The organism is Sporomusa sp. KB1 (assembly GCF_007830295.1).
Classification (GTDB): Bacteria; Bacillota; Negativicutes; order Sporomusales; family Sporomusaceae; genus Sporomusa.
In genome coordinates, this window is record NZ_VLKC01000002.1 from 1,658,573 (window position 1) to 1,715,559 (window position 56,987).

Consider the following 56,987-nt stretch of genomic DNA (forward strand, 5'->3'; position numbering starts at 1 on the left):
AGTGATATGCTACCCCCAGACAGGACAGTGAAATAAAAAACACTGTTCAGTCTGGGGGTAATATTATGCCGAAAAAAGGAAAGATAGCGGCAGAAGAAAAAATACGTATCGTAGAATCATATCTATCAGGAAAAGTCGGATGTTGTGAAGCGGGACGATTGGCAGGAGTAAATCATAAGACGATTGCAGATTGGGTCAGCCGATATAAGTCGGAAGGGTCGGGAGGATTTCTGCCCCAAAAGCATGAGCGGGCATACAGCAAGGAAACGAAGCTATCGGCGGTTTTTGATTATTTGACTGGAAAAGGTTCCTTGTAGGAAATATGCCAGGAATACAAAATACGGAGTACCAAACAACTCCGGGACTGGTTAAAGGTGTATAATCGTCATGAGGACTTCACGATACAGACAGGAGGAAGCCGCATGACGAAGGGCCGGAACACCACCGCACAAGAGCGGATACAGATTGTAAAAGAGTGTATTTCCAATGGATATAATTATGGCGCAGCAGCGCTCAAATACCAAGTTTCATACCAGCAGGTCTACACGTGGACAAATAAATATCGCAAGATGGGAGAAGCGGGGCTGGAAGACCGGCGGGGACACCGCGCCGGAACGCTGCCGAGCCGTACGCCGGAGGAAGAACTAAGAGACCGGATAGCGCAGCTTGAACGGGAAAAATACGATCTTGAAATGGAGAACGCCTTGTTAAAAAAAGTGAAGGAATTGGAAAGGAGGCGACGCTGAGCTTCGTAAGGTGTCAGTCAACCTATGAAGCAGTGAGAATACTATCTGAGGAGCGGTCATTTCCTGTATGGAAGCTCTGCGACTTTTTACACATCACGCGTTCAGCATATTATCGATGGCTGATGCATCCGAAGAGCAACCGTGAGTTGGAGAACGAGCGAATTGCAGGTGTAATTGGGAATATACATAAAGCGCATCCGGATATGGGATACCGTAGAATACGGGACGAGTTAGACAGGAAACACGACATCCATGTAAATGATAAACGTATTCTTCGGATCAATCGTGCTCTTCATATCCAATCAACGATTAAGTATAGAAGGCACGGATGCACCAGGAGCGCGACATCTCCGGAATACATCGCCAAAAACTATCTAAAACGGCAGTTTCACGCAGATGTGCCAAACTCGAAATGGCTGACGGATGTGACGGAGTTCAAGTATTACATTGGGCCGGAAGTCCACAAGATATATTTGAGCGCTATATTGGATCTGTATGATCGGCGCATCGTCTCCTATGCCCTAGGCGATCACAATGATAACAGGATCGTTTTCGACACATTTGACGCTGCAGTGACCTCCAATCCCGATGCCCATCCGATGTTTCACAGCGACCGTGGTTTCCAATACACAAGCCGTTCTTTTCACATGAAGATTCAGGCCGCAAGAATGAAGCAAAGCATGTCTAGAGTGGCGCACTGTATCGATAACGGTCCGATGGAAGGCTTTTGGAGCATTCTAAAACGTGAAATGTATTATGGGTACAAATTCACCAGCCGGGAACAGCTTGCGCAAACTATTTCCGACTACATCTATTATTACAATTACCAGCGTTTACAGCGTCGTTTGTCTGTCATGACACCGATGGAGTTCCATCAACAGTACACAAAGGCTGCATAAAAAAACGCTGCCCACCATTCGGTCAACAGCGATCAAGTTCTTCTATTTTTTCATTGTCCTCTTGACGGGGTGCACAGCAATAGAAGTGAGAGTTTTAAAATTAGATAAATGTATTTGCCCTATTTAGCCAAATAGCAATAAATAACCTTCAAAAAGCAAGCAACGCCCACGAGGATTGTGACTCAAAGATAGGTTAGCAAAAACCTATCTAGTCAGTTGTTTCCCGACAATAAGTCCTAGCTGCAAGGTCAGGCGATCATCTGGATCATTTAAACTTCTCCCAGTTATTTCTTCAATCTTTTTCAAACGATTATCAAGGGTATTACGATGCACAAACAGACGCTTAGCCGTTTTGGCGGCATTACAATTTTCCTCAAAGTATACGCATAAGCTAGCTACCATATCCATGTGATATTTATCATCATATTCGCTAAGCGCCTCAATTACTTCCTGATAGTACATTGTCAGCTTATCAGGCTCAATCTCAAATAGCAACTTATATATCCCCATCTGTTCATAGGCATAAATGGGTTTGGAGGCTGTCTTTAACTCAGAAAAACGCAGCGCTTTTGTGGCCTGAAGATAACTTTGTCTAGCAGCCTGCAAACTTTCAAATCTGCCGCCTAAACCGGCGGCAACTGCCAATCCTGGCAATTTAGCAGTAAATTCATCCAAAATTTTGGTCAAAATAATAATATTTTGACGCGTACTCATATTCTCATACGGCATTAGTAAAACAATATCATCCTCCCACAACATTGTCATAATTCCCCTGTACTGTATGTTCAAAACAGTGCGGACGATTTGTTCAAAACGCACTTTCAAGGCAATCAACGCTTTTTCACCTTTTGCCTGTGAAAATTCACCTAAGCGGGTAGGACTTATAATGGCAACCTGATGGGGTCTTGTTAGATCATATCCATAATAAGCTGCTCGCTGACTTAACGCCTCAGGATCTGCCAGGGGACAAAATAAAAGCTGCTCCAAAAAATCCTTTATCGATTCTTCCTCTTTTTGCTTCATGACAATATGGCTGCATATTTCCCTAGTTACCTCAATAAGTTTTACCTCCCACGGCAACTCAAAAACGGGAAAGCTCGCTTGATCTGCCAACCTGATAACCTCAACGGGAACTTCTTTAATATAGGGACCAATGTTAACAATGAGCCCCGCCAATTTCTTTTTTATTATGCCGTGGACAACATCTTTCAGCTTATGAACATCACCATTCAAACCGATGCCAGTGATAATCAGGAGTTCGTTACCCTGTACCCAGGGAATAACGTCAGGCAAGTCAATAAAATGCACCCAACGCACCAATCGATCCAAACCAGACTTTCCAGCCACAGTATTAAGTCTTGTCAACGAGGGTAAATTGATTATTTCCCGACAACTAATCATAACTGGCATCCTCCTCTCAGGTTGAGCCATGCTCTATTCTTAGCCTCTAGTGTCCAAACAATCCGAGGCCTATAAACGTTACCCGCTCATAAGCCCCATTGCTTAACTATTAAATATTTATTAGTAAATAGAAATAGACAGGGGCTTATAAACGAAATACGTCTATAAGCCCCATTGCTTAAATTTTTTAATAATTTACATTGCTTTGAGTATATCATACTTAAAAAGACAACGCAAATACCAGCAAAAAAAAACGAGACTATCGTAGAAGTCTCGACAATGCGTGCAAGGACAAACGAAGGTGGGTACGTTGCCTTGGCCTTCTTCTAATCAGAAGAATAGCATTTACGCCATATATATATTTAAGCTTTAATAGCTGAATTTGACCTTCCAAGAACTAAACTCGACTTTACTGACATCATGAAGCTCAAAATTCCAGTTTCGAATCCCCTGGGTATTTATCATTAAATCCATATTAGTAAATGACTGCGAAATAGTCTTTGGACCATTATCGGTAGTAAAAGTAATCTCGACATTGGCTTTAGGTAACCAGGAGATAAATACTCCCGTATTATAAAAATTACCTTCCACCATCAAACTGTTATTTTCAGTGAAATATACTTTAGAAGGAACAAATTCCAGATCTGAAGAAGCCGTTGCTGAAGCCGCCCCTATGACTAAAATACTTGCAATACATAGCACTATAAAAAGACATCTCTTTTTCATATTCAACCGCCTTTAATTATTTTTGTTTTACAATTTGCATTAACTTGTAAAACAATCATAGCTAATGTGCTTTACTTTGTCAAGCAATCTCCTTTTGATTATTAATCAATATGTAAAAAATTCTATATTTACCACTCTCTTTACACTGCCCAATATCCGCTGTAGAATATCACTAATAGGAGGCGCAAGAATGTCAAAACAGTTCGAAATATCAGACGAAAAGATTACGGTTGGTGCCAGAGTCAGTGCTGAAGCTGTCGGAGTCTTAAAGCAGTACGAAATTCCAATATCAGATGTTATAGAAGCGGGTATTCTCTATTTTTTATGTCTGAATGATGCTGATAAAGTTGCATATTACCTAAAAAACAGTTCAGATGTTATTGTTAGAAGTGACTATAAAATTCCGCATGCTCCTTGGCCGGAATGTATTAAAGAAATATTAAATGTAAGTAAAACCGGCGATGTAAAGACTGAGGTCAAAAATATCAGAGCAGCAGCTAAATGGATGCCTGATAAAGGTGAAGCTAGGCTTAGCCAACTAAAATTGAGAAATCTAACCATAGCTGAAATTATTAAAAAGGCGGATGAACTTACGCTTGGGGGACGCGTACAAGAAACAATTCCGTACTATGATTATGCGATTATGCTTTCGACAAAAGAGGGGAGTCCCCAAATAACCGGCGAAGTTTACCTCAAGCTGGGTGATGCAAGTCGCGATATGGGAAATTTTTCGCTAGCCTTAAGCGCTTATGCATTTGCGGAACAAAACTTTGAAAAAGAAGCAACTCCACAGAATCTAGCAGACTTATCCTATTCCAGGGGCGTTTGTTTCCAACTCTGGGGTAAACATAATGAATCCTATACCTACTTAAAAAAAGCGCGCGAGTTATACGAAAGTATCGGAGATTCGGACAACTTGTTTAAAACACAGTCGCGCCTGTCGATCAGTCTTGATTCGCTCGAAACAAAAGACGCGGTTGAAGCTTGTAATGAGATACTTGCTCACTTTACGCAGCTAAGAACACAGTATATCGCTAAAATAGATAGCTCTGCCAGCCGTTAATTGTAAGTGACAAACTTTTTTCCCTATTACAAGTTATAGTATCTCCAGAAATCATTGATATCACCACGATAAAGGTAGTGATATGAGGATGTCAAACATAAAGAGACTCATCTGCGCTGTGCTGTGCACCCCGTCAAGAGGACAATGAAAAAATAGAAGAACTTGATCGCTGTTGACCGAATGGTGGGCAGCGTTTTTTTATGCAGCCTTTGTGTACTGTTGATGGAACTCCATCGGTGTCATGACAGACAAACGACGCTGTAAACGCTGGTAATTGTAATAATAGATGTAGTCGGAAATAGTTTGCGCAAGCTGTTCCCGGCTGGTGAATTTGTACCCATAATACATTTCACGTTTTAGAATGCTCCAAAAGCCTTCCATCGGACCGTTATCGATACAGTGCGCCACTCTAGACATGCTTTGCTTCATTCTTGCGGCCTGAATCTTCATGTGAAAAGAACGGCTTGTGTATTGGAAACCACGGTCGCTGTGAAACATCGGATGGGCATCGGGATTGGAGGTCACTGCAGCGTCAAATGTGTCGAAAACGATCCTGTTATCATTGTGATCGCCTAGGGCATAGGAGACGATGCGCCGATCATACAGATCCAATATAGCGCTCAAATATATCTTGTGGACTTCCGGCCCAATGTAATACTTGAACTCCGTCACATCCGTCAGCCATTTCGAGTTTGGCACATCTGCGTGAAACTGCCGTTTTAGATAGTTTTTGGCGATGTATTCCGGAGATGTCGCGCTCCTGGTGCATCCGTGCCTTCTATACTTAATCGTTGATTGGATATGAAGAGCACGATTGATCCGAAGAATACGTTTATCATTTACATGGATGTCGTGTTTCCTGTCTAACTCGTCCCGTATTCTACGGTATCCCATATCCGGATGCGCTTTATGTATATTCCCAATTACACCTGCAATTCGCTCGTTCTCCAACTCACGGTTGCTCTTCGGATGCATCAGCCATCGATAATATGCTGAACGCGTGATGTGTAAAAAGTCGCAGAGCTTCCATACAGGAAATGACCGCTCCTCAGATAGTATTCTCACTGCTTCATAGGTTGACTGACACCTTACGAAGCTCAGCGTCGCCTCCTTTCCAATTCCTTCACTTTTTTTAACAAGGCGTTCTCCATTTCAAGATCGTATTTTTCCCGTTCAAGCTGCGCTATCCGGTCTCTTAGTTCTTCCTCCGGCGTACGGCTCGGCAGCGTTCCGGCGCGGTGTCCCCGCCGGTCTTCCAGCCCCGCTTCTCCCATCTTGCGATATTTATTTGTCCACGTGTAGACCTGCTGGTATGAAACTTGGTATTTGAGCGCTGCTGCGCCATAATTATATCCATTGGAAATACACTCTTTTACAATCTGTATCCGCTCTTGTGCGGTGGTGTTCCGGCCCTTCGTCATGCGGCTTCCTCCTGTCTGTATCGTGAAGTCCTCATGACGATTATACACCTTTAACCAGTCCCGGAGTTGTTTGGTACTCCGTATTTTGTATTCCTGGCATATTTCCTACAAGGAACCTTTTCCAGTCAAATAATCAAAAACCGCCGATAGCTTCGTTTCCTTGCTGTATGCCCGCTCATGCTTTTGGGGCAGAAATCCTCCCGACCCTTCCGACTTATATCGGCTGACCCAATCTGCAATCGTCTTATGATTTACTCCTGCCAATCGTCCCGCTTCACAACATCCGACTTTTCCTGATAGATATGATTCTACGATACGTATTTTTTCTTCTGCCGCTATCTTTCCTTTTTTCGGCATAATATTACCCCCAGACTGAACAGTGTTTTTTATTTCACTGTCCTGTCTGGGGGTAGCATATCACTGAACAGAGAGTCTCTTTATGTTTTGAAGGGATAACGACCAGCTTATTAAGAAGGGACAACTCATAGCCGCCCATGTAGGACGCGACTATTACTTATATTAAAAATATCTTTACCATCATTGCTAACACTACTATTAGGTTAGATATTATCATTATCGCAAGCAAAACTATTAAGTACATTATTATCTGATTCGTTTGCATAATGGTAACACCTTCATGGCTTAAGCGTTTCTACTATATACTATTCATCATTCGTGAAAAAATTACCTTTATATAAACCATCTACCATCATCTTGCGAATAAATCCGCTTCCTTATTTGAATTCCAAATATATTCAATGCTTTGTGCAAGTTCTTTAGCCTTTGTTATACCAAACCTATCGGCAATAAAGCCTAATGCCATATCTATTCCTGCCGATACACCAGACGAAGTATAAAACTTTCCATCAACAACCCATCTGGCATGACTGATCCATTTAACTTCTGAATTCACTGACTGAACCCAATCAAAGGCTCTTTTGTTCGATGTAGCTTTTAAACCATTTAACAAATTTGCTTTAGCAAGCAACGCTGACCCCGTACAGACCGTAAGGCAATATTGAGATTGAAGTGCAATGTCTGATAATTTCTCAATAAACATATTATCGTTAATCAAATGCCGCGTTCCTTGACCGCCAGGAACTAAAAGTACTCCGGAACAAACAACCTTTTCCAAAGGTTCCGTTAAAATCGCAACCCCTTGACTGCTTTTAATAATACCACCATTTGCTGAAACAAAATGCAAACAACACTCTTCAATACGTCCAAGTACCTCGACTGGTCCAAATGCATCTAATGTTTCAAAATCAGGAAACAGTAAAACATTCACATCCATAAAGCATTCATTCCTTTCGTGTTATCAGAAACATTATAACGCCACTAAATTCAAAATGAAATATAATATAATTCATCTCCCTATCAAAAGGGATATCGCTAATCATTGACGAGATCAAATATTGGCTAAACCAAGAAAACATAAAACAGTCTAAACATTTATATGAGGTTATTTTAGCCTACCTAACTCCAGCTACCGGAATCTCCGGAGCCTTGATCTTACTGAAACGAGGACTCTAATCTTCGACTAGCACATTTTCAAACGCTACCCATTTGTATTGTTATGAACTTTTCCAGATTGTCTTTTGTCGTTTGATTCCAAAAGCAGCTTTTTTACCCCTGTCTGCAAATAATAAAACCCCATACCTCTTGACAGCTCGGCCGTACTTCCCTCCTTAAGCCAAAAAGCTTGGGCAAGCTCCAAAATATATTCGGTACTGTATGTAGCTATTCTCCCCGCATACCTTTTGCGGGTGTAATTATAGCCCATCTCAAAATCGCTCAAATACTGCTCAGACATGATTATCCTCCTTGTTACTTAGTGTTTGTTTGCCTATAAGCTCGGTTATACATACACCAAGGGCGGCTGCGATATTTGCTAATGTCTGTATAGAACCGGTGGAGCGTCCATTTTCGATTTTATTAATCATGCTCTCGTCAATATTAACCAATTTGGCAAGTTGTTTCTGAGTCATATTGAGTGCCTTTCTAAAAGTTTTTACTTGGACGCCTGGATTAACCAACTTTTACCACCTCCGATAAAATTTTACTGAATTTAATTCATGGTGTCAATAATATTTTATGAATTTTATTCATGATTTTTCTTATGTTGTTAATACGCTATAATGAACATGAATATAATTCAGGGTGGGATTGAATTGAATTATGCCTCCCGGTTAAAGTACTTTCGGAATGTAGCAGGGATTTCTGCCAATGCCTTAGCGAAAAAAGTTGGCTTGGACCCAACTACAATTTACAAAATTGAATCTAATGATTCGAAACCGTCTCTTGGTTCGTTAGAGCGTATCTGTGACGTACTCGGTATTACCCTTGCCGATTTCTTCGCTGAAGAGAAACAGGAGCTTGAGCCTGAACTCCGACGACTGATAGAAACAGTCAAGAAATTATCGCCGGAGCAAAGAGACCAACTGCAAAAGCTGTTGGAAGTTATGAGCACTGACAGTAAAAAATAACAAAACCCAGTTTCCCCACCAAAGGAAACTGGGCCTCGCTATTATACGGTAAACTTTTGGGGTTGACGTGACGCGACCTTCCGCCGGAGGACATTCGCAGCATCGAGGAGTTTAACGATAAAATATGGCAAATGGGGACATTTAAAGATCAAATACATTAAGGAGCGGTGTAAAATGTCAGCTGTTTCCACAAATGCAGTTTCTAATACAGATTTAGCTAAACCCAGAACCTCAGAGTCCTTAAGCGATATTTCCTTAGAAAAAGCGCGCATTCAGGCAGTTAAGAAAAAATACGATGATTTAATTAACCGCATTGGCCCAGCAAGTACTGTGATTATAAGTAGCGCAGCAGTACAAGTACGAAAAACCAGTCAATTAATTAACAAAAATACGATTGCCTCACTAGCATGCCAATCAACTTCTGTTGACAAAAAAGTCTAAGGTATTAAAACACCCTGCATTAGAAACACTATTTTAGAGGTGATATTTTTGAGTGATACTATAAATGCGCTCAGCGGTTCAATGAATGATCAAGTCGCTCCCAGTGAAGCCGATATGGAACAACGATTACAATCGTCTACTCAAACTAATTCCCTCAATAATAGCTCTAAAGCTTACATTGACGCACTATTTAGCGGATTCGATAATACTTCAGGAGAAAATCAGGATCAGAGTAATACTGTATCGGCTCACACCGAAGCTAAGTTTATTACTGGAAGTACAGGGGTTCAGATAAACCCTGACGCGCCACCTGAAAAGAAAGAAAACCATACTATTGAACCACCCAAAGTTTCTACCCAACATTATTAATTAGGTCGGCCATTGTGCTGGCCTTTTTATTATTGGTTAGGCTCAGGTTAATTTATGTCTAAGCTTGCAATTTAACAATGTATTACGATCGACGATATTGCCCATGCGGCACTGGTTTTCTGCCTATAATCAGTCAAGACAAAAATTGATTGGCCTTATTGGTACAAGCAACGATGCTTGAACACAGAAGGAGCTGCGCTGAAACACAAAAGTTTAACGCAGCCCTTCGTATTATCTATTTTTTATCAAATTCTTACTCACACCCACACTTATGCCCATGCCAAACATGCTTGGCCTTGCACATCCATTCTTGCACATCATTCAAAGCCTTGCCAAACCGTTGGAAGTGAATAACTTCCCGTTGCCACAGGAAGCGCAGGGTATCTTTAACACAAGGGTCCTCGGTACAGGCGATTAAATGTTCGTAGGTAACCCGTGCTTTCTGCTCGGCAGCCATATTCTCAGTCAAATCGGCAATAGGATCGCCAAGGCAGGCAATATAAGAGGCGCACCACGGAACGCCATTAGCATCTGTCCAAAAAAGTCCATGATTATGTTGAACATATTGACCGTCCCAGCCTGCATCTTTAAAGTCCTCGCAAGTGGCACCATCAACAAGTATAAACGGCTTATTCGGGGTAAAAATGGCTATAAATTGCACACCAGAAATGTAATGCGTGTCGCACTTGTTTTTTTATAGCCGAGTTACTGGCTACCGAAATCGCTCAGCGATATATCGAGGTCCGGCATATATTATATTGGATGAATTGCGGAAACACGCGAATCCTGAAACGATGGTTATTTAAATAAAGGCACCCTCAGATTACGGACTGAGGGTGCCTTACCTATTATATTACAAGCTATTCATTATTTTTGTGTTCGCTTCATCCATAGCCTGATTTAATGCTTTTGTAATTGGATCTCTATACCCAACATCCCCAAATACGCTTTTATTTTCCGAAAGTCCTGTTGTCTGAAATGAAACTAATTTATTCTGCTTGGCATTATATAATTTATACTTTAACTTCGCTTTAGTTACTACTTTTACCTGGAACATACTTAAATGTCTGGTAGTTATTAATTGTGATATCTCCATAGCAATAACATAATCAGCGTTGGCTTTTTCGGCGACGACGGCCATAACATCCTTTTCCGGTAATTCGTTGTTGGTAGTGTCAAACCCTGTACTGTTCAAAGCCTTTTGTGTTTCAACAAGTGGTATAAGATTGAAGTTCTCATTAGAATATTGCTCTGTGTATTTTGTGTTAACAATCTCTTGTATGTATCCCTTATTTTCCTCTGTCGAATTGATATAAGGTATTATTGCAATATTGGGTTTAGTAATAGATGGCTGAACATTTTCTTCTGCAGACACAATAATAGCACCAATTGACATTAAAAACAGGCATAAAACTGTAATAATAGTCAGTTTTTTCACAAAATCACTCCATTCAATTAATATGTTTAAATTATAGTTAACTAATTGAAAAGAATTTGTCGAATTGTAATTTATATTACTATAAACTGAAGAAAATAGCCCCCGGCCAGGGGATTACTCATGCACAATATACCATTTCCCATCCAAATCATCATAAAACATGATTAACCTGTTTATTCCTGATCCGGCAAACATACCTCATTCCGTGCCCACCGCCGATCAGTGGCGGTGCCATGCGAAGGTCCATTATACGGTCGATCTCGAATTTGCGGCCGTCTAGCCAGTGTAGGATTAGTGGGTAGATGCTGTCGGATTTATCGTGTTGGACTGTGATGCCTACGTATGTTTTCATGGTTTTATTTTAGAACATTTGTTTGGTTGCGTAAAGATGATAGGATGGGAAAAGCCACCTACTAGGAGTAGCAGGTGGCAAATCTTGCGAGTGACCGGATTACTTACCATAACAAAACAATTAAAATCAAAGATTGCATATTTCGCGTATGCAAAGAATCTTCCTCAAATACTTTCATTATTCGTTCAACCCGGCAGGCGAGCATGGCCCATTTAAGTTTTCATTTAGATACATTCCGCAGCCACGATAATTTTAACTATCTCCTACTTTTTATCCGTACATGAAACTGTAATTTTAGATAGGTATTAGGTATAAAAAAATAAAAAAGCCCATCCCCTCGGCCAATGGCTGAAAAATTCTACTATCGTCAAAACGCAAGTACCCAGCAACTGCATGCTGCTGGGTACTTGTATGGATAAAAATTTGGAAAGCCGCACTTTAAAAATGCGGCTTAGGTTTATCAATTATCCGATGAGCCGGACCCTATGGCAATACCAATTAAAAGGGCAGCAATTTGGCGCAAATTTTGATCATGACGGTCTTTCTCCCGCTCTTGCCGCTCATGCCATTCCCTTTCACCTTCATGCGGCCGGCGCTTCATTTCTCTTTCGTGCCGCTCGTTTTCCTGGCGTTTGCGTTCATCCTGCTGACGTTGGCGGTCATTATCATGTCGGTCATTACGGTCAAGATACGCGATTCGCTGAAAACCGTCGTTATGTAATGGTCCAGAGGCTGCTGCGGCTACTGAGGAAAACATTCCTACTTGAAGCAAACCAAGCATTGAGTATATGATAACTTTTTTGCCTATAATTTTCATGGAAACATTCACTCCCTAAATGTTTGTTATTGGATCTCCATGGATTAATAATAACCGCCATTATTTAGAATTTGTTTAGAAAACATTGGATTAAAAAATAGTTGCCGCACCCCGAATGATGTGGCTAATACTTTGGTTGCGGGAGCAGGACTTGAACCTGCGGCCTTCGGGTTATGAGCCCGACGAGCTACCAACTGCTCCATCCCGCGAAATACTAATGGTAATATGCCTGTTTTTCAAATATTACACAAAATAAAAAACCGCTCCATCCAAAGAACAGAGCGACAGATAAAATCATTGTTAATTTGTTATTTCAGAGGCACCACTTTCCTCTTTTAAGTCCCTAATAATATCGGGTAAGCCATCCAACAATTCCCGCAATTCCCGCAATTCTTCCTCAGTCAATTTGATGTTTAAATCATCTGATACATTGTCCATAGCCAACACCGCCTTATAAAAATATTGAAATTACTAAATGCTTAACTTTATAATACAACATAAATATTAGTAATTCGGTTAAGTGTTCGTTAATATTTAGTTAAGAAAAGTCGTACCCCGAAGGATACGGCTACTTTTTATTTCTCAATATACCACTTACCGTCAAGATCATCATAAAACATTAACTTCCTTATTCCGTATCCGGCACTTATATCTCATGTCATGCCCGCCGCCAGTCAGTGACGGTGCCCTGCGAACGTCCATTATTTTATCGATCTCGAATTTGCGTCCGTCTGGCCAGTGCATAAAGTGCCACGGAAGTGCCACAGACCAGCTAAGTGAAGTCAAGCCCTTAACTACAATTTTTGTTTATGGAAAAATAAGTATAGCAAACAAGCCTCTATCAATATCGAACGATATTGATAGAGGTATAATGTAATGTTTTGTTTTTCGTCTTCGTTAAGCCGCCTTTTGCAGGTGTTTTTGATACAGTTCAACCTGCTGATCAGGGGTAATCAAACGAAATGGCTGCTTATTCTTTAATACCGAGAATATGATACGTAGTAGCTTGTTCATANCAGCGCCTAAGGCTTGTTTCTTGGTTTTCGTTTCGATTTTCCGTTGGTAATACTCATAAATCACCGAGTTANCNTGCGAACCTTTAGATTCCTTACGGATAGACGTCGTAGCAGCNATATAGAGTGCATGTCGGAGAAATGGTGATCCCCGTTTGGTTACTTTATTCTTTGTCCCTACAAAATTCCCCGATTGTTTAACCGAAGGGTCGATACCGCTAAAAGCCACTAATTGCTTAGCGTTCGCAAACCGTTCAATATCACCAATTTCGCCCAAAATGATAGCTGCTAATGTATCACCTATGCCCGGAATGCTTTTTAGGAAAGTGATTGCCGGTAACTGTTCAGCAAGTGCTTTAATCTGGTCATCGAGTAAACTAATTTGTGCGTCTAAAGATTGCACAATGCTAGCATAGCATTGTATTGTGGCGGCATAGGCCGACAAGGATATGCCAGTAACTTGGGCATCATCGGCGCAAGATAACAAATCAGCATATTTTTGCTGAGCATATAATCTACCCTTACGGGATACCGTTTGCAGCATGTCCAGTATGACATGCTGATTGGCTTTCTTGCTCCATTCACANGGTGTGGGAAACTTATTTACTAGAGTCAATGCCGTAAGCGATCCCGGGTTAAGGATAGTAGGAAAAAGAGGAGCAATTTGTTCAATAGCACACTGTAACTTATTGAGCAAATTGGCTCGTTGTTCTACCAACTGCCCCCTTGTTCTTGCTAAGACCTTCAAATTGGCCAGCTGTTCTTTANGCATAGTTGTAGGATAAAAAGCATGAACAAATAACAGTCTGGCCAATTCAAGTGCATCAACCCGATCTGTCTTAACTTTCCTTACAACAGAATTTTTGATAGAATGGGAGATAAGGGGATTGATGTGGTAGACTTCAAAACCCTGTTTCAAGAAAAAGTGGACGATGCGCTGAGAGTAGTGACCCGTGGATTCTAGGGCGATGAGCGGTTTACTACTAAATGCTTCTTCCACTTTTCTTATTTGCCCTAGAACAAATAAAAGCCCTTGCTTAGTATTTAACGCTTTAAAAGGTTTCAAAAAGGTAGTACAAGTTGGAGATACTGCTGCATAAAAACAAAAATTTTTGGCTACATCAATGCCAATAACCGGACGATTAGTCAACACCGCTGACCTCCTATAAGATAAATTGAAGGGTTATCCATTCCAAGCTCAAAGATTACCGCCTTGCACGTGAAACGGGAATAAGCTCCCAACCAGCTAAAACGTAAATGCTTTGGAAATGGATGAATTGTCTGTAGGCATGGGTATAGAAAAATCTTCCCTGGGACGGGGCCATTCATATCCTTCTTCCTCATTATACCTAGAAACTGATTGTTCGGAGTTTTTCTATCCCAAAATGGATAACCCTTCTGTACTATATCTTACAGGGGACGGGGTTGCTGACATCTTTCATTTTCTATACATACTCCCGCCCATCATTCGAACTTATTTAAAGCATAATTTGTGTCAATAACCCCGTACCTTTGACACGGTTTATGAGGTGTCACTCGCAATCATATGTCTAAACTTGCAATTTAGCAATGTATTACGATCGACGATATTGCCCGTGTGGCACTGGTTTTCTGCCCTATAATCAGTCAAGACAAAAAATTGATTGGCCTTATTGGTACAAGCAACGATGCTTGAACACAGAAAGGGCTGCGCTGAAACACAAAAGTTTAACGCAGCCCTTCGTATTATCTATTTTTTTATCAATTCCTTACTCACTCCCACACTTATGCCCATGCCAAACATGCTTGGCCTTGCACATCCATTCTTGCACATCATTCAAAGCCTCGCCAAACCGTTGGAAGTGAATAACTTCCCGTTGCCACAGGAAGCGCAGGGTATCTTTAACACAAGGGTCTTCGGTACAGGCGATTAAATGTTCATAGGTAACCCGTGCTTTCTGCTCGGCAGCCATATTCTCAGTTAAATCGGCAATAGGATCGCCAAGGCAGGCAATATAAGAGGCGCACCACGGAACGCCATTAGCATCTGTCCAAAAAAGTCCATGATTATGTTGAACATATTGACCTTCCCAGCCTGCATCTTTAAAGTCCTCGCAAGTGGCACCATCAACAAGTTTATATACTAAAGCCGCAATCATTTCCATATGAGCTAATTCCTCTGTGCCGATATCGGTTAATAGTGCTTTAGCTCCATCTGTCGGCATACTATACCGTTGGTTCAAATACCTAAGGGAGGCGCCTAGTTCACCGTCAGGACCGCCGTATTGAGTTATTACCATTTTGGCAAATTTTACGTCTGGGCAGGTAACACGCACGGGATGCTCGAGTTTTTTTTCATATAACCACATATTCACTGCTCCTTCATCAAAGAATTATAGTTCCCATGGCCAAGGTCCTTGCGCCCATTGCCAAGGCTCCCCCGACATACCGCCATGGCCAAAATTTATCAGCGGTCCGTATTCACATTCGTACTGCTCTTTGTATCTTTTCAGCATTTCAACTGCACAATTATAATCGTTAATCGCATCTTGGTCGCAAGGATGCGTGTCAAGATATAGATTAAGTTCAATTGCGACAAACTGAATCTCTTGCACTTTTCTAAGTAACATCATTTGTTTTTCATATTTCACTTATTTACACCTCCAAGCTTATCTATTTAGGAATTCTGTAGACACCCCAAAGTTCTGGAAACAAAGTCCCTTTCATAAGTGCCTCACCTGGAGTAAATGCCTTTTCATAAGTTTGCCAAGGCACATAGGAATGAGCTAATTGGATACATTCCGGAAAATTGTCACACATATCTTTCTCCATACTCGTTACGCATCCCATATAGCTTGGCTTTTCACAAGCCATGTCTTCCATATCGTCATCCATGTCATCCATATCCATATCATCATCCATGTCATCCATGTCACACATATTATCCATGCCACGATGTTCCCCTCGCGTTTTCATGACGTTACTGTTGCCAGGTTTATTATACATTTGATGTCTGGTTTTTTTCTTCACAATGATGCCTCCTCGCATTGACTTAGTGTATTTTATGTGAATACCATGGCAAATGTCACCAACAAACATAAAAAAAAATTCGACAGGTAAAAACCTATCGAATCAAATACCGAAATATATATTAAGATACAGGCATAATTAAGAAAGCAAGAATATACAGGACCAAGCCTGCCCCGCGATATAGCACCGACAATGTCCAGACCAGTCGGATTAAAGTAACATCTAGTCCTGTATAGCTGCTAAAGCCGGCACATACGCCAAAAACCATACCATGCGCCTGGTCAAGGGCTAAATGACGCTGAATTGCCGCCGCATCAGGTGTCCCACCCTGAACAAACTGCCAAATTGTCAAACCACTAAATAAGTACGCGCCGGCCCGAATAAGCCACAGCATAAGAAAAGGCCTCCCTTAAGGGAATTGGCCTGTATGCCAATTCCTCTAATAATCACCAATAACAAGTTCATTAGTAATTATTACCTTAAAGGAAGACCTTTAAACATCTAACCTTAGGCGCCGGTTGAACGAGGAGTCCTTTTCACCAGTTTAAGCCGGGGTTGGTCGGCACCAAAACTTCTACTGCCTGGCTGAAAGACTTTGGCTGTTATGTGCCGGCCAACACTAATAAGCAGTCCAACAGCGGCGCAGTTGACAATCAGTGAAGTGCCGCCAAAGCTAATGAATGGCAGCGGTACACCGGTAACCGGAATTACGCCTGACACCATGGCAATGTTGCCAATAGCCTGTCCAACTATTAAGGCGGTTATACCTGATGCTAACATAAAGCCATAGCCATCGGCTGCCCGGCTGGCAATCTGGATGCCATACCAAGCCATAGCACCAAGCAGTATCAGTACTAACAGAGCCCCGACAAATCCCATTTCTTGACACAATACAGCAAAGGCAAAATCCGTATGCGCTTCCGGCAAATAGTTGAATTTGCTGGCTCCCATCCCCAGCCCAGATCCAAACAGGCCGCCTGAGCCAATCGCCAACAGTGATTGCACGGTCTGATAACCAGAGGTCTGCTGATACGCCCAGGGGTCAATCCAAGCCCAGATACGTTCTGCCCGATAAGAAGCCGCATGAACTAAATATACGATCATGACGGCAACAGTCATTCCCAGGTAGATCCGTTCCTGCCTTGGTATACCTGCTAATACATACAGCACCAGGCTTAAGCCTACAATGACCACAGCGGTCCCCATATCCGGTTGTTTAAGGACAAGAACACCCATTATGAGCGTTACACCAAGCGGTAGAGAGCTTAATGTTATTCTCCGCCCCCGGTCAATGCGGGCCCCTAAATAGGCTGCCGTAATCATGATGACAGTTAGCTTAGCGATTTCAGAGGGCTGAAATTTAAAGCCCGCCAGACTAAGCCAGCGCTTGGCACCATTGGCATCCTGACCAGCAACCTGAACAGCCAGGAGTAGCCCCAGGGTCGTAATTATTGCCAGCAGCAGCCAGCCCCCCTTCAGCTTGCGGTAATCAACAACAGCAGCTACTATCATCACCAAAAAACCTACCGAAAATGAAATCAAGTGCTTTGTTATAAAAAAATATCCATCCTTAAATAGCTGTCCCCCCAGCACAAAGCTGGCGCTGAAAATATTCACCGTGCCAATCAAAAATAAAATCCCGGCAATAAAGAACACGGCCTCTGCCGGACTGACCCACAGCTTGGGGAAGCTTCTGACCTTCCTCTCATTCACAAGCTGACACTCCCTCCAAAAACACGTTAACAAAATGGCAGTAAGCCCAATAGTATATATTGGATGACTTACAAAAAGCTACAAAACTTCAGGTAAAAAGAGGTGATCCCATGGGGTAAAACCATACAAAATAGTAGCTGTAGATGCAACTACCCCTGCCGTACTTATTGCAGACGGACCTAGCGGTGAAATTCTCCATGAATTACAGTTCTCGCCCGAACTAACACCTACCGAGCTTGCCGTCACTCCGGATTATACAAAAGTCTATCTACCTTGTGCTGCTACATCTGGTAAAAATAGCATCCTGGCAGTCAACTTAATTAACCAGTCTCTCTATAGCCTGCCTATAGAAATTCCCTATCCTGCCCAATTTATCTTACCAAAGACTACCACACCCATCGCTTATCTTGCTGAGCCGTGCGGCAACTTACACCGCATAGACCTTACAACCATGTCTTTGGAACTACTGGGAGCACCTGCCGCTAAAGCCAGTTGCGTAGGGTTAGCAGCTAACGCTGAGGCCATCTATACGGCGTGGGAACATACGGCAGGCGGTACTGTCATGGGACTAGGAACTGCCGGCACTATCACCTGGCAGTATGACATCGCTGGTATTCCTACCAATATCCTATTAGTAGAAGACCGTCTGATTGTTCCCTTTACCAACACAGCCTTTACCAGTGAAGGAATTGCATTATTTGATATAAGCAAAAACCGCCCGTCGCCCGCCGTTGTTACCATCCAATGCCCTAGTTGTCCCAGCGGGTTGTCGGCCTATCCCTGTCATGCCGCTGTTGCCGCCGATAATAAGACGGCTTATATTGTCAATGAGGATGGTGCATCTGTCTTTGTCATTGACCTGGAAACTGCACAAGTGATTGACCGGTTGACAATTGGACGATCACTATCCCGCCTGTACTTACTTCCTGACAGCCACTTAGCCATTGGCACCAGCAACCTGTTTGCCGATTTAAGCCTAATCGATTTAACTGGCGGACCATTATTGGCTATTACCAATACTAAGCGTCAATTACTGTCTACCATTGCTATTCTGCCATAGATATTCGCTATAACTAGGCCAAACCCCTCCCGCCAACGCGAGAGGGGTATTATTTCATAGTGATTATTTTTTTAATTTTCCCAGTTGACGCGGCCAATTGCCGCCCCATTTATACTTACCCTGTTTGCTTTTAGGCTCGGTTACCGGTTTGGAAGGTAATACCACTTTTTCCGCTGCTACGACCTTGGCCTTGACGGCTACCTCCTCTGCCACCTCAGTGTTGGTATCACCTTCAAGACTCACCGTCTCCTCTACACTATCAGTAACATTCCACTTGGCCTTGGTGTCTTCACTGATAGGCAGCTGTTCCCGCTCACTACCGGGAGTATAATCAAGTTCAATATTATCAATGACTTCCTCATTATTAATAATTTCCTCTTTATTAATAATTTCCTTATTATTAATGACTTCCTTAGCCTTAGGCTCACGCCCAGATCCCAGGAATTCGGCAGGATCTACCAGTTTATCACCAATCTTTTCTTCCGCCAGCGTATCAAAAACACTTGGATACTTATTCTTGAAAACCACAGCATCTTTTTCTACCTTGATTACACCCTTTTCCATCATCGACAGCACTAACAAAAAATGATCAGCTTCCCGGCGGACATGATCAGCCATCACAGCTGGAATAGTACTTAACATTCTGTTCGTAACAATCATCTCATGAATAGCCTGTTTAAAGTCCCGCAACCGTACAGTCGCGACCCGGCTATCTTGCAGAAATCGATCAAAGGCAGGCAAATCCATAGGCTTATGCGCAAGGAAACTCACATAGTCACGCGCTTGCATAGATAAATTATCGAACTCAGCTTGATAGCCGGTAACAACCTCCAGCAGGCTGCGTTCAGAAGGGTCAATCCTGTTACCAATAAACTTGGTATGTTCGGCCATTATCCTTAGCCAAAAATCAGCTTCCAGCGCTTTAACCACAGCAAGTTTCTTGCAGGCATGGAGTTTTTCCAAAATAGCCATAAAGTACTCGGCTTCGCGGATAACATGATCAAAAAACAGCGGCGGCAACGCACTGCCGAGCTTATTGGTCAACGACAACCCTAGTAAGAGTTGTTTATATCGAATAAATTCCTTAAGAGATTCCATACTTTCCGCAATTAGTTCAGCAAATTTTTTCTCACTTGTAAGCTTATCGGCTCGCACATACAAAGCCTTAAACTCACGTTCAAAAGCAGCAGCCTCTTCAATCAAATCAGGCTTATCAAATGGTAAACCGGTCTTAATGAACAGCGCATGCTCTTCCATAATATGCAGCCAAAACTTGACCTCTTCCAGATCAAGCGGCGGCACGGGCCGGACATTGCCTGTACCAAGTGAATGACGCGGCATAACAACACACTCCCATACAAAAAAGGATTTTATTGTATTGTATGCGCGTTAATCCGGTAAGTGACATCAAAAAATTACTTCACACCGGCAAATGGGTTGTCCCAAAGCACTGAATTTCGCCTCATATTCTGTCATAATGTTGCCGGCAAATCCACTGTTCAGCAGGTCATAGGTAACAGCATTGATTTCGAGACCAAACTCGCTAAACTGCTCTAAAGAAAATTCAAATAGCGGACGGTTATCAGTCTTAAACCATAATTGCCCGCCCGGCTTTATCACAGTCCGGTACTTATTCAAAAAATCAATATGGGTAAGCCGTCGTTTGGCATGACGGTTTTTGGGCCAGGGATCACAAAAATTAATGTAAAGCTGTTCAATCTCCCCAAGTGCAAAAATTTTTAAAATATCATTAACATCAAATACCAGAAGTTGGACATTGGTTAACTCCTGTTCGCGAACTTTTTGTGCGGCACAATACACTATCTCCTCTTTGGCCTCGATACCGATAAAATTAACCAAGCCCTGGTGCTGCTTGGCCATTCCTGTAATGAAACGGCCTTTACCGGTACCAAGTTCAACATGCAGTGGCAACGAGTTCTCGAACAAATTACGCCAGTTTCCTGCTAGTTCTTCCCCAGGGTTCTGTACTACTATATCACTAAAGCCGGTCAGCGCCTCAACTACCCATGGCTTTTTTCGCAGTCGCAACAAGTCTCCTCCTCTACTCTTTATCTAACCCGTACTTTTTCAAGTACCGGTACAAAGTCACCCGGCTGACATCCAGCATATTAGCCAGGCGGCTAATATTACCACCGGCAGCTTTCCAGGCCTCGATAAAGGCTGCTTTATCCTCTTTCCAGGCCTTGCTTAAGCCTTGCTCACCAGGCATAATAATATCTGCACAGGCAATAGTCGTGCCAGGCGTACGGAAAAAGGCCTGCTCAACAACCCCTTGAAGCTGCTTGATATTTCCTGGCCAGTCATAGCCCATGATGAGCTCGGCCGCAGCCGGTTCTAAGTTCTTAGGCAACAAATTATGTAATGCAGCCAATTCTTCAATAATATGGTTGGCTATACTAGGCAAGTCATCCCGCCTGGCTCGCAGCGATGGCACCCGCACTACAGCACGCGAAATGATCTCATAGAACCTAGCTGAAAATACGCCTTTTTCGACAAGGCGTTTCAACTCTGTATCACAAGCCGCAATGACCCGGACATCAATCGGACGGTGGACGGTTTCGCCCGAACGTGACAATTGCTTAGATTCCAGGGCTTCTGCCAGCTTCTCCTGGAGTGTGGCCGGAAATTTCTCAACCTCATCAAGGAACAGGGTGCCGCCACTGGCCAGTTCCAGTTTACCTGGACGACCGCCAGTTTCACTGCCACCCCTGCCAAATAATTCGAATTCCAGAATCTCAGGCGGCATATCACCGCCTTTAACCGCAATCAACGGTCCTGCGGCCCGGGAACTCGCCTGATGAATACCATGAGCCAAGCGTTGTTTGCCGGTCCCTGGCTCCCCCTGTAGCAGCAGGTGATAATCATGTCTTGCCGTGCGACTGGCCTTTTCCTGCATGGTAATGAAGGCATTACTAGTCCCTACCATGCTGGAGAGGCTGTAGCGGGCTGTATAGCCTGCCGTATGAGCGACCAAAGTACGCAGATCCTCTATCGGCAGGGACACGGCTACAATACTTTCTATATCATCGTCATCCCCGGCAAGCGGTACTACCGTGGTAATATCCTCATAGGTTTTGCGGGGGGTTATCCAGGTTACCTCGCGATTATAAGATGGTACACCCAAAAATCCTTTATACAGCGGCGTGTGTCGGTAATTTAATAAAACATTGCTGAGATTGGGTCCCTCCTCTTTCTCTTCACTGCCAGGAGGTACGATGCCTGAAAGTCGACTATGCCCCAACTTGTTAGCATAAGCCACTTCACCACCAGGCAAAATATGATATACCGCCAGTGGCACAGCATCAAGAATGGTATGTTTAGCAGTAAGGCTGGCAATTAGTTTGAGATGTTGCTCCATGGCATATTTAATGCTAAGTACCAAAGCAACCACGGCGCTATATGGCAGCTCATTTTGCTGGACAGACACCACTGTCACAATATATTTTACCTGATTATCCACAATAATCGGAGCCGAACAGGCATCCCCGTTTTGGCAATCTTTGATCCACATCTCAGGGCCAAACATCAAAAAGGGAACTTTATGCCTATGGGCAATACATACGCTGGAAGTACCGACATCCTCTTCGCGCATCCGGGCCCCTTCCAGTTCCCCTGCCGTTTTCTGATAAAAAGGTAAGGCATAGTTTTTTAGCACATATACATCCTGATCATACAGTAACATGCTTAGATTATAGGTGGTAAAATGCTCCTTGATCTCCTCATATAACCCATCAAGAAAGCTAATAGCCGCACAATACTTTTCCCTATGCTGAGCAAGTTCTTGAGCCGTTAATTTTTCATCAAGAGAAAAGCTCTCTGTACCAACGCCCAGCCTCTTGCTGCGCAGCCAGGATTCAGCTACCCAAGGGTGAATATTCGGGTCGATGACACCTTCTTTGATAAATTTATCATAATACATTTCCAATTTCGCTTTGTTACGGCGCTCGCGAATCATGCTGTACCTCCACTGTTTCCTAAGAATACTATCACTACAATCAGGAGATTTTATTCCCGCCTGATTCATCACCGGCGGCGTCCTAAAGGACTTGGCTTGTGCCAAGTCCTTTAGGACGCCAGCAGAAGCCTTAGTCGTTCAATCCAGGGAAGGTTACCCTTTCTATCTGGATAAGCAAGCGAAGGCGGGGTGTTATCCCCCGCCTCTGGTGCAACATTAGGTACGATAGGTGTTAATATCTTCACTAAAATGTTGAATTACAGTCTTGAACTGGGTAATCTTCCCCATCATATCATGCAGTTTCTCATTATAGATATGTACCGAAGCACTAACTTCTTCACTGGCGGCAGAATTTTCTTCTGAGATAGCTGCCAATGATTCAATTTTGCCATATACCTCGTTGAGGCCGGTCATTTCCTGTTCCAGCTTGGTAATCATATCTACAATATTTTCAGCTACCAGATGAATATTGTCTAAATGGCGGGTGTTACCAACCACTACTTCATTCATTTGACGGCTCTCAGTAGCCAGGATGTCAAACTCAGCTTCAATCATTTGCACAACACTGTCGATAATATCCATAAGTATCTTTAAGTCGCTTGATATACTTTCCGAATGATGCTGCGACTGCTCTGCCAACTTGCGGACCTCTTCAGCCACTACGGCAAAACCGCGGCCCTGCTCACCGGCACGGGCTGCCTCGATGGCAGCATTAAGTGCCAATAAGTTAGTCTGACCGGCAATAGCAGCCACCATACCGGTAATTTCGTTGATTTTAGTCGCCTGATTCTGGAGATGTCCTGCAGAAGACTTAACCTCAGAAAACTTGTCCAAGCTATGCCCCAGCTTATTGCTGGATACCTGTATATCAGCAAAACCCTTATTGATTTCATCTACTGCTGCTTCCAAGCGCTCTTTATTCTGACTTTGCTCAGTTACTACCGTCCGCAAGGTTTCAAGGTTACCATTTAAGATACCCACGGCCGTTTCGGTCTCCATGGCCTGATTGGTGGCAGCAGTAGCCACATCATGCACCACCCCTGATATTTCATCTGAAGTATCCTTCATCCGTGATGCCAGGATATTAAAATCGTCACCATATTTATTCATCTCATCGGTTATCCCTTTAAAACCGATGAATTCGCTCTTAACCCTCAGCTTGTACTCTGCCAGCATATTCATAATATCTTCAAACTCGTCGCTAGATTCGAGCTTGGTCTCAGTATAGTATTTCCGCTCCTGAATAGCGATCAGTTCCTCTTTAATGGCGGCAAACGGCTGTAGCAGCAGCCCAGCACCGCCAGCAGCTACTACGCCGCTAACCAATGCCGTCCACAACGGTACATTGACCCCAGCAGCCATCAGTACCCCGTCTACCACCAGCGACATAACAGCCACCCCTAGACCGATTTTGGCTGGAATACTCCTCATTACCCCAAAGGATAACAGCTTGTTCAAGCGGTAAACCTTGGTATGGCTGATCGGTTTGGGGAAAGTAATGAGCATCTTCAAGTGCTCTGCCGAAGACTCCACAATCTCGGTCTTAATGTCTTCTTTAAAAAACTCGGCTGCCCCCGCTAATAGGCCTTTCATATAGCCAAACATGCCGCGTTTAGAGCGATAGCTTATTATCGCACTATATTCCGACACCGGATCAACTAACAGCTCAGGCGGCTTAGCCCCCGGTATCCGTTTTACCATAACAATATGAACATCATACATGGACCGGAGAAAAGAATACAGGCTTTCCTGGCGGAAAAAGGCCGGATAGGCCTGCGCAAAAGTTATAACATTATCTTTCCCAATATGTAACCATATCTCATCTTGGCTTTTACCTGTCTTTTCAGCTAAATACTTAACAAATGCCTTGGGTTTGTCATCTTCAACTTCCTCTGTGGGTAAAAACATTTTATCAGGCTGCCACCCAACATGCTGCATTGCTTCCGCTGTCAATGACTCGCCCCATATCTTCTGGGCCGTGTTGACCCATGTTCCAACAACTGTTCCTTTCATCGAATCCACTCCAATATTCTAAAAATTATTGTATTTTGTTGGAAATCATTCTCCTCGTACTATTCGCGTCAATATTGATATTTTCCTCTATTAAATTTACATTCTTCGCGACTTTTTCCGGCCAATTTTTCTACCTGCCCACTGTCTTCGTGAGCTAAATCACTTCACGGATTGATAAAACCTGCTATAATTAAGGGAAAACTTAGGAGGATACCATGACTCATCAACCAACTACCCTGCCACTTGCCCCACGTCTGCCTGCTGGCCTAGTTACACCTGTCATGTTACGCCATTTGGCAGATATTGCAGAAAAGTATAAAGGCGCCATCAAGGTCGCCGGTAATAGTATTGTCATCCTGGGACTAAGCCCGCAAGATCGCACTCTGGCTTTGGCTGAACTCGGTCTTACTAGCCAACCACTGTCAGCCAAGGCCGTACGCAGCGTAGTCGTATGTGCAGGCAAACCCTATTGTTCACGTGCTCAGCAAGACAGTACCACCCTGGGACTGGCCCTTGACAATAAGTTTTGCGGAGCTGAGCTTCCTGGGAAACTGCGCATTGGCATCAGCGGTTGTCCCAACGCCTGTTCAGAAGTATTTGTCAAGGATATTGGCCTTTTTGGGGTATCTGCCGGCTATACGGTTGTTGTCGGCGGTAACTCTAGCCGCCAGGCACGGCCCGGACGTATTATCACTGAAAAAATATCGCCAGCAGAAGTTTTGCCCTTGGTTACCAAAATCATTGCTTACTATAAAACTTATGGACAACCTGGTGAACGGTTAGGGCAAACTATGAGCCGCCGCGGTTTTGAGGATCTTGCCATAGCTACAGGAATAAATTGACCTTTATAGATACGACTTGGCTTGTGCCAAGTCCTTTAGGACGCCGGCAGAAGCCCTAGCCATTCAATCCAGGGAAAGTTATCCTGGACAAAAAAACTGAGCCCACCGGGCTCTAAATTCCGAATACTTAACGCTTAGCAACACTTGCCAACGCTCTGGAATATTTTTTGGATTTCAATCCAATTCTTACTGTGTGTACCATTGCTATGCGCTGGTTAAACTATCAAACGAGGAGGTGGTAATTATGTTTCATAAAAAGAAACGTAATTCTATGCTGAACATGGATATGGATTTTGACATGACCTCCATGCTAAAGGTCGTGGCAGTCGGCGCGTTTATTTATCAAGCCGCCAAATTCATGATTAACGAAATCATCGACGACTAAAACGCCTCCCATCTTAGCTAAAGGAGGTGATACCATGGCTAAAAAACAAGAACAGTGCGATAGCGGCTGTAAAGAGTCAAAGAATGTAGAATTCGGTAAAGAGATTTGCCCTGCTGCTAAGGAAGCCAAAAAAGAAGAAAAATGCCGTAGATAATACCAGAGGGTGGATATTTCCACCCTTTTATTTTTTTTAGAAAAATTAATAATGTCATGGTATATTTATCCAAAATAGGGAATACTAGAATCGGAGGTGAGTGGAATGGGATTTAAAGATTTACCAGGCAGCACAGTCACCAAACAAAGCCAGTCCGCTGCTAACAAAAGTACAGCATCACAAAACGCGGCTGCTAATGATGCCCTTTCAAAACAAGAATCTCTTACCAACACAAAATCTTCTCAATAAGTAAACCTTAGCTTACCCCCTTATAACAATAGAGTGGCATAATGCCGCTCTATTGTTATTTTTGCAAAAAGCTATTGAAATAAAAAGTTTGGGAACACTATATATAATCGTAAACATGAGGAGGGATTTGATGAAAAAACTTATTTCCGGTATGTTTTCAAGTGTACCTGATGCCCAGTTGCTGCTTGCTACCACTGGTTATGATGAAGTTGCACCCGAAAACGCAACAGATAAGTTAAGCGATAACGGCAGGGATAACAGCCAGACCCGCACTGAAGTCACTTCCTCTATTGTCTCCAATACCACAACCAACGAAGCCTCCGATCGTGAAGCCATGAATAAAGCCCTTGATGATTCTCTGCCATAGTTTTGCCATAAAGGTGAGAGTCTTAATGTCATCGACTAAGATAAAAAATCCCCACAGCTATTTATCTTGTGGGGATTTTGGCGTTAACAGCATATCTTTACGCCACCTGATTTCCTTGTAAACGGCAATAATATCAGAACTTAACCCCGCTAAAATACTGGGATCAGCATCCGGTGACAGCTTATAGCGCTCTTCCAGCATCACCAGCAATTCATTCAGGCGGTTTAAATCCTCCTCAGCCCTTTCCATTTCCTCCCGATACCAATTCATTCCACACATTACGATAACCTCCCTTTACTGCTATACCAAATAAGAAAAAGGCCTTGCATCATCGCAAGGTCTTTTATACTTAAAACCGCTAGTCATATTTGAAATGACGCCCTACGCTTTATAAAAGCGGCCTATGTTATCTATTTACTTTCTTGATCCCGCATGCAAAAGACTTTACCCTCTTGGCTGCGATGGAAGTTAATACATTCGCAACACTTACCATGCCGTTCACAATCAGTTTTAGGACAGGTGCAGTTTTCTTCGTTGCAGTTAGCCATATCTATTATTACCCCCTAGTATGTTATAAGAGAGATATTCGAGCTTAGCAACGAAATTCCTGCATAGGAAAAGTGACCCCACGCTTTCTAAGGTACTTGTTTAATTTTGACGCAACCACCTTCACATAAATAATCAGTTTTTGCTGATACTATATTGGGATAGTTTAACCAAAAGGGGAGGCGTTGCTTATGACAGCAATAGCAATTGCAGCATTAGTTGTAATCGGAGTATGTCTTATAGCCATCGCGTACTTTGAAATGGTATCCTATCCCTGGCAATAACTATATTGTCGTTTGGGGGCTATTACAGCCCCCTGAACTTCACCAGCTTTATTTCCCTGCTACCTACACAACTTGATAAATATAGAAGTGCTCAGCAACATATCAGTCGCTGAGTACTTCCGCTCTGTTTGTCTATCCGCCGTTGGCGGAGTTTGTATTCCCTGGATATTTGACAGCATACCCCTTACTTCTCCGCCCCGGCTCGCGCGTTCCTTTCGGCTAAAATCACGCTATCTTTTACGGCTCCTATTTCGTCCGTATTATTAATATCTCTTATGGCTATTTCTAACACCTTAGGCAATAGCAATTGCTCAGACACTAACAGGTCTTGGCCGTTCATGTTTTGAATGACCTTTTGAGCTAAGGTTGTAATTATCTCGCATTGTTGTGGCGGCACATCTTTCAATAATTTACTAACATCCTGTATACTCATTTATTTATCCTTTCCCAGCCCCGCCAAGGGCTTACTTGGTTTTATTTAGAAGTTTTCGAGATACACCACTGTTTTTCCTACCTCTTCTTACATGTTGCCGATTCCGACTTGTTAGGATTCCATACCAGCAGTTACCACATACTCATTTTATCATTACTCTCACTCCAAAATAATATAAAAATGCATGCGCAAGCACTCCCTGACAGAACCTATATCAGGAGGTGATTTTGCATGCCTAAAAAATCTAAAATGAAGCCATCCACCAGTAAAACTGCCACGAGTGCTGGTGACAATGCCCTATCACGCGAACAAATAAATAGTTCAATAAATTCCAAGTCTACTGCTAACGATGCCGAATATCTTAAGGAATTGGAGCAGATTATCAAGGACAGGGCGGCAGAATAGCCGCCCTCTTTATTTATCTTTATATTTCTTTATTTATTAAAGGGATTTCTATACACATAGTTTGTGCAGTACAATCGATACATTTTTTTATCACTTCCTGACAACATAACCCGTATAATAGAGTAACTAACACTATAAGGTGGTGATAATTTGATTATTGACTTTGATGAACGAAAATTTAGAGCTGAAGTTATAAATATGGTTCGCCCCTTAGGACTAGACAAGAGTCTGATTGGGCAAGTAGTGTCTCAAGCATTACTCGCCGTTCGTAAAGCAAGTAAACCAGTAAAAATGTAATTTTACTCACAGCCGCTAACGCGGCTTTTTTTTTGCCATTCTGCTCGTTTCTACTGTGATTCGGCTATTACCGGTTGCGGTTGGTGGTAGTGTATCCAAATTTTTTAATTTAGTGCAGCATTAAATAAAAAAATGAACGTCCACGGTTTGTAACACTGTATTTTATGACTACCGCTGCGAACAATCAGTGAACTTGTTTCAGCATCGGCGGGCTCAGGTGGGGAGTCTACCCCACCTAAACAAACGCTGCCTGCAGAGGCGGGAGTCTTAACTCGCCGCAAAAGATAAATAAAAAAAAGACGCACCCCGAAAGATGCGATTTAACTGAAAGGGTGGCAATAGTGGCAAACTATTGTCACCATATTTAGTTTATATTATAATTTTTAGAATTTGTTTAGAAAATATTCCCGTGTGTAACATGTAAAATTAAAACCGCCCACCAGGACGAACCCGGCAGGCAGCTATAGTCATTTAGACTATTTTTTGACTCATAGATGAAAAACAAGCTTTACAAATATTTTTCCCCTTGAACTTAGTTACCTCATCTCTACTGCCGCAAAATACACAAGCAGGCTCATGTTTCCGCAAAATGATTTGATCATTATCGGTATATATTTCGAGACCATCATATCCTTTAATGTCAAAGATGCGGCGTAATTCAATAGGTAATACCACCCTACCAAGTTCGTCAACCCTTCTAACAATTCCAGTAGCTCTCATTTTTTCTCCTTTTTTACCTTATCCAATAAAATAATCCAAGATACATACATTAATTTACCTAATCCTGTCAATCGTTTTTAGCTGTATAAGCAGAAGCAAGCTTGATAAAAAGGACTACTAACATTTATGTCCATAGATAGGCCACCTTCTATAGACATATTTAGAATTATATGCCACTATTTTTAGAAATTCTTTAGAAAAGACTGGAAAATACAAAACCGCCCACCAATGAACGAAATGGCAGGCGGCCAAAAAGAATCAAGGGGTTTTAATACGTGCTAGTGATGTATTTTAATACTTTTTTCATCTTTTATTCTGTTGGTGGGTTGGTTCAGGGCAACTTTTACGCGATATGCCGTGATGATAAGGGAAAGATAAGCAACGTCTTCTACTATTTCTTCCATGATTTCGAAGTGCAACAGTTTTTCGGCAATAGTAGCAACTATGAAAGAAAAAATGACTAGCAAAAATTCACCAGTTGGGAAACGACCTTGCTGGTAGAGTTTATAGGGAACCGCTAACAGTTTATACTTAATAACCGCAAATAGCCATGAAAGGATAACAACTGCAATCACCGGGTAAACGATTGAGCCATAGGGGAGCTGAGAGACAGGTATAAAAAAAGGGCCAGTAATAGGATCAATACCCACAGGATAAAACACTCTGCCCCAACTCATTTCCCGGCCTGCCATTAACAGCCAGAGAGGAATTGCCCAAGCTAAGAAACGAGCATGGTGGTACCGTCCGTCAGACCTGGCCTCCTGCTGCCATTTTACGGTTAGCAATGCTCCTACGGATAGTATCACGACCTGTGACCACTCTAACGGACTATCTTCCCATCCCCAGGATGGTGGTAAGTGACTGCCAATAAAATATGAGAAAATAACAATGATTATCAAAGTATACTTCCATAAATACATATAAAAGACTTCCTTACTATAAAATATTTAGCATACTTATTCTACCTCTAATGTCTTTGAAAATCACTTAGTATTTTTTCAATCATTTGGGAGGGAAACTATTAAAAGGATGGAATTATTATAGATACATACAGTTTATTTGTGGGAGGAATAATTTGAAATGAAACTAATTATTGGTCATACTGGCTCTGGTAAAACGGCAAAAGCAATTAAGGTAGGCCTTAAATTAGCAGAGGCAGGTAAAAGAGTGTTATTTTTTGACGGAGAATCATCTGCTGAACACTATTTAAAATCTAGATTAGATAACCAAAAACTCCCTGTTGGTTTTAATATCTTTGATAAATTTAGTAAGGTTCAAGATATCTATTCTAAAATTGAATATGGTGGATATGATGTTTATGTTATAGATACACCTAATTTATATTTCGATTTGGAGAAACTACATAAAATGACAACCTCGAGTTCTTTGTACTTTGTATTAGGTCTAGAATCTAATATCTTTCCGGAGTTAAATAAGGATATGGTTATTATTACGTCCTATGATGAATTAAAGTCTATGTTTTCTAATAGAGTTTGAAAAACTGATACAGTTTCAAAAATGAAAACGAACATTATCTAAAGCATATCATAGTGGTGTATGCTACGATGATGTTCTTCTTTCTTCTCTACAAACCATTGCAACGTCCAGTTGCGGCCGTCTGGTCAGTGCATGCGATATAAAGAGGATAGAAACTACCTTGGCGGACAAGTTTTAGGACAAAACGATAAAAACGGGCTTGCAGATAACCTGCAAACCCGCGTATTTCCTGGAGCCGATAATCAGATTCGAACGGATGACCTACGTTTTACGAAAGTGACGTTAGCGATTTTTTTGCATGGAGAGCCCTCCTTGCAGAACTTTTTTGTGTTTAGTATAGAACAAACGTTTGTCATTGTAAAGAAGAAACGAACAGTACCGCAGCAATAGAGTATAGCGTAGCTATATAAAAAGCAACTCGGATTCAACTGTCGAGTTGCTTTTGTGTTTTTGAATATCTAGAATTAGATATTCTAGACTATACCTATTCTTGAAGATTATTTAATTTGTACTAATTATTTCATAATAGATTTTAAACTCTTTTTAAAAATTACAAGGTACTATATAACCATGTCATAAACAATCATTTAGGTTTACGGCATATTCTTAATAAAGAAAGGAAGATATCTTTGAAACAGTCTATACGTAAAGCGATTCTGACATTAGTAGGAACATCACTGGGCGTGTACATGATGGTCGCGCCACTCGCAGTAAATGCGTCGGCGAATCCCACGGTAAATCAACCTAATCAAACACAAGCAGTAGACCAGAAGCAACAGTCCGCTTCAAAACATGATAAAATTGGTCAAGATCAACTAACTAAACGTGCAAAAGCAAGCCACGATCGCCACAAAAATGATAAAAATTCCCAAAAATCTCCGGTAGAAGTGGTTAAATCCTGTGCTAGTGAATTAGGCTTTACTGTTCGAAATGACACTTTTACCTTAGTAAGCCAAAATCAGAATACTGCTGTTGTCCAAGTTTTACATGATGGGAATTCCTATGACGTCACTTTAACGAAATCAAATAATGGTGCCTGGGTAGTTTTATCCGTAGAGTAACTATTATATTAGGCGTGTCGCTGTACGTTTTTATAAATATACAGCGACACGTTTTTCATTTTATCAATTACCCGATGAGCCGGAACCAATGGCAATACCAATTAAAAGGGCCGCAATTTGGCGCAAATTCTGATCATGACGGTCTTTCTCCCGCTCTTGCCGCTCACGCCATTCCCTTTCACCTTCATGCGGCCGGCGCTTCATTTCTCTTTCATGCCGCTCGTTTTCCTGGCGTTTGCGTTCATCGTGCTGACGTTGGCGTTCATCATCATGTCGGTCATTACGGTCAAGATACGCGATTCGCTGTGAACCGTCGTTATGTAATGGTCCAGAGGCTGCTGCAGCTACTGAGGAAAACATTCCTACTTGAAGTAAACCAAGCATTGAGTATATGATAACTTTTTTGCCTATAATTTTCATGGAAACATTCACTCCCTAAATGTTTGTTATTGGATCTCCATGGATTAATAATAACCGCCATTATTTAGAATTTCTTTAGAGAAGTTTGGAAATAGAAAAACCGCACCCCGAAGGATGCGGCAGGAATAATAAAAAAGTAATTATTAATGAGCTTATTGGATGTAAATTGGATGATTGAAAGCCCATCCCCCGGCCAATTGGGAGATGGGCTATAACGCTGTTAACTAATGCTATTGATATCGAATGGCCGCCGTGTTGCCGTGCCTCCGGCCACATTTTTAAGGTCCTGGTCGGTCAGTTCACTATTCTCTTCCTGTTCATCTGTCTGGATTTCAGTCTGTTTATTTTCTTCGTTGCTCATATGGCACCTCCATTTTTAATTTTATTATAGCAGGTTTGGGATTGAATGTGGTTAAAGGTTTGCTAAAATAAATAAGCCGACCAGGCATTTACATTCCGCAAATATGTCCATTCTCGTAAAGATGCTACAAAAAAAGCTGCCGATGCTGTCGCAGAAATAGTTAAAGCCAAATCTGAAGCTGCTGCAACCGAAGAAGAAAAAGGAGAAAAAACCGACGAAGAAAATACGAAAGAGACAGACGAATAATTCCGCCTGTCTCTCTAATTTTGTGACAACTGCACCACTTTGACCCACGCTTTTATGGGCCTCACGACTACAAATGCCTATTTTACTGGAGCCGATAATCAGATTCGAACTGATGACCTACGCTTTACGAAAGCGTTGCTCTACCAACTGAGCTATACCGGCGAATTGGACACTCTTATTTTACCTGCTGCCGGACAAAAAGTCAACATGACTAACTTTCATTTGTTGTCCAACTCATTTGTGCAATCTGATCGCACAGATTACTTAGGCTGCCACTATCGCTAAACAGGTCATCAACGACCCTGCTGTCTATTTTGCGATTATCAGCCATACCCCGCATAATTCTTTCGACTTCGCGTACCGCAAGTGACTGACGATAAGGCCGTTTTTCGATTAACGCTACAAAAACATCGGCTACGTTAACAATTCTTGAACCCAGGCTCAAAGATGATTCAGGCATACGGAATGGATAACCTGCACCGTCTAAGGTTTCATGATGAAAAGCCGCCCATTCAGCAATAAGTGAAAAACCGTCAATTTGCTCAAGAATCCGGTAGGTGTAGTACGGATGCTGTTTAATTATGGAAAATTCTTTATCTGTTAGTTTATTCGGACTTTCTAGTAGTTCATTGGGTATTGCCAATTTCCCCAAGTCGTGAAACAAACCGGCAATTTTTATTAGCTTAATTTCTTCCCGACTATAGCCTCTAGCCTGAGCCAAAAACGCCGAAACCTGAGCAACGCCACGGGAATGCATACCAGTAAAGCGACTGGTTCTATCAATGATGGTAGCAAAAATCTCGGCAATATTTACTACATCATCAATATTAAATACCATCCGGCCATAGATATCAATTTGACGAAAAAAGTTCTGGTAATAGTTGGGGTTGGTCAAGTCGAGCCAAAAACTCTCCTGCCGGGCAAACTCATGCAAAGCCCGCACCAACTCAGGATCAAAATAACTGCCACTTAACTCTCGTATCGCTGATAACATATCCGGACGTTGCTCAAATATGTAGACCTTGTCTTTTAGCAATATCTCCAGACGATCAGCCAGGTTTATTATCCGGCTGGTTATAGGAATATCCTTACCAGCCAGACCAGATGGACTAGAGCCATCCCATTTATCATGGTGATGCCGGATTGTCTCAGCCAGGATACTAAACTGCGGGGAATCCTTTAATAGCTCGTAACCCGCCTCGGCATGACGGTATACGTCATCTGCCACCTTAAATTCCTGTAGTTTTTTTCTTTCAGACCAATTGGACACCGCACCAATATCATGTAACAGCGCGGCATATACCAAGATCTGCTGTTGCCCCTCATTCAAGCCAATATGCTCGGCAATCCGTCCTGCAATCAGTGCTGTTCGCCAATGGTGTTTCGATAAACCGTCTGTTGACAGTTCTAGTGCTATTGATAATGCACTTACTAAATTACTAGGATGGATAGTAAACAGCATAGTTTTTTCCCCGCCCCCTATATAAAAAATGAATTACCCGCGGCAATGGTCCTTATACACCAATTACCGCGGATGATACAGTACTAACTATGGGCACACCGATCTGCCAATTCGGCTTGCTTCGAAGAATTAAAGCGATCCTCTGTACTAAGATAGCCGGTTATCCGGCGCACTCTCCTAATTGGGGAGCGTTCAACTGCTTTAACTTCAATTTCATCCCCATGTATAGTTAACTGTACAGCAGCAAGTTCTTTCCCTTTGCGGTTCCATAGCTGCTGCTCCGCAGCAACTATTTCTCTAATCTCTTCCTCCGTAATTTCGGGCTCTGCAACAACTTTTACACCGTCGATTACCATATATACCGCCTCCCTATGTTAGTTGGATACCTCAATAATACTACCTATTCGATAACAGGCAATAGTTAATACAATTATCCCGCTTTTCAGGTATTATACTAAGTCCATGCCTGCTGCCAACGCTTTTAAATTTAGTTCTATAAACTTCTCTTTAACACTGTCACTGATTATTTTTTCCCAATTAATAGCCTCAAGTCCCATGGATTTGATAATAGTGCCTAACAATATGACATTCATAACCTTTGGATTTCCAAGCTCTGCCGCCCGTTTTGCCGCATGGACTACTTTTGTTGGTACCTTGCTTGATAATTCCTCCAAAATTCCGGTCGGATAATCAAATTTCCCTGAAAGAATGGGCATTGAGTTTATTTCATAGTCGTTTACCACAACTTTTCCGTCTGGTTTTAGATATTTCAGCCAACGTAAGGCTTCCATTTTCTCAAAAGATACCAGGATGTCTGCTCCACCTACTTCGATAACTGAGGCTTCTACTTTATCTCCGTATCTAACTTGCGAAGATACAGATCCGCCTCTTTGCGACATACCATGAATTTCACTCATTTTTACATCATACCCAGCTTCCATAAGGCCTGTTGTCAGAAGCTTGCTGGCAAGTATGGTGCCCTGGCCGCCTACTCCTACCAAAAGAATGCTCTTTACCATGTTATGCTTCCTCCTTTTGAATCGCTTGTTTCGGACAAACCTGGAGGCAGACCTCGCACCCTACGCAATCTAAGCCGATACTCGCCTTTTTACTGGTTTTATCAAAATATATTGCCGGACAACCTGTTTTAATGCAACTTCTGCAACCTATGCATACTTCAGTATCTACAGTACAACGCTTGGTAAAGCTTCCTTTAAACTCCTCTTTGTCCTGCGGCGAAAACTTCTTTAATACGCAAGGCCATCTTGTGATTATTACCGCTGGTTCATTTAGGCTGAGCGCCCAGTCCAGCGCGTTTTCCACTGCCTTAAGATTATTAGGATTGATAACTACTACCTGATCAATGCCACAGGCCTTTACAAGTTTTTCTATATCTACCGGCCTGGTCTCTTTGCCTTGCAAGGTATAGCCTGAACCGGGGTTCTCCTGATGTCCTGTCATACCGGTGATTCGGTTGTCCAATATTACGGTAATGGTATTACTCTGGTTATAGGCTACATCCAGGAGAGAATTGATGCCAGTGTGAAAGAAGGTGGAATCACCAAGAACAGCGACAGCCCGCATCGGTGAGTTCTCTTGCATGCTAAAGACTTGCTGCGCCCCATGACCGGCACTAATACTTGCGCCCATACAAATATTATAATCCATGGCATTGTACGGCTCAGCAAAACCCAGCGTATAGCAGCCGATGTCCCCGGAAAGCAGGAGATTTTTCCGCTTACCCAAGGTATAAAATAAACCTCTGTGCGGACAGCCGGCACACAAGGTTGGCGGTCTTGGAACAACTTTATCCGCATCATAGTCAATGGACGAATTTTCTTTGCCGTAAACTGCTTTTCTGATTACATCAGGTGTTAATTCTCCACAGAAGGGAATCAGGTTTTTACCGATACAATCAAAGCCTAATATGCGAACCTGTTCTTCAATATACGGATCATTTTCTTCAATAATATAAACCTTTTCGACTTTTTTGCAAAACTCTTTAATCTTTTCAGCTGGCAGCGGATAGGTAAAGCCTAGTTTTAAGTAGGACGCACTATCGCCGAATACTTCTTTAGCGTAGCTGCAGCATCCCCCTGAGGCGATTATACCAATTTTGGTACTATTCCACTCGATATAATTCAAGCTGGTGTTATTAGAGAATTCCAACAGTTTTTGCAGTCGCTCTTCTACTTTTAATCGCAGCATTCTGGCATGAGCTGGTACTGTGATATACTTCTTTGTGTTTTTTACATAGTCTTTAATACCAACTTCTTCGCGGTCTTTACACTCGACAATGCCCTTAGAGTGACATACTCTTGTCGTCATCCTGAGCAAAACCGGTGTATCATATTTCTCACTGATTTCAAAAGCTGCTTTCGTCATATCTTTGGCTTCCTGGCTGTCTGTCGGCTCCAGCATAGCTATCTTGGCAAATTTAGCATAATTACGATTATCCTGCTCATTTTGCGAAGAATGTTGACCAGGTTCATCAGCCGTAACCAGCACCATTCCACCATTTACCCCTGTATAGGCATAGGTAAACAGCGGGTCTGCTGCCACGTTTACCCCAACATGCTTCATTGAGGCTATGGCTCTCGCGCCGGCGATGGATGCGCCAATAACAGCTTCTAAAGCAACTTTTTCATTTGGTGCCCATTCTGCCAAAATATCCTCTTTATAAGTGGCAATATTTTCAAGTATTTCCGTGCTGGGTGTACCAGGATAGGCCGATGCAAATTTTACGCCTGCTTCGTAGGCTCCACGGGCGATCGCTTCATTTCCCGTTAATAATTTCTTCATGTACAACTCTCCTTTTTGAGTAAATGTATACCTAAAAACCATCCCCGCGAGTCCTAAAGATGCTAAGCTTTAAGATCAATTGAGCCCTCTGTAGGAGAGGGCCGCTTCTCATGTTCTTTAGCTACTTGCTGATTCTTCAGCTTATTCTTCTTGCGCGGCATACTTTGGTCAGACAGCTGGTTAAAGAACTGAATGGGACGTACAGGCGAGATTTTTCCTAATCTTTCGACAGGGGGAATCGACGTCGTTTTTCGTTCCATTGAGTACACTCCCTTTAGCCATGATGTAAACTCTATCTATAATTATACCTGAACATTTTTAAATTGCATACCATTTCCTAGTTAATACCAACACAGCAATTCACTATACTCCCCACGCTGTGCGGCAGCGCCTGCTTCAAAGAATTTCTCTATGTTTACCGATCTGGAGGACATTATCCATTGACATATATTACTTCCTGATACTATAATATAGTAACAATTCAATATTGTCCCAAGGGGAGTAACCATTACAACAAAGTCGTCAAGCTCGGTGCGTAAGCCCCGGCTTTGTTGGCAGCATAATACTGTTGGTAAGACCTTGCCTTTACTAAAAGGCAGGGTCTTTTTAGTCTATATAGATATATATATTTATAAAGAAAGGGTGATTCTTATTAACCAGCTTCTGGATGCTTGCAATGTTGGTTACAACCAACATGCTATCTGGGGGGATGCAAATGGACTGGAAAAAGATAACCGGCTACTTCGGCTTGCTGTGCATTGTAATTGCCAGTTTAGCACAAGTGATTGCAACTATAGCCCCTAATTTTCTAGGTATCGAACCCTATGAAGCAATACTTCGTTGGGGAATTTATTTATGGGCTTATGTTATTGTTGCGACTGGCATTTATCTAGAGCAACAAACCGGGCATTTTTTTGAAATACTTCTCGGTTTGTTTGCTGGCATTTTATGCCTTGTGTTCTGGCTGACAATACCTGTCGCGCTGATTTATTTTTTCCGGGCTTTCACTAAACTTAGTAAAACAAATGGGGGATTGCCATTTTAATTCCCTGCATAATTTCTTTAATAACAAGGAGGCGTACCTTAATGGAAAAACAGTGGCACCAGTTGACCTCAGAAAAAGTTTTAGCTGAACTTAATTCTGACCTGGAGCACGGTCTCTCCTCGGGCGAAGTGACCAAGCGCCTAGCGCAATATGGCTATAATGAATTGCAGGAAAAAGATCGCGAGCCTTTATGGAAAAAGTTTTTAAATCAATTCAAAGATTTTCTGGTATTAATTCTAATAATAGCCAGTCTCATTTCGCTTGCGGTTGGTGAAGTTACCGATTCGTTGGTTATTATGGCCATAGTACTACTTAATGCCGCCTTGGGCGTATTTCAAGAGGCTAAAGCAGAAAAGGCCCTGGAAGCCTTAAAGAAGATGAGTGCCCCGAGCTCTAAGGTTATCCGTGATGGTGAGACTACCACGATTCCTTCCCGGGAGTTAGTTCCCGGTGACATCATTCTCCTTGATGCCGGAGATTACATTCCTGCCGATGTGCGTATGCTTGATTCATTTAATTTGAAGATTGAGGAAGCCTCTCTAACAGGTGAATCGGTGCCGGTTGAGAAAGAATGTTCTGTGATTGAGGGTGAACCACCCCTGGCAGAACGTCACAACTTAGGCTTCATGAGTACAGTCGTGACCTATGGGCGTGGTAAAGCCGTCGCTGTCGGTACGGCAATGAAGACCGAAATCGGAAAAATTGCCGAAATGATTCAGACGGTTGAAGAAGACATCACGCCGTTGCAAAAGAAGCTGGCAGAGTTCGGCAAAAGTCTTGGCATTGCTTGTTTAGCCGTTTGCGCCATTATCTTCGCTATGGGGCTATGGAAAGGCTATCAGGACGGTGCGTTAACTTTTAACGAAATCCAGATGATGCTTATGACCTCTATTAGTTTGGCTGTTGCCGCCATCCCAGAAGGCTTGCCTGCTGTTGTAACCATTGTGTTAGCCCTGGGTATGCAGCGGATGGCCAAGAAAAACTCGATCATGAAAAAACTGCACGCCGTAGAAACCTTAGGTAGTATCTCGGTAATCTGTTCTGATAAAACCGGTACACTCACCCAAAATCAAATGACGGTTGTTAAGGTTTTCACCCCTGGCAAGATGTTCGAGGTAAGCGGCGAAGGCTACCATCCTGTAGGACAATTTACTCGCAATAAAACAGCCGTAGACGTAACAAGTGAAAAAGACCTGGCCTTGCTGCTTAGTGGTTCCATCTTGTGTAATGATGCTCAGCTAAAAGCCTCTGATGATGATAAAAACTGGTCAATTATCGGCGACCCTACAGAAGGCGCATTGGTTGTAGCCGGCTACAAAGGCGGCTATACGCAACCTCAACTGATAGAACAATTCCCCCGGTTACAGGAAATCCCCTTTGATTCTGGCCGGAAAATGATGACCACATTGCATCAAATTGATGGACAATTGCGGACTTTCACCAAAGGTGCCCCTGATGTCCTGTTAAACTGTTGCACCGCCATTGCGGAAGGCGGATCAAGCCGCCCCTTAACCGCCGAAGATAAGGCCGCCATCCAGGCAGCTAACAAGGATATGGCGTCTCACGCTCTGAGAGTACTAGCCGTAGCCTACCGCAACTTTGACGCCAAGCCGTCTATGACTAATCCTAGTGATATCGAAAACGAACTCGTATTTGTCGGCCTGTTAGGCATGATTGACCCGCCTCGTATGGAGGTCAGAGACGCTGTTGAATTATGTAAAGGCGCTGGTATTCGCCCGGTAATGATTACCGGCGACCATCCAGATACCGCCTTCGCCATTGCCGAACAGCTTGGTATTGCCACAAATGTTAACCAGGTACGTACTGGCAAAGAACTTGATGCCATGTCCCCTGCTGACTTAAAACAAGCTGTGGAAAGTTCTAGTGTCTTTGCCCGTGTATCCCCAGAACACAAAGTAGCTATTGTCGAAGCATTGCGCAGTAACAAACATATTGTGGCCATGACCGGTGACGGTGTAAATGACGCTCCAGCCTTGAAAAAAGCCGATATTGGTGTGGCTATGGGCATAACTGGCACTGATGTTACCAAAGAGACCGCCGATATGGTAATCTCTGATGATAACTTTGCCACTATTGTCTCTGCTGTAGAAGAAGGCCGGGTTATTTATACCAATATTAAAAAGTTTGTCTATTTCCTCCTCTCTTGTAATATCTCTGAAATTCTGGTCATCTTCTTTGCCATGCTTCTCGGCTGGCCTATCCCGTTATTACCGATTCAATTATTGTGGGTTAACCTGGTAACTGACGCCTTCCCGGCCTTGGCTCTCGGCGTTGAAAAGAAAGAACCGAATGTAATGAACCTCAAACCACGCGATCCGGCTGCACCATTAATGGATAGAAACCTAAAAATCATGATTTTGGTTCAAAGTATGGCTATTGCTTTCACGGTCTTAGGAGCCTTCCAATATGCCTTAGCCGAATATAATGGTGACCTTGCTATGGCCCGGACCTTTGCCTTTACTACCCTGATTACCACCCAGATTGCCTGCGCTTTTGTTGCCCGCTCGGAATACTATTCCGCGTTCTCCCTGGGCTTCTTTAGCAACAAGTACCTAAACGCCGGTGCTGGCCTCTCCTTCGTGCTGCTCTTGCTGTCGGTTGAAGGTCCCTTACATGTGATCTTTAAAACCATTGAGCCTGGCTTACACGAGTGGCCTTTCTTGGTAGTGGTAGCTGTCATCCCCTTCCTTGTTACTGAGTGTGCCAAATGGCTGCTAAATTTATCTTCCAAACCCTCTCAGTCGACAAGCATACAAAACTAATCACTGCTGCCTTACGCAGTAAAGACCTAACTCTTTTCCCTTCGCGAGATTAGAGTCAGGTCTTTATTGTCTTGTTTAGAGAACAAGTGTCATATCAAACCACTCTGCTCCCCCATGCGTTGATTTAGAGACTCCGTTATTCACATAACCAAAGGACTTATAATAATGAATCAACTGCTCCTTACAGGTTAGAATAACACTTTTTTGCCCCGTATGCTTGGCTAACTGAATAAAGTGTTTCATTAACCGGGCAGCAATTCCCATTCGTCGGTGTCCAGGAATTACGTCCAGTCCAAAAATAGCTGCGTTTTTTCCATCCGGTATATGATGCTTTGTACTATAAAATAGTTCATCATAGATAACTGAACTATTAGTGACACAGCCGTTGATAAAACCGATTACAATCCCTTCAGTCTCTGCTACCAGAAAGTATTCTGGGAAAGCAGTAATTCTATCCTTGAATGATTTCCGTGTTGCCGCTTCTGTTGTAGGAAAACAAATTGCTTCTATTTCAGTTACGCGATCAACATCGTTTAGCTGAACTCTTCTGATCGTTACTTCTGGCATAAGGTATTCTCCCTTTTCATAATCTCCCGGCTTTTAGCACAGCAGCGAAAAGCTCCCTCAACTACCTGCGCAGGGGAAAAGACTCATATTGACGTTTATTATATCACAGATACTAGCCAGAGCAACGATTAGTTGAAAAAGGCTCAACAAGCAGGTATCACTGTTTGTTGAGCCTTTTTATCCGGACATTCTAGCTTTTCTTTTAACTAAAGTAATAAAAAACCATGCCTCTTACTGCATTATTGCATCTTTATCGCAGCCATTCCGCATATGATGTACCGGGGGATATCATGGTTTTAGACGTCTTACTGACAATCGGTTCTTTAGCAGTTGTTCCTATCGGAACAATGCTGCTACTCTGGTTACTATGCATTTTAACGCCAGACCATTAAGGTCTGGTGTTTTTTGATCAAAAATCGGGCATGCACTTTACTGTTTACCTATCTAGTATTACCACCTATGCCACTCCCGGTGTTCCATAATCCTATGTATTTCCCTTTCGTGACGCTCATTCTCATGCCTTTGTCTTTCACGCCACTCCCTCCTCGACTCAAACGGACGCCGCTTCATTTCTCTTTCATGACGAATATTTTCCTCGTGTATTCGACGGTTTCTTTCTCTTTCCCACTCGTTATGATGGTGGTCTCTTTGGTACTTATGCTCATACCGCTGCAGTTCCTCCGGTTGTGGTGATGCTTCGGCTACAGTAGCAAATAAGCCCACTTGCATCAGTCCGAGCATTGAGTATATCATAACCTTTTTCGCCATGCTTTGCATATGAATTCCTCCCCCTCCTTATTGTGGTAACCTAGCTTAATAATAAACGTCAATTTTTAGAATTTATTTAGAAAGTATTAAATGGGGCAGGCAAGTCAAATTAACATATTCTATGCTAGCCGCGCCAAAATAAGCCGCCACCCGAAGGCAGCGGCTAAAGAAAGGATAAAAATAGCGATATATTCTTTATAATCTTTGCATCCCAGAGGACAGCGCATTACCGATCTGCTAATTGCCTGTATTTTTCCCAACGCTCCTTAGCATCTTGCTTGGTTTTTTCAAATAAGGCGTCAGCAATATCGGGAAATTGCTTCTGTAGTGACGAGTAACGCACTTCACCCATAAGAAAATCTTTAAAGTCGGTGGTTGCTTCTTTCGAGTCCATAGTAAAAGGATTGTTGCCAGCATCTTTCGCTTGAGGATTGTACCTATATAATGCCCAATAACCACTATCAACAGCTCGTTTGGCCTCCAATTGACTACAGCCCATACCCACCTTCAAGCCATGATTGATACAGGGAGCGTAAGCAATAATCAGGGACGGGCCCGGATAAGCCTCCGCCTCCGCAATCGCTTTGAGGGTTTGATTTTTATCTGCTCCCATAGCAATTTGCGCTACATATACATAGCCATAGCTCATGGCTATCATACCAAGGTCTTTTTTCTTGGTACGTTTTCCGCTAGCTGCAAATTTGGCAATAGCTGCTGTCGGAGTAGCCTTGGATGACTGACCGCCCGTATTGGAATATACTTCTGTATCAAATACCAAAACATTAACGTTTTCACCAGAAGCCAAGACATGGTCTAAGCCGCCAAAGCCAATATCGTAAGCCCAACCATCGCCACCAAATATCCATTGTGATCTCTTTACCAAAAAATCTCTGTTTTTGTAGATTTCATTTAAAAGCGAATCATTACCTCTAGCCCTTTCTAGAACCTCAATCAGTTTATCGGCTCTGTCCCGTGTACCTTCTCCTGCATCTTTATTTACCAACCAATCGTTACATACCTTTTTAAATTCTTCTCCCAATTGCAGCTGAGCTGCTTTCTCAATATCCATAATCAATTTGTTTCTTACTTGTTTTACGCCCAGGAGCATACCCAAGCCAAATTCAGCATTGTCCTCAAATAAAGAATTCCCCCAAGCCGGACCATGTCCACGGTGATTTTTGGTATACGGCACAGACGGCGCACTACCCGCCCATACAGAAGAACAGCCAGTAGCATTAGCCACCATCATTCTATCGCCAAACAATTGAGTCACTAATTTAGCGTAGGGAGTTTCACCGCAGCCTGCACAAGCACCAGAAAACTCTAACAGCGGTTGTTCAAACTGGCTACCTTTAACAGTTTCCTTTTTAAGAGGATTGGGTTTAGGAGCTAAAAGCATTGCATAATCCCAAAGCTTTGCCTGTCCAAACTGAGTAGTAAGCGCTTTCATAACCAAAGCTTTTTCTTTGGCCGGACATATCTGGGCACAATTGCCGCAGCCAGTGCAGTCAAGTGGCGATATAGCCATTCTGAAATTCATATCTTTTACACCGGTAGCCGGCTTAGCCGTAAAACCTGCCGGAGCTTTTTTAATTTCGTCTTCATCAGCAAGTATCGGTCTAATGGCAGCATGCGGACAAACATAAGCGCATTGGTTACACTGAATACATTCATCCATTTGCCATTCAGGCACGTTGATGGCAATGCCGCGTTTTTCATAGGCAGCAGTACCCAAAGGGAAAGTGCCATCTTCCACAGAAATAAAGGCGCTTACCGGCAGCGCATCCCCTTCTTGCCGATTCATTGGCTTTAGGATATTCTCAATAAATGCCGGAACTTCTTTTACGCTATCCGTACCAGCCTGAGCATTTCCCCAAGAAGCAGGAACACTGAATTTCACACTAGAGTTTACACCCCTGTCAATAGCGGCGTTATTCATAGCAACAATTTTTTCACCTTTTTTGCCGTATGATTTTTCTACCGCCTCTTTCAAATAGTTAGCGGCCTCGTCCACAGGAATAATACCAGCAATTTTAAAAAAGGCAGCTTGCATGATCATATTGATCCTGCCGCCAAGACCGATTTCCCGAGCAATGCCTACAGCATCTATGGTGTAAAAGTTGATATTATTCTCGAAAATAAAACGTTTCATAGCGGCAGGCAAGTTTTCATCCACTTCCCGCTCGTTCCAGGTACAATTAAGGAGAAAATTGCCGCCCTTCTTCAAGCCGTCCAATACATTGTATTTATCTACATAAGATTGGTTGTGGCACGCAATAAAGTCCGCCTTATTAATAAGATAAGGCGCTTTTATCGGTTGTTTGCCAAATCTTAAATGAGAAATGGTAACGCCGCCAGATTTTTTAGAATCATAGGCAAAGTAAGCCTGCGCATACAGTTCAGTATGGTCACCGATAATTTTGATGGCACTCTTATTGGCACCAACCGTTCCATCTGAACCAAGGCCCCAGAACTTGCAAGCTTTAGTTCCTGTTGGCGTAGTGTCAATATCTTCCCCCAAAGACAGTGATGTATATGTCACGTCATCAACAATACCAATAGTAAAATTGTCCTTTGGCTGCTCCTGCCTGAGGTTTTCATATACGGCTTGAATATGTCGGGGAACCACATCTTTACCCCCAACACCACAGCGGCCGCCAACAATGACTGGATGCCATCCGCTGTTATAAAATGCCGTCTTTACATCAAGATATAGTGGCTCGGCTAACGATCCCATCTCTTTGGTTCTATCTAAAACAGCAATTTTTTGGACCGTTTTAGGAATATACTTAAAGAAGTGTTTAATCGAGAAAGGTCTATATAAATGAACAGTCAACAAACCAACCTTTTCTCCGTTAGCATTTAAATAATCTACCACTTCTTCAATTGCCTCACACATCGACCCCATCGCAATAATCATTCTATCTGCGTCTTTTGCACCGTAATAATTGAAAGTATGATATTCTCGTCCAGTAAGTTTAGTGATTTCACCCATATACTCTTCTACAATTTCCGGAAGAGCTTGGTAATAGCGATTGGTTACTTCTCTCTGTTGAAAATAAATGTCGGAATTTTGAACGGTTCCCCGCAATGCCGGATGATCAGGATTTAACCCTTTCCTCCGAAATTCATCCAATGCATCTCGGTCTAATAAACTAGCCAATTCCTCATATTCAAGTATCTCAACTTTTTGTATCTCATGAGAAGTCCTAAAGCCATCAAAAAAGTTGAGAAAAGGAACTTTTCCTTTAATCGCTGACAAATGAGCGACAGCCGACAAATCCATAACTTGCTGAACACTGCTTTCTGCTAACAGGGCAAACCCGGTTTGCCTTGTAGCCATAACGTCTGAATGATCCCCGAAAATACTGATGGCATTTGCACCAACAACCCTAGCGCTAACATGAAATACGCCAGGCAAAAGCTCGCCCGCAATCTTATACATATTCGGAATCATAAGCAACAGCCCTTGAGAAGCGGTATAGGTAGTAGTCAATGCCCCTGCCTGTAGTGAACCATGTACCGCTCCAGCCGCGCCACCTTCTGACTGCATTTCCACAACCTCAACGGTCTGTCCAAAGATGTTTTTTCTGCCTTGGGCCACCCACTCATCAACACTTTCGGCCATATTGGACGACGGCGTAATCGGAAAAATAGCGGCTACGTCTGTGAACGCATAAGAAATATGAGCGGCTGCCGTATTTCCGTCCATCATCTTCATTCTTCTCTTCATAAAAAATCATCCTCTTCCCTAAATATGTAAGCATTCTCATTGTACCAATGTTGAATACCATGAGTGCTCTCTCTAATTTATATAACATTTACACAATACTGATGTTGCTCCATAAGCTTTTTAATTGCATCTATTTGCTCTTGGTCGGCAGTCTCCAACTCCAGTTGAACAGAAGCATATCCCAATGGAGCGCCACGTGTTTCCCGGTCGTGGGTAACTGTCAGTACATTGGCTCCGGTTTCCGCCGTCAGCTTCAGCAACTGCCATAAGGAACCGGGTTTGTCGGGAATCACCATGTTAAATACTACTTTTCGTCCCGATTTTGCCAACCCTTTATTGATAATACGGGACATCATATTTACGTCAATATTGCCGCCACTAATAATCGCTGCTATTTTCCTGTTTTTGTATTCTGGCATTCTATTTAATACCGCTGCAACTGAAACAGCCCCCGAACCTTCTGAAATTGTCTTTACACGCTCCAGCAAAAGCAAAATCGCACTGGCTATTTCTTCTTCATCTACCGTTACAATATCATCAACATAGCGCTGGACAAGCTCAAAGGTTATATCGCCAGGAGTTTTCACAGCAATTCCATCAGCAATGGTAGGACTGCCATTACAAGTAATAATCTTCTTTTGCGCAATCGACTCAACCATGGAAGGCATATTTTTTGTCTGAACACCAATGACTTTTACACTTGGCTTTACATTTTTAATTGCTAAGGCTACGCCAGAAATCAGTCCACCGCCACCGATCGGTACAACAATGGCCTCGACGTCAGGTAAATCGTCTAAGATTTCTAAAGCAATTGTTCCCTGACCGGCAATGACCATAGGATCATTAAAGGGGTGAATAAACGTTAGTTGTTGTTCCTTTTGGATGCGACACGCCTCCGCATAGGCTTCATCATAAACCCCGCCCTGGAGAACAACCTTTGCACCGTAGCCTTTCGTCGCCTTGACCTTCGATAAGGGGGCGTTCTTCGGCATCACGATAGTAGATGAGATACCAAACAGAGTGCCTGCAAGAGCTGTCCCTTGGGCGTGATTGCCTGCAGACGAAGCAATGATTCCCGTTTTCTTTTCAGCTGCGCTCAAACTAGCCACTTTATTATAAGCGCCTCTCAATTTGAAAGAACCTGTACGTTGTTGATTTTCCATTTTTAAATAAACATGATTACTTGTCAGATCACTCAACGTATTCGTGTAGGCTAGCTCTGTTCGGACAGCAATTCCCGTCAGCGTTTCCCTGGCCTTTTTTATATCTTCCAATGAGATATTCATTTTAGCACTCCTTATTTATTGTGGCTGCATGCAATCAATTCGATTTCGACCAAAACACCTTTGGGCAAACCTGCCACAGCAACACAAGAACGAGCAGGCATCTTGTCAGTGAAGTAGCGTCCATATACTTCATTTACAGCCGCAAAATTATCCATATTCGTAATAAATACCGTGGTTTTAAGAACATCATTAAAGCTCATTTCTGCAGCAAGTAAGACCTGTTTGAGATTTTCCATAACTTGCTTAGTCTGAGACGCAATCCCTCCCTCCACAACCGTACCTGTTTGAGGATTAATAGGAATCTGACCAGAACTAAAAAGATAGTCACCCGACATCCGTGCTTGCGAATAGGGACCAATCGCCTGCGGTGCCTGTTTTGTTTCGATTACTTCCTTCATTGTTATTCCTCCTAAATGTAATAGTGATTACGTAGTTTTTGCAGTTATATTTACAAAAACATTTAGTCTTTTTATATTGGAAGGCAGCTATCTGCCTTTACTATATGGGTAGCGTGAGAAGGCGACTAACGATGCGGAACTCAGTTATGCTTTCTATTAATTTGCTCATCTATACTCCAAATAAACAAACAATATACTAAGGATTGATTAAAAGACTTTTCTTCCTACTATGGCAAGACGACTGACGCTGCAGACAGAGTATAACCTGTCCCCCAAAACCCGGCTGTTTCCGCTTTACTGAACAAGGTCATTATCAGGCAATATCATTTCTAGTAATTTTTTATCGCGATAATTTTTTTTTATTATATTAAAACAAAAAAATTTCTCCCTTTAGATCTTGTAATTTATCGATATCTATTTACAAGATAGATATCGATAAATTGTGCTTTCTGAGGTTTGCAACGTACTGGCCACCTTAGTTATGGCCCCTTTTATTTTAAAGATACCATTGCCATTCAATTTTTGAACAATAGCAGTTTTTTCATCGATAGACATTCTTTCCACTGGCATATCATACTCCGCAAGAATTTTCTCGACTGCCGAATCTACTACAGTTTCAATAGATGAGTATAAAGATTCCACTACATTTTCCTCTTCGGTTACGCCTGTATTTGCTTCCGGATTATTTGCTAATAAAACAGTAATAAGCTTATCTGTCAAATTCTTAACACTCGTGTTATCTGGTGAGAGGAGAATATTTACGCACAACATACCAATTAATTCGTTATTTTCATCTTTAATAAAATAGGTAGATGACCTCAACTTATCGCCGTTTGCTGTGCGACTTAAATAATTAACAACCGCATTTTGATTCAAATACGATTTTTTCTCCAATAACGCCAATCCGAAATCGGTCAAAGGACATCCCAACTGTCGACCGCTCATATAACCATTTCGAATGGCTATTACCGAGTTTTGCACGTCTACAACATCATGCAAAAGCACTTCACAATGTGGACCAACAATATCGGCAATGAAATTTACTAACGGAATATATGTTTCAAGCAATTTTTTAGATTTCATAACTAGACTCCAATGTTAGTTTTCAGAATTACTTCTATATTTTATACATTCAATTACTAATAAAAAAGCTCCTCCTTTAAAAATAAAAAATTATTGACGCAACCCCATCCTCCTGACAAAATCGCGTCAAATAATGATATTGGGCATTATTCTCATTTTAGCCGTGTTCCTGTCCGTTATGCTCCTTATCAGATGGACACTCCCAACTTGACAGAACCAAGGCGATCTTATTACAATTGATTTTATGCATTTTAATGTGAAAGGAGCTATGTTACGATGAACTTTATATTTGGCTTTACCATATTGTTGCTCTTTCAGTTTGTCGGAACAACGCTCAGCCAGCTATTACACCTTCCCTTGCCAGGTAGCCTAGCCGGGTTCGTTTTGCTAGCTATCGCCTTAGCAACCGGACTCTTGCCAATGCACTTTATTGAACCGACAGCTAATGCTCTGCTCAGCAAAATGAGCCTGTTCTTTATCCCTGCGGGTGTTGGCTTGATCCTTTATGCCGACTTGTTGTTTCAAAATAGCGTGGCCATTATCCTGACTGTGCTAATCAGTACCTTGATTGTCCTGTGTCTAACAGGAAAAATTGTCGATCAAGTACTGCCGAATCCGGATAAGAAGGTGACACCCAGTGACTGAACTAGTCAAAGACCCGCTCTTCGGTCTTGCGGCCACGTTGTTTGTTTTTCAGCTGGCAAAATGGCTGCAGCAAAAAACGAAACAGCGTCTTCTGCATCCTATGCTGGTATCCACATTGCTCCTAATCGGATTGCTGAACATCGCAAACATTGACTATGTCGACTACAACCATGGCGGTCAATACATAACGTTCTTGCTCGGCCCGGCCACCGTAGCACTGGCCATTCCCCTTGTACGCCAATTGCCTGTATTGAAAAAAAACTGGCAAGCTATTTTGCTTGGTGTCGTCAGCGGCTCGCTGGTAGGTGTTGTTTCCGTACTTGGCATCGCCTCCTTTTTAGATGCCTCACGGGAAATCACACTCTCGCTAACGCCTAAGTCTGTAACTACACCAATCGCAATGGAAATCGCCCGTTCCCTCGGCGGCATTCCGTCACTCACAGTCGGGGCAGTCATCATCGCCGGCTTGACAGGCGCCATTATCGGTCCAGCGCTATTAACCCGTATCGGCGTCAAGAATCAAATCGCCCGGGGATTGGCCATCGGTGCCGCCGCTCATGCCTTGGGCACCGACCGCTGCCTGGAAGATAACGAGTTGGCCGGAGCGGTCAGTGGCATAGCTATCGCACTGGTCGGTGTTGTCACCTCACTGATGGCCTCTCCCCTAAGCAGTTGGCTGCTTCACTAAGAAATAAAAACAATTGATCCAAATGAACTAAACCCCTCGTATTGGACATTATAAAAAAAGTCCAATACGAGGGGTTTAGTTTACACTTATCCATATCCACACCTTCCTCATTCATACCGGCAGCTTGCTGTTTATTTTAATAAAGTAACGGCCAAGTTAGTGTGAAGATATAGGATTTTATCTTCTGTTGTGACGTTGGATATTATGAGTTGGTCGCCAATGGTTTGTCCGATGCCGGTGGTAAATAGACTGGTGGCAAAGGGTTTTAGGTCGATATCAATGGTATTACCGTTTACTTTGCTGTTGATGTTGGCTTGGGCAAGTGGGTTGCCGTAAAGGTCGGTAATGAAGCCTAGGCTCATTTGATTCATGAACCAGGATGTAATGGAACTGCCTAGGAGTTCTTTTTTGTCGATATGCATTTTAAGTAGTGCGTTGTCTTTATCAAAATAAAATTCTTTGATGGTGCAGATAAGCCTAATTGTTCCTGTTTTTTCGATGGTTGTTGTGAGTATGATTTTGTTGTTCTTAAGTATAGCAATAGTCGCATTTTTTACCTTGGGGTTATTAGCGGCTATGTCTGCAAAATAGGTATTAAGAACTTCTTCAGAAATGGCGTAGATGCCAGTTTGCATATTTTGAAGCGATTGTGCGTTGCTGAGTTCGGCAGCTATATTGAGGGGCTCCGCACTGACAGTTAGGGTAAGTAAGAAGATAAATATACAAGCTACGTATAGGAAGCGTTTCAAGGGATCATCTCCAATTATTTTTTAATACTAAATTACACATATTGCAGCATTATCCTCCTTTGCTATATTCTTATCCTGCCATGGTGGGGTCTGCTTCCAGGCGGAATCACGTTACTGTTTAAATAAATTCAATAAATTTAATATCATGGCTACTACGCCGCCGGCAATAAGCGGGCCAATCGCCAGGCCGTGCAGAAAACAAACACCGCCGATTGTACCGACAACCAAAGCAGTCGTAGTCTCAGGCGATGCCTTCAAAAAATACATGCCTTGTGTTGCCACCCAAGATACAATCACTCCAATAATTATGGCAATCAGACCAGCCTGCGTTTTGAAGGCAACTAGCATTTCTCCTATGGAAATTCGGCCCTGTGCCAACGGCGTTAGCACTGCCATTGTCAAAATGGTAATGCCAATATTTAGTCCATAGTTTTCAATACTAGGAAACCAGGATGTCAAACCCATTAATTTTATTAGCAACAGCGCCAAAACGGCTAAGGATACGGAATTGTTGTTTCCAATAACCGACAGTACCAGAATGACTAATAGCGGCATATTATCCCAGTTCAACCTTGCACCTCCTAAATTAATTGAGATTCTACTATGGCAAGCTAGGTTTTTGTCGGAAATGTAATCCTACCTTCTGACAAACTAATAAGAAAACCGCTATCGCGGCCTTTTAATCTTCAGCCAAAATAATAGTAATGCTATAGTCCACGATACCGTTAACCCTTTGCGTACATTGAGTACTTTGCGGTAACAATAGCCTCTGCATGTTATACTTTCTATTATATTAAGATAAGACTTGGCTTGTGCAAAGTCCTTTAGGACACCGGCAGAAGCCGCCTGTGCCCTTTAGGGGTATAGGCGTTCAATCCAGGGAAAGTTATACTTTCCATCTGGAAGAAAAAAGGCAGCCACCATATACGTTAGAGGCTACCGGCATAGTGAAGAGGAGTCTTACCCCGTGCGATAGCTCACCATCCGAAGATGACAGTGCCGTACCTGTTGAATACGGCCCCAATGCCGGCAATTAGCATTCCCAGCACTTCGGCAATCCGCCCTTTCCTTACAGTTCATCGCAGCCAGCTCCCTGTAGTACTATTGCGTCTCGCGCCTCTACCATACCTTTTATCAAGTTATTAAATCCTCACCTTCAATACATTATTGAAATTTCTCTACTAGTTATTATACTGCTTCTACAATATTTTCTGCCACCAGAAAGTCCATCCGCCTAAGAGAGTCCACCGTATATGAGCCAACATGCGTAGTTGCCACAACATTATCCAAGCCTTCCGCGATGATGGGATCATTCACTGCCGGTTCATTCTCGAATACATCAATGGCTGCACCGGCGATTGTTTTACTTTTCAGCGCGGTAAGTAGCTCACCTTGGTTTACCAGACCTGCTCTGGCCGTGTTAATCAAATAGGCACTTGGTTTCATCAGGGCAAACTCCGAGGCACCAATCATATGCTTGGTTTCTTGATGTAACATACAATGCAAGCTGACAAAATCAGCTGCGGTCAACAGTTCCTCCCTTGAGCACAAGGTTATCCCATTTGCAGCAACAAAGGCAGCATCAGGGTGGCGCGTGGCAGCCAAAATTTTCATATCAAAGCCTTTAGCCCGTTTAGCAACCGCCTTTCCAATACGTCCTAATCCAAATATCCCAAGCGTTTTTCCCCAAACATCGCTGCTGACAGGACGATACCAGCCGCTTTTTCGTAATGTAGAGTCAATCTGCGGCACCTTCCTTGCCAAAGACAACATCAAAGCAAAGGTTAAATCTGCAACCGTCTCATATCCAGGCATTTTGGCAGTTGTTTTAATTTCCACTCCTGCTTGTTGAGCCGCCAGGACATCAATATTCTCGATACCCACACCATGCCGGGATACCACTTTCAAATTCCGGCAATGTTTGAAAACCTCGTGGCTAATTTCATCTGAACTGGAATAAACCAAAATTGCGTCAAGCCTATGCCTGATATCCTGCTGGATGATGTCTCTGGCACTCATCGCAGAACCTGCCGTGTTCCATACAATCTGCCAACCGTTTTCGGCAAAATACTGCTCCAGGTTTATTCTATGCTGCCCGTCGATTTGGCTGCCAAATTCTTTAGATGTAATCAATACTGTTTTCAAGATATCCAATCCCTTCTGCTCTCGCATAGTATCATTCCGGTATGTCCCACTACTGCTCAAGCTGCAGAGCGCCTGCATACCAAATTTAGGATACTTTCAATAAGTCGAATAGGGTCAGATTCCTGCTTCACTATGCATCAGAATGTAACCAATTTCCCTTGGCTTTATCGCTTAGACCTTTATCTATTTACTATATTTACCGGTGGTTGACCGTTTATGACTCGCGCAATGTTTTCCAGACTAGCCTGCAGCATCTTGCGCATTGCCCCGACGGTAACTCCCGCAATATGCGGTGTCACAATCAACCGCGCCCTAGCCGCAGGTGAAAGATTCAGCAATGGGTTTTCCGATTCTGGCGGCTCCGGCGTAAAGACGTCAATTGCCGCACCACCAATACGGCCGGTTTCCAGCATCTGCGCCAAGGCCGTCTGATTAACTATTTCACCTCGCGCCGTATTAATCAGAAAACTACCGGGCGACATTAGTTCCAGTTGCCGTTGGCCGATGAGACCGCGCGTAGTATCATTGAGCGGCACATGCAGGCTTACAATATCACTGTCCGCCAGCAATGCCGCCAGAGATTTATAACTTACCTGCAATTGAGCTTCTGTTTCCGGCAGTTGCCGCCTGCCATCGTAGTAACTGACTGAGGCTCCCAAACTATGTAAGATTCTCGCTACATGCTGGCCAATTGACCCTAACCCGACTAGCCCAATCTTGCTGTCTTCTATTTCATTTAGTCCCTGCTTAAATAGAATTTTGCGGATCTCTCCGTACCTGCCAGCTTTTATTTCCCAATCTGCCACAAGGATCTGCCGTTGGAGCGCAATCATGAGACCAATGGTGAATTCGGCCACTGATTTGGCATTTTGCCCAGGAACATTGGCTACCGGTATTTTTAACGTTGCTGCCGTTTGCGTGTCTATACGGTCAAACCCTGCTCCTACGCTTTGAATCAATTTGATATGCGTAATGTTTCGCAGGACGTTGGCGTTAATTTCGGGAGTACTCGCCGGCACCAACAGGTAATCCGCTTCCTTGCAGGCTAGAATCAATTCTTTCTCTGTTGACGGATTGATAAACCGAATATCCCAGTCTTCAGGAACTATAACCTGCGACGCATCAAACCGCCACTTTGGCATGGCACTTATTACGATAGACATATTCCTCCCCCCAACTATTGTTTTTGCGCCAACACTTTCATCGCCGTCGCAATACGTTCCAGCCCTTCACGACAATCTTCATACGACACTGCGTAGGATAGGCGAAAATGCCCGTTACCGCTTACACCGAAAGCTAAACCATCAACCACCGCAACACCCGCTTTGTCCAATAAGTAGTCAGCGACCTGAGCCGAAGTGGTGTTGGGCAGAGTAATGCGGGGAAAAACATAAAATGCTCCTTTGGGCATTCCATCCAATTCAATTCCAGGGATTTGTCGGACCATTTCTATTACCAGTTGACGCCGGCGGGCAAATTCTGCTGCCATAGCACGGACGCAGTCTTGCGAACTGGTTAGTCCTGCCACCGCTCCATGCTGAGCGAAAGTACAAAGTGACAGCATAATATTCTGTTGTAGCCGGATAGCTGCGCCAATGATCGGCTCAACCGCAGCAATATAGCCGATGCGCCAGCCTGTCATTGCATAGGTTTTGGAAAGCGAACCACATAGTATGGTTCGTTCTCGCATTCCCGGAAACGCAGCGGGTGATAGTCGGCATCCCTCGTAGATCAAATGGTCATAGGCGTCATCGCTGATTAGCCACAGATCATGCTCGCAGGCAAAGGCAGCTACTGTTTTTAGTTGTTCTTCCGACCAAACACCACCTGTAGGATTATGAGGCGAATTCACTACAATCGCCTTAGTCCTGGGAGATAGCGCCTTTTTAACAGCCTCCCAATCGTAACCGTAGTTTTGACTTGGCTGCAGTCCAATTTTAACGGGGACACCACCAGCCAGGCCCACTGCCAAAGGAAATGGGCCAAAACATGGATCAGGAAGAATTACTTCATCCCCCTCATTAAGAATGCTCAAAAAGCTTACATACAACGCCTCTTGCCCCCCAGCTGTCATTATGATTTCGGTATCCGGGTTGTAATTCAGGTTTTTATCGGCTTTAAGCCTTTGGGCAAGGGCTTCCCGCAATGCTGGGATTCCACCGTTCGGCGCATAGTGAACCAAACCTTTATCTAACGCCTGTTTCGCAGCCTCCTTGATGTGAACCGGAGTATCAAAATCGGGGCGCCCTATTTCAAAATGAATCACCTTTTTACCTTGTGCTTCTAGCTGATTGGCTTTTTCAAAGACTTTACGAATTCCTGCGAAAGCAATCGGGTCCAGTCTCTTTGCCACTGCTATATTTCCCACAGACAGGCCTCCCTTCATAACTTTAGTTGTTTACATGCTCAAAAAGGTGAGCCTAGTCGAACCGCTTTGCAAAAATTCCACGCATATTGGTCTGAATAACTTTTTTCTTAATTTCTTCAACGTTCGTGCTATAAAGATTCTTATTTTTCATACGTTCAAAATATACCGAACCAGAGAAGGTGTACTTCTTCGTTAGTCCTGCCTTTGTCTTCATCTTTTCATTTACATAAGCAATAGCGTCGCCGCAAGCTAATTCTGGTGAAATTTGGATTGGTTCAAGCCCCAACACAAGTCGGGCCGCGTTATGGCCCGCGAGTGTTCCGGTTACAATCGCCTCGGTATGCCCGACAAGTAATCCGGCTTTTTCGCCAGCGCAAAAAACATTTTTCAGACTTTGTACCTGCAAAGCATTGTCTCGGGGTAGCATACCGAAATAACGCATAGAGTTGCCGATGCCGCCAGCATATGGATCTTCAAATCGGGCATTAGCACAACCAGGTATTTGGCGCAGCAACTCGAGGGGGTAATAGGCCGACATGAGCTTGGCATGACCAGTATCTAATAGAACAATGTTCTCCGCAAATTCCTTTAGTGCATACTGTTGGCATGCCTTTTGCCCAAGAGATTCCATGCTTTTTTGCAAATGCGGCGGAACCGCAATAACACAAACGCCAGTTCTTTCGAGTTCTTCCCTGACTTCGGGAGCAAGAGAATCCTTGTGAAGTTTACATGATCCACTCATTGCGCCCAAAGTACCATCAGCTTTTTCGCCGATAATTTCCTTTACGCCAGCCTTCGCAGCAATACTGAAACGTGGCCCAAAGGTTGGGCAACGATAAATACACATGGCACAGCCATTGCCATACTTCATGCAATTACCTTGGGGACCGGCCGTACCAGATGCATCAACAAATCCATCACCATAAGCTTCAATTTCTTCATCCTTATGCAGTACCCCGGCAATAACTTTGATAATTTTGCCATCTTCGACGATAACATCATTGATGCGAGCCATTAAATGAATTTTTACCCCAGCCGCCAGCAAGGCTCTACGAACCGCCGGTTCAATGGTTGATACATCATATAAGCTAGCATGCTTATGCCCTGGAAACTCAATATTCTTATGACGTGCGCATGCATCGCAGATTTCAAATAACTCCCCGCCACCCATCGCAATCATTTCCTCCGTAGCAGTAAAGCGACCATTATTACGCATAATTCCGCCAACTAATCCGGTGCCAAGCAACATATCTGC

At 42.9% G+C, this 56,987-nt stretch carries 67 protein-coding genes, 2 tRNA genes and 1 riboswitch (1 of these 70 cut by a window edge); of the genes, 21 read left to right on the top strand and 48 right to left on the bottom strand.

Features of this window, described 5'->3' with window-relative positions:
• Window positions 1–65: 65 nt before the first annotated feature.
• From SALPA_RS30360 to SALPA_RS30370, 3 genes are all read left to right on the top strand, one after another.
• Window positions 66–317: a helix-turn-helix domain-containing protein gene (locus SALPA_RS30360; RefSeq protein ID WP_222427961.1), complete on the top strand. Its 252-nt coding sequence runs from the start codon at window positions 66–68 to the stop codon at window positions 315–317.
• A 105-nt stretch (window positions 318–422) separates the two neighbouring features.
• Window positions 423–746 (top strand): helix-turn-helix domain-containing protein, encoded by a 324-nt coding sequence (locus tag SALPA_RS30365; protein ID WP_222427962.1) that lies wholly within the window; start codon window positions 423–425, stop codon window positions 744–746.
• Window positions 743–1,645 carry an IS3 family transposase gene (locus SALPA_RS30370; protein ID WP_255451414.1) on the top strand — a complete coding sequence of 301 codons (903 nt, stop codon included), beginning with the start codon at window positions 743–745 and terminating at the stop codon, window positions 1,643–1,645. The genes SALPA_RS30365 and SALPA_RS30370 overlap by 4 nt, the downstream gene beginning before the upstream one ends.
• A gap of 204 nt (window positions 1,646–1,849) precedes the next feature.
• On the opposite strand, the gene SALPA_RS11435 is transcribed toward SALPA_RS30370, so the two are convergent.
• Both SALPA_RS11435 and SALPA_RS11440 read right to left on the bottom strand, forming a co-directional pair.
• The gene (locus tag SALPA_RS11435; RefSeq protein ID WP_145093812.1) at window positions 1,850–3,046 is read right to left on the bottom strand and encodes a PucR family transcriptional regulator; all 1,197 of its coding nucleotides are present in this window, start codon (window positions 3,044–3,046) and stop codon (window positions 1,850–1,852) included.
• Window positions 3,047–3,415: 369 nt separating this feature from the next.
• Window positions 3,416–3,772 (bottom strand): hypothetical protein, encoded by a 357-nt coding sequence (locus SALPA_RS11440; protein WP_145093814.1) that lies wholly within the window; start codon window positions 3,770–3,772, stop codon window positions 3,416–3,418.
• A gap of 94 nt (window positions 3,773–3,866) precedes the next feature.
• Between SALPA_RS11440 and SALPA_RS11445 the strand changes: the two genes are divergently transcribed.
• Window positions 3,867–4,835, top strand: coding sequence for a tetratricopeptide repeat protein (locus SALPA_RS11445; protein WP_222427964.1), 969 nt, complete (start codon window positions 3,867–3,869; stop codon window positions 4,833–4,835).
• A 198-nt stretch (window positions 4,836–5,033) separates the two neighbouring features.
• Here the strand turns inward: SALPA_RS11445 and SALPA_RS30375 are convergent, their stop codons facing one another.
• From SALPA_RS30375 to SALPA_RS11470, 6 genes are all read right to left on the bottom strand, one after another.
• On the bottom strand, window positions 5,034–5,954 hold the full coding sequence (locus SALPA_RS30375; protein WP_145093807.1) for an IS3 family transposase: 921 nt from the start codon (window positions 5,952–5,954) through the stop codon (window positions 5,034–5,036).
• Entirely contained in the window at window positions 5,933–6,256 is a 324-nt protein-coding gene (locus SALPA_RS30380; RefSeq protein WP_222427962.1) for a helix-turn-helix domain-containing protein, read from the bottom strand. The genes SALPA_RS30375 and SALPA_RS30380 overlap by 22 nt, the downstream gene beginning before the upstream one ends.
• A gap of 105 nt (window positions 6,257–6,361) precedes the next feature.
• Window positions 6,362–6,613 (bottom strand): helix-turn-helix domain-containing protein, encoded by a 252-nt coding sequence (locus tag SALPA_RS30385; protein WP_222427961.1) that lies wholly within the window; start codon window positions 6,611–6,613, stop codon window positions 6,362–6,364.
• Window positions 6,614–6,965: 352 nt separating this feature from the next.
• Complete coding sequence (locus SALPA_RS11460) at window positions 6,966–7,550, bottom strand: DJ-1/PfpI family protein (RefSeq protein WP_145093820.1); 585 nt, start codon at window positions 7,548–7,550, stop codon at window positions 6,966–6,968.
• Between the two features lie 264 nt (window positions 7,551–7,814).
• Window positions 7,815–8,069, bottom strand: a complete 255-nt coding sequence (locus SALPA_RS11465) for a hypothetical protein (RefSeq protein ID WP_145093823.1) — start codon at window positions 8,067–8,069, stop codon at window positions 7,815–7,817.
• Window positions 8,062–8,292 (bottom strand): helix-turn-helix domain-containing protein, encoded by a 231-nt coding sequence (locus SALPA_RS11470; protein ID WP_145093826.1) that lies wholly within the window; start codon window positions 8,290–8,292, stop codon window positions 8,062–8,064. Before SALPA_RS11470 ends, SALPA_RS11465 begins: the two co-directional genes overlap by 8 nt.
• A 108-nt stretch (window positions 8,293–8,400) precedes the next feature.
• On the opposite strand from SALPA_RS11470, the gene SALPA_RS11475 reads away from it, so the two are divergent.
• From SALPA_RS11475 to SALPA_RS11485, 3 genes are all read left to right on the top strand, one after another.
• Complete coding sequence (locus SALPA_RS11475) at window positions 8,401–8,742, top strand: helix-turn-helix domain-containing protein (protein WP_222427966.1); 342 nt, start codon at window positions 8,401–8,403, stop codon at window positions 8,740–8,742.
• A gap of 174 nt (window positions 8,743–8,916) precedes the next feature.
• Window positions 8,917–9,183 carry a hypothetical protein gene (locus SALPA_RS11480; RefSeq protein WP_145093832.1) on the top strand — a complete coding sequence of 89 codons (267 nt, stop codon included), beginning with the start codon at window positions 8,917–8,919 and terminating at the stop codon, window positions 9,181–9,183.
• Window positions 9,184–9,231: 48 nt separating this feature from the next.
• Window positions 9,232–9,552 carry a hypothetical protein gene (locus SALPA_RS11485; RefSeq protein WP_145093834.1) on the top strand — a complete coding sequence of 107 codons (321 nt, stop codon included), beginning with the start codon at window positions 9,232–9,234 and terminating at the stop codon, window positions 9,550–9,552.
• A gap of 253 nt (window positions 9,553–9,805) precedes the next feature.
• Here the strand turns inward: SALPA_RS11485 and SALPA_RS11490 are convergent, their stop codons facing one another.
• The 11 genes from SALPA_RS11490 to SALPA_RS11540 form a co-directional block, all read right to left on the bottom strand.
• Window positions 9,806–10,213: a manganese catalase family protein gene (locus tag SALPA_RS11490; RefSeq protein WP_255451159.1), complete on the bottom strand. Its 408-nt coding sequence runs from the start codon at window positions 10,211–10,213 to the stop codon at window positions 9,806–9,808.
• 192 nt (window positions 10,214–10,405) lie between these two features.
• Complete coding sequence (locus SALPA_RS11495; RefSeq protein WP_145093840.1) at window positions 10,406–10,990, bottom strand: hypothetical protein; 585 nt, start codon at window positions 10,988–10,990, stop codon at window positions 10,406–10,408.
• Window positions 10,991–11,802: 812 nt separating this feature from the next.
• Window positions 11,803–12,159, bottom strand: a complete 357-nt coding sequence (locus tag SALPA_RS11505) for a hypothetical protein (protein WP_145093843.1) — start codon at window positions 12,157–12,159, stop codon at window positions 11,803–11,805.
• Window positions 12,160–12,292: 133 nt separating this feature from the next.
• A tRNA-Met gene (locus SALPA_RS11510) sits at window positions 12,293–12,368 on the bottom strand.
• A gap of 91 nt (window positions 12,369–12,459) precedes the next feature.
• The gene (locus SALPA_RS28985; protein ID WP_186451035.1) at window positions 12,460–12,597 is read right to left on the bottom strand and encodes a hypothetical protein; all 138 of its coding nucleotides are present in this window, start codon (window positions 12,595–12,597) and stop codon (window positions 12,460–12,462) included.
• A gap of 459 nt (window positions 12,598–13,056) precedes the next feature.
• A complete protein-coding gene (locus SALPA_RS11515) occupies window positions 13,057–14,325 on the bottom strand; it encodes an IS110 family transposase (protein WP_145093846.1) in 1,269 nt (422 codons plus the stop codon).
• Between the two features lie 595 nt (window positions 14,326–14,920).
• Complete coding sequence (locus SALPA_RS11520) at window positions 14,921–15,520, bottom strand: manganese catalase family protein (protein WP_145093849.1); 600 nt, start codon at window positions 15,518–15,520, stop codon at window positions 14,921–14,923.
• A gap of 24 nt (window positions 15,521–15,544) precedes the next feature.
• Window positions 15,545–15,802, bottom strand: coding sequence for a spore coat protein CotJB (locus SALPA_RS11525; RefSeq protein WP_145093852.1), 258 nt, complete (start codon window positions 15,800–15,802; stop codon window positions 15,545–15,547).
• Between the two features lie 22 nt (window positions 15,803–15,824).
• Window positions 15,825–16,181, bottom strand: coding sequence for a spore coat associated protein CotJA (locus SALPA_RS11530; protein WP_255451161.1), 357 nt, complete (start codon window positions 16,179–16,181; stop codon window positions 15,825–15,827).
• 121 nt (window positions 16,182–16,302) lie between these two features.
• Entirely contained in the window at window positions 16,303–16,575 is a 273-nt protein-coding gene (locus tag SALPA_RS11535) for a PspC domain-containing protein (protein ID WP_145093855.1), read from the bottom strand.
• A 113-nt stretch (window positions 16,576–16,688) separates the two neighbouring features.
• On the bottom strand, window positions 16,689–17,894 hold the full coding sequence (locus tag SALPA_RS11540; RefSeq protein WP_145093858.1) for an FtsW/RodA/SpoVE family cell cycle protein: 1,206 nt from the start codon (window positions 17,892–17,894) through the stop codon (window positions 16,689–16,691).
• 451 nt (window positions 17,895–18,345) lie between these two features.
• On the opposite strand from SALPA_RS11540, the gene SALPA_RS11545 reads away from it, so the two are divergent.
• A complete protein-coding gene (locus SALPA_RS11545; RefSeq protein WP_145093861.1) occupies window positions 18,346–18,954 on the top strand; it encodes a YncE family protein in 609 nt (202 codons plus the stop codon).
• A gap of 63 nt (window positions 18,955–19,017) precedes the next feature.
• Here SALPA_RS11545 and SALPA_RS11550 read toward each other — a convergent pair whose 3' ends face one another.
• The 4 genes from SALPA_RS11550 to SALPA_RS11565 form a co-directional block, all read right to left on the bottom strand.
• Entirely contained in the window at window positions 19,018–20,295 is a 1,278-nt protein-coding gene (locus tag SALPA_RS11550; protein WP_145093864.1) for a DUF2935 domain-containing protein, read from the bottom strand.
• Between the two features lie 66 nt (window positions 20,296–20,361).
• Window positions 20,362–21,003, bottom strand: a complete 642-nt coding sequence (gene trmB, locus SALPA_RS11555) for a tRNA (guanosine(46)-N7)-methyltransferase TrmB (RefSeq protein ID WP_145093867.1) — start codon at window positions 21,001–21,003, stop codon at window positions 20,362–20,364.
• Window positions 21,004–21,016: 13 nt separating this feature from the next.
• Window positions 21,017–22,930: a sigma-54-dependent Fis family transcriptional regulator gene (locus SALPA_RS11560; protein WP_145093870.1), complete on the bottom strand. Its 1,914-nt coding sequence runs from the start codon at window positions 22,928–22,930 to the stop codon at window positions 21,017–21,019.
• A gap of 216 nt (window positions 22,931–23,146) precedes the next feature.
• Window positions 23,147–24,943, bottom strand: coding sequence for a heme NO-binding domain-containing protein (locus tag SALPA_RS11565; protein WP_145093873.1), 1,797 nt, complete (start codon window positions 24,941–24,943; stop codon window positions 23,147–23,149).
• A gap of 215 nt (window positions 24,944–25,158) precedes the next feature.
• Here SALPA_RS11565 and SALPA_RS11570 point away from each other — a divergent pair, with 215 nt between their 5' ends.
• The 4 genes from SALPA_RS11570 (at window position 25,159) to SALPA_RS11575 (ending at window position 26,940) form a co-directional block, all read left to right on the top strand.
• On the top strand, window positions 25,159–25,785 hold the full coding sequence (locus tag SALPA_RS11570) for a nitrite reductase (protein WP_145093876.1): 627 nt from the start codon (window positions 25,159–25,161) through the stop codon (window positions 25,783–25,785).
• 244 nt (window positions 25,786–26,029) lie between these two features.
• Entirely contained in the window at window positions 26,030–26,170 is a 141-nt protein-coding gene (locus tag SALPA_RS28990) for a hypothetical protein (RefSeq protein WP_169718051.1), read from the top strand.
• A gap of 259 nt (window positions 26,171–26,429) precedes the next feature.
• Window positions 26,430–26,573, top strand: a complete 144-nt coding sequence (locus SALPA_RS28995; RefSeq protein WP_186451036.1) for a hypothetical protein — start codon at window positions 26,430–26,432, stop codon at window positions 26,571–26,573.
• 130 nt (window positions 26,574–26,703) lie between these two features.
• On the top strand, window positions 26,704–26,940 hold the full coding sequence (locus SALPA_RS11575; protein ID WP_145093879.1) for a hypothetical protein: 237 nt from the start codon (window positions 26,704–26,706) through the stop codon (window positions 26,938–26,940).
• 57 nt (window positions 26,941–26,997) lie between these two features.
• Here the strand turns inward: SALPA_RS11575 and SALPA_RS11580 are convergent, their stop codons facing one another.
• From SALPA_RS11580 to SALPA_RS11585, 3 genes are all read right to left on the bottom strand, one after another.
• Window positions 26,998–27,219, bottom strand: a complete 222-nt coding sequence (locus SALPA_RS11580; RefSeq protein ID WP_145093882.1) for a hypothetical protein — start codon at window positions 27,217–27,219, stop codon at window positions 26,998–27,000.
• Window positions 27,220–27,350: 131 nt separating this feature from the next.
• A complete protein-coding gene (locus tag SALPA_RS29000; RefSeq protein ID WP_169718049.1) occupies window positions 27,351–27,488 on the bottom strand; it encodes a hypothetical protein in 138 nt (45 codons plus the stop codon).
• A gap of 466 nt (window positions 27,489–27,954) precedes the next feature.
• A complete protein-coding gene (locus tag SALPA_RS11585) occupies window positions 27,955–28,203 on the bottom strand; it encodes a hypothetical protein (RefSeq protein WP_145093885.1) in 249 nt (82 codons plus the stop codon).
• Between the two features lie 231 nt (window positions 28,204–28,434).
• Between SALPA_RS11585 and SALPA_RS29005 the strand changes: the two genes are divergently transcribed.
• Entirely contained in the window at window positions 28,435–28,608 is a 174-nt protein-coding gene (locus tag SALPA_RS29005; RefSeq protein ID WP_186451037.1) for a hypothetical protein, read from the top strand.
• A 150-nt stretch (window positions 28,609–28,758) separates the two neighbouring features.
• Window positions 28,759–28,905, top strand: a complete 147-nt coding sequence (locus SALPA_RS29010; protein ID WP_186451038.1) for a hypothetical protein — start codon at window positions 28,759–28,761, stop codon at window positions 28,903–28,905.
• Between the two features lie 471 nt (window positions 28,906–29,376).
• Here the strand turns inward: SALPA_RS29010 and SALPA_RS11590 are convergent, their stop codons facing one another.
• Entirely contained in the window at window positions 29,377–29,625 is a 249-nt protein-coding gene (locus SALPA_RS11590) for an AbrB/MazE/SpoVT family DNA-binding domain-containing protein (protein ID WP_145093888.1), read from the bottom strand.
• Between the two features lie 278 nt (window positions 29,626–29,903).
• The gene (locus SALPA_RS11595) at window positions 29,904–30,545 is read right to left on the bottom strand and encodes a hypothetical protein (RefSeq protein ID WP_145093891.1); all 642 of its coding nucleotides are present in this window, start codon (window positions 30,543–30,545) and stop codon (window positions 29,904–29,906) included.
• Window positions 30,546–30,705: 160 nt separating this feature from the next.
• Here SALPA_RS11595 and SALPA_RS11600 point away from each other — a divergent pair, with 160 nt between their 5' ends.
• The 3 genes from SALPA_RS11600 to SALPA_RS11610 all read left to right on the top strand — a co-directional run bounded on the left by SALPA_RS11600 (window position 30,706) and on the right by SALPA_RS11610 (window position 32,183).
• Entirely contained in the window at window positions 30,706–31,122 is a 417-nt protein-coding gene (locus SALPA_RS11600) for an ATP-binding protein (RefSeq protein WP_145093894.1), read from the top strand.
• A 132-nt stretch (window positions 31,123–31,254) separates the two neighbouring features.
• Window positions 31,255–31,512 carry a hypothetical protein gene (locus tag SALPA_RS11605; RefSeq protein ID WP_145093896.1) on the top strand — a complete coding sequence of 86 codons (258 nt, stop codon included), beginning with the start codon at window positions 31,255–31,257 and terminating at the stop codon, window positions 31,510–31,512.
• 239 nt (window positions 31,513–31,751) lie between these two features.
• Window positions 31,752–32,183: a hypothetical protein gene (locus SALPA_RS11610; protein ID WP_145093899.1), complete on the top strand. Its 432-nt coding sequence runs from the start codon at window positions 31,752–31,754 to the stop codon at window positions 32,181–32,183.
• Between the two features lie 63 nt (window positions 32,184–32,246).
• On the opposite strand, the gene SALPA_RS11615 is transcribed toward SALPA_RS11610, so the two are convergent.
• From SALPA_RS11615 to SALPA_RS11645, 8 genes are all read right to left on the bottom strand, one after another.
• The gene (locus SALPA_RS11615; RefSeq protein WP_145093902.1) at window positions 32,247–32,603 is read right to left on the bottom strand and encodes a hypothetical protein; all 357 of its coding nucleotides are present in this window, start codon (window positions 32,601–32,603) and stop codon (window positions 32,247–32,249) included.
• 220 nt (window positions 32,604–32,823) lie between these two features.
• Entirely contained in the window at window positions 32,824–32,964 is a 141-nt protein-coding gene (locus SALPA_RS29015) for a hypothetical protein (protein WP_186451039.1), read from the bottom strand.
• Between the two features lie 332 nt (window positions 32,965–33,296).
• Window positions 33,297–33,372, bottom strand: a tRNA-Thr gene (locus SALPA_RS11620).
• Between the two features lie 49 nt (window positions 33,373–33,421).
• Window positions 33,422–34,672, bottom strand: coding sequence for an HD domain-containing phosphohydrolase (locus SALPA_RS11625; RefSeq protein ID WP_145093905.1), 1,251 nt, complete (start codon window positions 34,670–34,672; stop codon window positions 33,422–33,424).
• An 83-nt stretch (window positions 34,673–34,755) separates the two neighbouring features.
• Entirely contained in the window at window positions 34,756–35,028 is a 273-nt protein-coding gene (nrdD, locus tag SALPA_RS11630; RefSeq protein WP_145093908.1) for an anaerobic ribonucleoside-triphosphate reductase, read from the bottom strand.
• Window positions 35,029–35,121: 93 nt separating this feature from the next.
• Entirely contained in the window at window positions 35,122–35,691 is a 570-nt protein-coding gene (locus tag SALPA_RS11635) for an indolepyruvate oxidoreductase subunit beta (RefSeq protein WP_145093911.1), read from the bottom strand.
• Between the two features lies 1 nt (window position 35,692).
• Window positions 35,693–37,474, bottom strand: coding sequence for an indolepyruvate ferredoxin oxidoreductase subunit alpha (gene iorA, locus SALPA_RS11640; protein WP_145093914.1), 1,782 nt, complete (start codon window positions 37,472–37,474; stop codon window positions 35,693–35,695).
• A gap of 62 nt (window positions 37,475–37,536) precedes the next feature.
• Window positions 37,537–37,734 (bottom strand): hypothetical protein, encoded by a 198-nt coding sequence (locus tag SALPA_RS11645; protein ID WP_145093916.1) that lies wholly within the window; start codon window positions 37,732–37,734, stop codon window positions 37,537–37,539.
• A gap of 455 nt (window positions 37,735–38,189) precedes the next feature.
• On the opposite strand from SALPA_RS11645, the gene SALPA_RS11650 reads away from it, so the two are divergent.
• Window positions 38,190–38,519 (top strand): hypothetical protein, encoded by a 330-nt coding sequence (locus SALPA_RS11650; RefSeq protein WP_145093919.1) that lies wholly within the window; start codon window positions 38,190–38,192, stop codon window positions 38,517–38,519.
• 41 nt (window positions 38,520–38,560) lie between these two features.
• Window positions 38,561–41,302, top strand: coding sequence for a cation-translocating P-type ATPase (locus SALPA_RS11655; RefSeq protein WP_145093921.1), 2,742 nt, complete (start codon window positions 38,561–38,563; stop codon window positions 41,300–41,302).
• A gap of 75 nt (window positions 41,303–41,377) precedes the next feature.
• Here the strand turns inward: SALPA_RS11655 and SALPA_RS11660 are convergent, their stop codons facing one another.
• The 6 genes from SALPA_RS11660 to SALPA_RS11685 all read right to left on the bottom strand — a co-directional run bounded on the left by SALPA_RS11660 (window position 41,378) and on the right by SALPA_RS11685 (window position 49,137).
• Complete coding sequence (locus SALPA_RS11660; protein WP_145093924.1) at window positions 41,378–41,869, bottom strand: GNAT family N-acetyltransferase; 492 nt, start codon at window positions 41,867–41,869, stop codon at window positions 41,378–41,380.
• 450 nt (window positions 41,870–42,319) lie between these two features.
• Window positions 42,320–42,646 (bottom strand): hypothetical protein, encoded by a 327-nt coding sequence (locus SALPA_RS11665; RefSeq protein ID WP_145093926.1) that lies wholly within the window; start codon window positions 42,644–42,646, stop codon window positions 42,320–42,322.
• A gap of 217 nt (window positions 42,647–42,863) precedes the next feature.
• Complete coding sequence (gene nifJ / locus SALPA_RS11670) at window positions 42,864–46,370, bottom strand: pyruvate:ferredoxin (flavodoxin) oxidoreductase (RefSeq protein ID WP_145093929.1); 3,507 nt, start codon at window positions 46,368–46,370, stop codon at window positions 42,864–42,866.
• 77 nt (window positions 46,371–46,447) lie between these two features.
• On the bottom strand, window positions 46,448–47,656 hold the full coding sequence (ilvA, locus tag SALPA_RS11675) for a threonine ammonia-lyase (protein WP_145093932.1): 1,209 nt from the start codon (window positions 47,654–47,656) through the stop codon (window positions 46,448–46,450).
• Window positions 47,657–47,667: 11 nt separating this feature from the next.
• Window positions 47,668–48,054: a RidA family protein gene (locus SALPA_RS11680; RefSeq protein ID WP_145093935.1), complete on the bottom strand. Its 387-nt coding sequence runs from the start codon at window positions 48,052–48,054 to the stop codon at window positions 47,668–47,670.
• Window positions 48,055–48,468: 414 nt separating this feature from the next.
• On the bottom strand, window positions 48,469–49,137 hold the full coding sequence (locus SALPA_RS11685) for a transcriptional regulator (protein WP_145093938.1): 669 nt from the start codon (window positions 49,135–49,137) through the stop codon (window positions 48,469–48,471).
• 276 nt (window positions 49,138–49,413) lie between these two features.
• Between SALPA_RS11685 and SALPA_RS11690 the strand changes: the two genes are divergently transcribed.
• On the top strand, window positions 49,414–49,782 hold the full coding sequence (locus SALPA_RS11690) for a CidA/LrgA family protein (RefSeq protein ID WP_145093941.1): 369 nt from the start codon (window positions 49,414–49,416) through the stop codon (window positions 49,780–49,782).
• Window positions 49,775–50,470 (top strand): LrgB family protein, encoded by a 696-nt coding sequence (locus SALPA_RS11695; protein WP_145093944.1) that lies wholly within the window; start codon window positions 49,775–49,777, stop codon window positions 50,468–50,470. The genes SALPA_RS11690 and SALPA_RS11695 overlap by 8 nt, the downstream gene beginning before the upstream one ends.
• 131 nt (window positions 50,471–50,601) lie before the next feature.
• On the opposite strand, the gene SALPA_RS11700 is transcribed toward SALPA_RS11695, so the two are convergent.
• The 6 genes from SALPA_RS11700 to SALPA_RS11725 form a co-directional block, all read right to left on the bottom strand.
• On the bottom strand, window positions 50,602–51,219 hold the full coding sequence (locus SALPA_RS11700; RefSeq protein ID WP_145093947.1) for a hypothetical protein: 618 nt from the start codon (window positions 51,217–51,219) through the stop codon (window positions 50,602–50,604).
• Between the two features lie 111 nt (window positions 51,220–51,330).
• Window positions 51,331–51,789, bottom strand: coding sequence for a DUF441 domain-containing protein (locus tag SALPA_RS11705; protein ID WP_145093950.1), 459 nt, complete (start codon window positions 51,787–51,789; stop codon window positions 51,331–51,333).
• A 395-nt stretch (window positions 51,790–52,184) separates the two neighbouring features.
• Window positions 52,185–52,349: riboswitch (Lysine riboswitch) on the bottom strand.
• A gap of 58 nt (window positions 52,350–52,407) precedes the next feature.
• Complete coding sequence (locus tag SALPA_RS11710; RefSeq protein WP_222427967.1) at window positions 52,408–53,391, bottom strand: phosphoglycerate dehydrogenase; 984 nt, start codon at window positions 53,389–53,391, stop codon at window positions 52,408–52,410.
• A 152-nt stretch (window positions 53,392–53,543) separates the two neighbouring features.
• The gene (locus SALPA_RS11715) at window positions 53,544–54,527 is read right to left on the bottom strand and encodes a 2-hydroxyacid dehydrogenase (RefSeq protein ID WP_145093956.1); all 984 of its coding nucleotides are present in this window, start codon (window positions 54,525–54,527) and stop codon (window positions 53,544–53,546) included.
• Between the two features lie 14 nt (window positions 54,528–54,541).
• On the bottom strand, window positions 54,542–55,732 hold the full coding sequence (locus tag SALPA_RS11720) for a pyridoxal phosphate-dependent aminotransferase (protein ID WP_186451041.1): 1,191 nt from the start codon (window positions 55,730–55,732) through the stop codon (window positions 54,542–54,544).
• 52 nt (window positions 55,733–55,784) lie between these two features.
• Window positions 55,785–56,987, bottom strand: partial view of an FAD-dependent oxidoreductase gene (locus tag SALPA_RS11725; protein ID WP_255451164.1) — the 3' portion only. The gene runs 99 nt beyond the window's last position; only the last 1,203 of its 1,302 coding nucleotides appear in the window; its start codon lies beyond the right edge, outside the window; it ends in the stop codon at window positions 55,785–55,787.

Coding starts and splice junctions, on each gene's coding strand:
- SALPA_RS30385 (WP_222427961.1), bottom strand. CDS start 6,613: ATGCCGAAAAAAGGAAAGATAGCGGCAGAAGAAAAAATACGTATCGTA.
- SALPA_RS11575 (WP_145093879.1), top strand. CDS start 26,704: ATGAAAAAACTTATTTCCGGTATGTTTTCAAGTGTACCTGATGCCCAG.
- SALPA_RS11465 (WP_145093823.1), bottom strand. CDS start 8,069: ATGTCTGAGCAGTATTTGAGCGATTTTGAGATGGGCTATAATTACACC.
- SALPA_RS11580 (WP_145093882.1), bottom strand. CDS start 27,219: ATGTGTGGAATGAATTGGTATCGGGAGGAAATGGAAAGGGCTGAGGAG.
- nrdD (WP_145093908.1), bottom strand. CDS start 35,028: ATGGTAATCGACGGTGTAAAAGTTGTTGCAGAGCCCGAAATTACGGAG.
- SALPA_RS30360 (WP_222427961.1), top strand. CDS start 66: ATGCCGAAAAAAGGAAAGATAGCGGCAGAAGAAAAAATACGTATCGTA.
- SALPA_RS11520 (WP_145093849.1), bottom strand. CDS start 15,520: ATGTGGTTATATGAAAAAAAACTCGAGCATCCCGTGCGTGTTACCTGC.
- SALPA_RS11475 (WP_222427966.1), top strand. CDS start 8,401: ATGAATATAATTCAGGGTGGGATTGAATTGAATTATGCCTCCCGGTTA.
- SALPA_RS11645 (WP_145093916.1), bottom strand. CDS start 37,734: ATGGAACGAAAAACGACGTCGATTCCCCCTGTCGAAAGATTAGGAAAA.
- SALPA_RS11600 (WP_145093894.1), top strand. CDS start 30,706: ATGAAACTAATTATTGGTCATACTGGCTCTGGTAAAACGGCAAAAGCA.
- SALPA_RS28990 (WP_169718051.1), top strand. CDS start 26,030: ATGTTTCATAAAAAGAAACGTAATTCTATGCTGAACATGGATATGGAT.
- SALPA_RS11625 (WP_145093905.1), bottom strand. CDS start 34,672: ATGCTGTTTACTATCCATCCTAGTAATTTAGTAAGTGCATTATCAATA.
- SALPA_RS11460 (WP_145093820.1), bottom strand. CDS start 7,550: ATGGATGTGAATGTTTTACTGTTTCCTGATTTTGAAACATTAGATGCA.
- SALPA_RS11680 (WP_145093935.1), bottom strand. CDS start 48,054: ATGAAGGAAGTAATCGAAACAAAACAGGCACCGCAGGCGATTGGTCCC.
- SALPA_RS11590 (WP_145093888.1), bottom strand. CDS start 29,625: ATGAGAGCTACTGGAATTGTTAGAAGGGTTGACGAACTTGGTAGGGTG.
- SALPA_RS11635 (WP_145093911.1), bottom strand. CDS start 35,691: ATGGTAAAGAGCATTCTTTTGGTAGGAGTAGGCGGCCAGGGCACCATA.
- SALPA_RS11665 (WP_145093926.1), bottom strand. CDS start 42,646: ATGCAAAGCATGGCGAAAAAGGTTATGATATACTCAATGCTCGGACTG.
- SALPA_RS11655 (WP_145093921.1), top strand. CDS start 38,561: ATGGAAAAACAGTGGCACCAGTTGACCTCAGAAAAAGTTTTAGCTGAA.
- SALPA_RS11480 (WP_145093832.1), top strand. CDS start 8,917: ATGTCAGCTGTTTCCACAAATGCAGTTTCTAATACAGATTTAGCTAAA.
- SALPA_RS11560 (WP_145093870.1), bottom strand. CDS start 22,930: ATGATTCGCGAGCGCCGTAACAAAGCGAAATTGGAAATGTATTATGAT.
- SALPA_RS11690 (WP_145093941.1), top strand. CDS start 49,414: ATGAACTTTATATTTGGCTTTACCATATTGTTGCTCTTTCAGTTTGTC.
- SALPA_RS11660 (WP_145093924.1), bottom strand. CDS start 41,869: ATGCCAGAAGTAACGATCAGAAGAGTTCAGCTAAACGATGTTGATCGC.
- SALPA_RS29015 (WP_186451039.1), bottom strand. CDS start 32,964: ATGAGCAACGAAGAAAATAAACAGACTGAAATCCAGACAGATGAACAG.
- ilvA (WP_145093932.1), bottom strand. CDS start 47,656: ATGAATATCTCATTGGAAGATATAAAAAAGGCCAGGGAAACGCTGACG.
- SALPA_RS11505 (WP_145093843.1), bottom strand. CDS start 12,159: ATGAAAATTATAGGCAAAAAAGTTATCATATACTCAATGCTTGGTTTG.
- SALPA_RS11545 (WP_145093861.1), top strand. CDS start 18,346: ATGTCTTTGGAACTACTGGGAGCACCTGCCGCTAAAGCCAGTTGCGTA.
- SALPA_RS11650 (WP_145093919.1), top strand. CDS start 38,190: ATGGACTGGAAAAAGATAACCGGCTACTTCGGCTTGCTGTGCATTGTA.
- SALPA_RS11615 (WP_145093902.1), bottom strand. CDS start 32,603: ATGAAAATTATAGGCAAAAAAGTTATCATATACTCAATGCTTGGTTTA.
- SALPA_RS11685 (WP_145093938.1), bottom strand. CDS start 49,137: ATGAAATCTAAAAAATTGCTTGAAACATATATTCCGTTAGTAAATTTC.
- SALPA_RS11585 (WP_145093885.1), bottom strand. CDS start 28,203: ATGAGTATACAGGATGTTAGTAAATTATTGAAAGATGTGCCGCCACAA.
- SALPA_RS11710 (WP_222427967.1), bottom strand. CDS start 53,391: ATGCGAGAGCAGAAGGGATTGGATATCTTGAAAACAGTATTGATTACA.
- SALPA_RS28985 (WP_186451035.1), bottom strand. CDS start 12,597: ATGGACAATGTATCAGATGATTTAAACATCAAATTGACTGAGGAAGAA.
- SALPA_RS11435 (WP_145093812.1), bottom strand. CDS start 3,046: ATGATTAGTTGTCGGGAAATAATCAATTTACCCTCGTTGACAAGACTT.
- SALPA_RS29005 (WP_186451037.1), top strand. CDS start 28,435: ATGCCTAAAAAATCTAAAATGAAGCCATCCACCAGTAAAACTGCCACG.
- iorA (WP_145093914.1), bottom strand. CDS start 37,474: ATGAAGAAATTATTAACGGGAAATGAAGCGATCGCCCGTGGAGCCTAC.
- nifJ (WP_145093929.1), bottom strand. CDS start 46,370: ATGAAGAGAAGAATGAAGATGATGGACGGAAATACGGCAGCCGCTCAT.
- SALPA_RS29000 (WP_169718049.1), bottom strand. CDS start 27,488: ATGGCTAACTGCAACGAAGAAAACTGCACCTGTCCTAAAACTGATTGT.
- SALPA_RS11440 (WP_145093814.1), bottom strand. CDS start 3,772: ATGAAAAAGAGATGTCTTTTTATAGTGCTATGTATTGCAAGTATTTTA.
- SALPA_RS11570 (WP_145093876.1), top strand. CDS start 25,159: ATGACTCATCAACCAACTACCCTGCCACTTGCCCCACGTCTGCCTGCT.
- SALPA_RS28995 (WP_186451036.1), top strand. CDS start 26,430: ATGGGATTTAAAGATTTACCAGGCAGCACAGTCACCAAACAAAGCCAG.
- SALPA_RS30380 (WP_222427962.1), bottom strand. CDS start 6,256: ATGACGAAGGGCCGGAACACCACCGCACAAGAGCGGATACAGATTGTA.
- SALPA_RS11715 (WP_145093956.1), bottom strand. CDS start 54,527: ATGTCTATCGTAATAAGTGCCATGCCAAAGTGGCGGTTTGATGCGTCG.
- SALPA_RS11550 (WP_145093864.1), bottom strand. CDS start 20,295: ATGCCGCGTCATTCACTTGGTACAGGCAATGTCCGGCCCGTGCCGCCG.
- SALPA_RS11605 (WP_145093896.1), top strand. CDS start 31,255: ATGCGATATAAAGAGGATAGAAACTACCTTGGCGGACAAGTTTTAGGA.
- SALPA_RS11595 (WP_145093891.1), bottom strand. CDS start 30,545: ATGTATTTATGGAAGTATACTTTGATAATCATTGTTATTTTCTCATAT.
- SALPA_RS11535 (WP_145093855.1), bottom strand. CDS start 16,575: ATGCTGTGGCTTATTCGGGCCGGCGCGTACTTATTTAGTGGTTTGACA.
- SALPA_RS30365 (WP_222427962.1), top strand. CDS start 423: ATGACGAAGGGCCGGAACACCACCGCACAAGAGCGGATACAGATTGTA.
- SALPA_RS11565 (WP_145093873.1), bottom strand. CDS start 24,943: ATGAAAGGAACAGTTGTTGGAACATGGGTCAACACGGCCCAGAAGATA.